The organism is Bacillus sp. F9_6S_D1_P_5 (genome assembly GCF_054823925.1).
Genome location: NZ_JBTREW010000025.1, coordinates 1 through 53834, shown reverse-complemented (window position 1 = coordinate 53834; position 53834 = coordinate 1). Strand labels below are relative to the sequence as shown.

General features: G+C 35.3%; 75 protein-coding genes and 1 pseudogene (1 of these 76 running past the window's edge). 53 read left to right on the top strand and 23 right to left on the bottom strand.

Features of this window, described 5'->3' with window-relative positions; all coding sequences use genetic code 11:
• The 13 genes from ACUXEY_RS23950 to dut all read left to right on the top strand — a co-directional run.
• Positions 1-160, top strand: the 3' portion of a protein-coding gene (locus tag ACUXEY_RS23950; RefSeq protein ID WP_162840204.1) for a hypothetical protein. It extends 17 nt beyond the left edge of the window; only the last 160 of its 177 coding nucleotides appear in the window; its start codon lies beyond the left edge, outside the window; it ends in the stop codon at positions 158-160.
• A 17-nt stretch (positions 161-177) separates the two neighbouring features.
• The gene (locus ACUXEY_RS23945) at positions 178-804 is read left to right on the top strand and encodes a Sak single strand annealing protein (RefSeq protein WP_461301776.1); all 627 of its coding nucleotides are present in this window, start codon (positions 178-180) and stop codon (positions 802-804) included.
• Between the two features lie 14 nt (positions 805-818).
• Positions 819-995: a hypothetical protein gene (locus ACUXEY_RS23940; RefSeq protein WP_461301775.1), complete on the top strand. Its 177-nt coding sequence runs from the start codon at positions 819-821 to the stop codon at positions 993-995.
• Positions 995-1216: a hypothetical protein gene (locus ACUXEY_RS23935; protein ID WP_087955518.1), complete on the top strand. Its 222-nt coding sequence runs from the start codon at positions 995-997 to the stop codon at positions 1214-1216. Before ACUXEY_RS23940 ends, ACUXEY_RS23935 begins: the two co-directional genes overlap by 1 nt.
• A complete protein-coding gene (locus ACUXEY_RS23930; RefSeq protein ID WP_439998516.1) occupies positions 1217-2056 on the top strand; it encodes a conserved phage C-terminal domain-containing protein in 840 nt (279 codons plus the stop codon).
• The gene (locus ACUXEY_RS23925; protein ID WP_461301791.1) at positions 2040-2798 is read left to right on the top strand and encodes an ATP-binding protein; all 759 of its coding nucleotides are present in this window, start codon (positions 2040-2042) and stop codon (positions 2796-2798) included. The genes ACUXEY_RS23930 and ACUXEY_RS23925 overlap by 17 nt, the downstream gene beginning before the upstream one ends.
• A gap of 12 nt (positions 2799-2810) precedes the next feature.
• Positions 2811-3074 (top strand): hypothetical protein, encoded by a 264-nt coding sequence (locus tag ACUXEY_RS23920; RefSeq protein ID WP_461301774.1) that lies wholly within the window; start codon positions 2811-2813, stop codon positions 3072-3074.
• Entirely contained in the window at positions 3031-3276 is a 246-nt protein-coding gene (locus tag ACUXEY_RS23915) for a helix-turn-helix domain containing protein (RefSeq protein ID WP_140421125.1), read from the top strand. Before ACUXEY_RS23920 ends, ACUXEY_RS23915 begins: the two co-directional genes overlap by 44 nt.
• Entirely contained in the window at positions 3273-3536 is a 264-nt protein-coding gene (locus tag ACUXEY_RS23910; protein ID WP_461301773.1) for a hypothetical protein, read from the top strand. Before ACUXEY_RS23915 ends, ACUXEY_RS23910 begins: the two co-directional genes overlap by 4 nt.
• A 10-nt stretch (positions 3537-3546) precedes the next feature.
• A complete protein-coding gene (locus ACUXEY_RS23905) occupies positions 3547-3945 on the top strand; it encodes a hypothetical protein (protein WP_461301772.1) in 399 nt (132 codons plus the stop codon).
• 8 nt (positions 3946-3953) lie between these two features.
• Positions 3954-4082 (top strand): Fur-regulated basic protein FbpA, encoded by a 129-nt coding sequence (locus tag ACUXEY_RS23900; protein ID WP_087955511.1) that lies wholly within the window; start codon positions 3954-3956, stop codon positions 4080-4082.
• 67 nt (positions 4083-4149) lie between these two features.
• Positions 4150-4317, top strand: a complete 168-nt coding sequence (locus tag ACUXEY_RS23895) for a hypothetical protein (RefSeq protein WP_461301771.1) — start codon at positions 4150-4152, stop codon at positions 4315-4317.
• Between the two features lie 12 nt (positions 4318-4329).
• Positions 4330-4776: a dUTP diphosphatase gene (dut, locus tag ACUXEY_RS23890; protein WP_461301770.1), complete on the top strand. Its 447-nt coding sequence runs from the start codon at positions 4330-4332 to the stop codon at positions 4774-4776.
• Between the two features lie 293 nt (positions 4777-5069).
• Here the strand turns inward: dut and ACUXEY_RS23885 are convergent, their stop codons facing one another.
• Both ACUXEY_RS23885 and ACUXEY_RS23880 read right to left on the bottom strand, forming a co-directional pair.
• On the bottom strand, positions 5070-5537 hold the full coding sequence (locus ACUXEY_RS23885) for an epimerase (protein WP_461301769.1): 468 nt from the start codon (positions 5535-5537) through the stop codon (positions 5070-5072).
• Between the two features lie 1088 nt (positions 5538-6625).
• Entirely contained in the window at positions 6626-6790 is a 165-nt protein-coding gene (locus ACUXEY_RS23880) for a hypothetical protein (protein WP_000140898.1), read from the bottom strand.
• Positions 6791-6891: 101 nt separating this feature from the next.
• Between ACUXEY_RS23880 and ACUXEY_RS23875 the strand changes: the two genes are divergently transcribed.
• Together ACUXEY_RS23875 and ACUXEY_RS23870 are read left to right on the top strand one after the other, a co-directional pair.
• Complete coding sequence (locus ACUXEY_RS23875) at positions 6892-7521, top strand: Holliday junction resolvase RecU (protein WP_461301768.1); 630 nt, start codon at positions 6892-6894, stop codon at positions 7519-7521.
• A 136-nt stretch (positions 7522-7657) separates the two neighbouring features.
• Positions 7658-8041 (top strand): ArpU family phage packaging/lysis transcriptional regulator, encoded by a 384-nt coding sequence (locus ACUXEY_RS23870; RefSeq protein ID WP_461301767.1) that lies wholly within the window; start codon positions 7658-7660, stop codon positions 8039-8041.
• 219 nt (positions 8042-8260) lie between these two features.
• Here the strand turns inward: ACUXEY_RS23870 and ACUXEY_RS23865 are convergent, their stop codons facing one another.
• Positions 8261-9274, bottom strand: coding sequence for a hypothetical protein (locus ACUXEY_RS23865; RefSeq protein WP_461301766.1), 1014 nt, complete (start codon positions 9272-9274; stop codon positions 8261-8263).
• Between the two features lie 1166 nt (positions 9275-10440).
• Between ACUXEY_RS23865 and ACUXEY_RS23860 the strand changes: the two genes are divergently transcribed.
• Together ACUXEY_RS23860 and ACUXEY_RS23855 are read left to right on the top strand one after the other, a co-directional pair.
• A complete protein-coding gene (locus tag ACUXEY_RS23860; protein WP_461301765.1) occupies positions 10441-10719 on the top strand; it encodes a hypothetical protein in 279 nt (92 codons plus the stop codon).
• Positions 10720-11149: 430 nt separating this feature from the next.
• Entirely contained in the window at positions 11150-11353 is a 204-nt protein-coding gene (locus ACUXEY_RS23855; RefSeq protein WP_461301764.1) for a hypothetical protein, read from the top strand.
• Positions 11354-11497: 144 nt separating this feature from the next.
• Here the strand turns inward: ACUXEY_RS23855 and ACUXEY_RS23850 are convergent, their stop codons facing one another.
• Positions 11498-11635, bottom strand: a complete 138-nt coding sequence (locus tag ACUXEY_RS23850; protein ID WP_461301763.1) for a DUF3956 domain-containing protein — start codon at positions 11633-11635, stop codon at positions 11498-11500.
• Between the two features lie 289 nt (positions 11636-11924).
• Here ACUXEY_RS23850 and ACUXEY_RS23845 point away from each other — a divergent pair, with 289 nt between their 5' ends.
• From ACUXEY_RS23845 to ACUXEY_RS23835, 3 genes are all read left to right on the top strand, one after another.
• On the top strand, positions 11925-12488 hold the full coding sequence (locus ACUXEY_RS23845) for a recombinase family protein (RefSeq protein WP_098668936.1): 564 nt from the start codon (positions 11925-11927) through the stop codon (positions 12486-12488).
• 74 nt (positions 12489-12562) lie between these two features.
• A complete protein-coding gene (locus tag ACUXEY_RS23840; RefSeq protein ID WP_166705144.1) occupies positions 12563-12877 on the top strand; it encodes a hypothetical protein in 315 nt (104 codons plus the stop codon).
• 108 nt (positions 12878-12985) lie between these two features.
• Positions 12986-13228: a hypothetical protein gene (locus tag ACUXEY_RS23835; RefSeq protein WP_166705104.1), complete on the top strand. Its 243-nt coding sequence runs from the start codon at positions 12986-12988 to the stop codon at positions 13226-13228.
• Positions 13229-13379: 151 nt separating this feature from the next.
• On the opposite strand, the gene ACUXEY_RS23830 is transcribed toward ACUXEY_RS23835, so the two are convergent.
• Both ACUXEY_RS23830 and ACUXEY_RS23825 read right to left on the bottom strand, forming a co-directional pair.
• Positions 13380-13598, bottom strand: a complete 219-nt coding sequence (locus ACUXEY_RS23830; RefSeq protein WP_098668934.1) for a hypothetical protein — start codon at positions 13596-13598, stop codon at positions 13380-13382.
• 18 nt (positions 13599-13616) lie between these two features.
• Complete coding sequence (locus ACUXEY_RS23825) at positions 13617-13814, bottom strand: hypothetical protein (RefSeq protein WP_071715583.1); 198 nt, start codon at positions 13812-13814, stop codon at positions 13617-13619.
• Positions 13815-14082: 268 nt separating this feature from the next.
• Between ACUXEY_RS23825 and terS the strand changes: the two genes are divergently transcribed.
• Genes terS through ACUXEY_RS23810 form a run of 3 tightly spaced genes read left to right on the top strand, consistent with a single transcriptional unit; the run spans position 14083 to position 17700 of the window.
• Positions 14083-14877 (top strand): phage terminase small subunit, encoded by a 795-nt coding sequence (terS, locus tag ACUXEY_RS23820; RefSeq protein WP_461301762.1) that lies wholly within the window; start codon positions 14083-14085, stop codon positions 14875-14877.
• Positions 14849-16165 carry a PBSX family phage terminase large subunit gene (locus tag ACUXEY_RS23815; RefSeq protein WP_098962496.1) on the top strand — a complete coding sequence of 439 codons (1317 nt, stop codon included), beginning with the start codon at positions 14849-14851 and terminating at the stop codon, positions 16163-16165. The genes terS and ACUXEY_RS23815 overlap by 29 nt, the downstream gene beginning before the upstream one ends.
• Positions 16165-17700, top strand: coding sequence for a phage portal protein (locus ACUXEY_RS23810; protein ID WP_461301761.1), 1536 nt, complete (start codon positions 16165-16167; stop codon positions 17698-17700). Before ACUXEY_RS23815 ends, ACUXEY_RS23810 begins: the two co-directional genes overlap by 1 nt.
• Position 17701: 1 nt before the next feature.
• Here ACUXEY_RS23810 and ACUXEY_RS23805 read toward each other — a convergent pair whose 3' ends face one another.
• On the bottom strand, positions 17702-17845 hold the full coding sequence (locus ACUXEY_RS23805; RefSeq protein WP_098858217.1) for a DUF6364 family protein: 144 nt from the start codon (positions 17843-17845) through the stop codon (positions 17702-17704).
• A 106-nt stretch (positions 17846-17951) separates the two neighbouring features.
• On the opposite strand from ACUXEY_RS23805, the gene ACUXEY_RS23800 reads away from it, so the two are divergent.
• The 21 genes from ACUXEY_RS23800 to ACUXEY_RS23700 all read left to right on the top strand — a co-directional run bounded on the left by ACUXEY_RS23800 (position 17952) and on the right by ACUXEY_RS23700 (position 34841).
• Complete coding sequence (locus tag ACUXEY_RS23800) at positions 17952-18977, top strand: hypothetical protein (RefSeq protein WP_461301760.1); 1026 nt, start codon at positions 17952-17954, stop codon at positions 18975-18977.
• A 56-nt stretch (positions 18978-19033) separates the two neighbouring features.
• Positions 19034-19960 (top strand): phage minor head protein, encoded by a 927-nt coding sequence (locus ACUXEY_RS23795; RefSeq protein ID WP_461301790.1) that lies wholly within the window; start codon positions 19034-19036, stop codon positions 19958-19960.
• Positions 19961-20011: 51 nt separating this feature from the next.
• Entirely contained in the window at positions 20012-21229 is a 1218-nt protein-coding gene (locus ACUXEY_RS23790; RefSeq protein ID WP_461301759.1) for an XkdF-like putative serine protease domain-containing protein, read from the top strand.
• A 21-nt stretch (positions 21230-21250) separates the two neighbouring features.
• Positions 21251-22180, top strand: a complete 930-nt coding sequence (locus ACUXEY_RS23785; protein ID WP_461301758.1) for a phage major capsid protein — start codon at positions 21251-21253, stop codon at positions 22178-22180.
• Positions 22181-22186: 6 nt separating this feature from the next.
• Positions 22187-22354 (top strand): YqbF domain-containing protein, encoded by a 168-nt coding sequence (locus ACUXEY_RS23780; RefSeq protein WP_166705110.1) that lies wholly within the window; start codon positions 22187-22189, stop codon positions 22352-22354.
• Between the two features lie 5 nt (positions 22355-22359).
• Positions 22360-22752 carry a protein YqbG gene (gene yqbG, locus ACUXEY_RS23775; protein ID WP_461301757.1) on the top strand — a complete coding sequence of 131 codons (393 nt, stop codon included), beginning with the start codon at positions 22360-22362 and terminating at the stop codon, positions 22750-22752.
• Positions 22752-23144, top strand: coding sequence for a DUF3599 family protein (locus ACUXEY_RS23770; RefSeq protein WP_461301756.1), 393 nt, complete (start codon positions 22752-22754; stop codon positions 23142-23144). The genes yqbG and ACUXEY_RS23770 overlap by 1 nt, the downstream gene beginning before the upstream one ends.
• Positions 23129-23620, top strand: coding sequence for an HK97 gp10 family phage protein (locus ACUXEY_RS23765; protein WP_461301755.1), 492 nt, complete (start codon positions 23129-23131; stop codon positions 23618-23620). Before ACUXEY_RS23770 ends, ACUXEY_RS23765 begins: the two co-directional genes overlap by 16 nt.
• A 2-nt stretch (positions 23621-23622) precedes the next feature.
• Positions 23623-24024, top strand: coding sequence for a hypothetical protein (locus tag ACUXEY_RS23760; protein ID WP_461301754.1), 402 nt, complete (start codon positions 23623-23625; stop codon positions 24022-24024).
• A 14-nt stretch (positions 24025-24038) separates the two neighbouring features.
• Positions 24039-24503 carry a phage major tail protein, TP901-1 family gene (locus tag ACUXEY_RS23755; RefSeq protein WP_429601020.1) on the top strand — a complete coding sequence of 155 codons (465 nt, stop codon included), beginning with the start codon at positions 24039-24041 and terminating at the stop codon, positions 24501-24503.
• A gap of 64 nt (positions 24504-24567) precedes the next feature.
• Entirely contained in the window at positions 24568-24984 is a 417-nt protein-coding gene (locus tag ACUXEY_RS23750; RefSeq protein WP_461301753.1) for a tail assembly chaperone, read from the top strand.
• Between the two features lie 77 nt (positions 24985-25061).
• Entirely contained in the window at positions 25062-25322 is a 261-nt protein-coding gene (locus ACUXEY_RS23745; RefSeq protein WP_166705116.1) for a hypothetical protein, read from the top strand.
• A gap of 15 nt (positions 25323-25337) precedes the next feature.
• On the top strand, positions 25338-27875 hold the full coding sequence (locus tag ACUXEY_RS23740; protein WP_461301752.1) for a phage tail protein: 2538 nt from the start codon (positions 25338-25340) through the stop codon (positions 27873-27875).
• Entirely contained in the window at positions 27875-28756 is an 882-nt protein-coding gene (locus tag ACUXEY_RS23735) for a phage tail domain-containing protein (protein WP_461301751.1), read from the top strand. Before ACUXEY_RS23740 ends, ACUXEY_RS23735 begins: the two co-directional genes overlap by 1 nt.
• A gap of 11 nt (positions 28757-28767) precedes the next feature.
• On the top strand, positions 28768-31089 hold the full coding sequence (locus ACUXEY_RS23730; protein WP_461301750.1) for a phage tail protein: 2322 nt from the start codon (positions 28768-28770) through the stop codon (positions 31087-31089).
• Between the two features lie 62 nt (positions 31090-31151).
• Positions 31152-32504 carry a BppU family phage baseplate upper protein gene (locus ACUXEY_RS23725; RefSeq protein WP_461301749.1) on the top strand — a complete coding sequence of 451 codons (1353 nt, stop codon included), beginning with the start codon at positions 31152-31154 and terminating at the stop codon, positions 32502-32504.
• A 12-nt stretch (positions 32505-32516) separates the two neighbouring features.
• Positions 32517-33035 carry a hypothetical protein gene (locus ACUXEY_RS23720; RefSeq protein ID WP_461301748.1) on the top strand — a complete coding sequence of 173 codons (519 nt, stop codon included), beginning with the start codon at positions 32517-32519 and terminating at the stop codon, positions 33033-33035.
• 17 nt (positions 33036-33052) lie between these two features.
• Positions 33053-33199: a hypothetical protein gene (locus ACUXEY_RS23715; RefSeq protein WP_461301747.1), complete on the top strand. Its 147-nt coding sequence runs from the start codon at positions 33053-33055 to the stop codon at positions 33197-33199.
• Between the two features lie 105 nt (positions 33200-33304).
• Positions 33305-33541 carry a hemolysin XhlA family protein gene (locus ACUXEY_RS23710; RefSeq protein WP_063221072.1) on the top strand — a complete coding sequence of 79 codons (237 nt, stop codon included), beginning with the start codon at positions 33305-33307 and terminating at the stop codon, positions 33539-33541.
• Positions 33541-33780, top strand: coding sequence for a holin (locus ACUXEY_RS23705; protein ID WP_097841671.1), 240 nt, complete (start codon positions 33541-33543; stop codon positions 33778-33780). Before ACUXEY_RS23710 ends, ACUXEY_RS23705 begins: the two co-directional genes overlap by 1 nt.
• The gene (locus ACUXEY_RS23700; RefSeq protein WP_461301746.1) at positions 33777-34841 is read left to right on the top strand and encodes an N-acetylmuramoyl-L-alanine amidase; all 1065 of its coding nucleotides are present in this window, start codon (positions 33777-33779) and stop codon (positions 34839-34841) included. Before ACUXEY_RS23705 ends, ACUXEY_RS23700 begins: the two co-directional genes overlap by 4 nt.
• A gap of 51 nt (positions 34842-34892) precedes the next feature.
• On the opposite strand, the gene ACUXEY_RS23695 is transcribed toward ACUXEY_RS23700, so the two are convergent.
• The 4 genes from ACUXEY_RS23695 to ACUXEY_RS23680 form a co-directional block, all read right to left on the bottom strand.
• Positions 34893-35381 carry a YxiF family protein gene (locus ACUXEY_RS23695; RefSeq protein ID WP_137035228.1) on the bottom strand — a complete coding sequence of 163 codons (489 nt, stop codon included), beginning with the start codon at positions 35379-35381 and terminating at the stop codon, positions 34893-34895.
• 22 nt (positions 35382-35403) lie between these two features.
• Positions 35404-36321 carry a WXG100 family type VII secretion target gene (locus tag ACUXEY_RS23690; protein WP_461301745.1) on the bottom strand — a complete coding sequence of 306 codons (918 nt, stop codon included), beginning with the start codon at positions 36319-36321 and terminating at the stop codon, positions 35404-35406.
• Between the two features lie 170 nt (positions 36322-36491).
• Positions 36492-36833, bottom strand: coding sequence for a YolD-like family protein (locus tag ACUXEY_RS23685; protein WP_461301744.1), 342 nt, complete (start codon positions 36831-36833; stop codon positions 36492-36494).
• Entirely contained in the window at positions 36830-38095 is a 1266-nt protein-coding gene (locus ACUXEY_RS23680; RefSeq protein ID WP_461301743.1) for a Y-family DNA polymerase, read from the bottom strand. Before ACUXEY_RS23680 ends, ACUXEY_RS23685 begins: the two co-directional genes overlap by 4 nt.
• Positions 38096-38590: 495 nt before the next feature.
• Between ACUXEY_RS23680 and ACUXEY_RS23675 the strand changes: the two genes are divergently transcribed.
• From ACUXEY_RS23675 to ACUXEY_RS23655, 5 genes and pseudogenes are all read left to right on the top strand, one after another.
• The gene (locus ACUXEY_RS23675; protein WP_147808602.1) at positions 38591-38908 is read left to right on the top strand and encodes a hypothetical protein; all 318 of its coding nucleotides are present in this window, start codon (positions 38591-38593) and stop codon (positions 38906-38908) included.
• A 110-nt stretch (positions 38909-39018) separates the two neighbouring features.
• Positions 39019-39615: a DUF3967 domain-containing protein gene (locus ACUXEY_RS23670; protein ID WP_461301742.1), complete on the top strand. Its 597-nt coding sequence runs from the start codon at positions 39019-39021 to the stop codon at positions 39613-39615.
• Positions 39616-39873: 258 nt separating this feature from the next.
• The gene (locus ACUXEY_RS23665; RefSeq protein ID WP_461301741.1) at positions 39874-40182 is read left to right on the top strand and encodes a hypothetical protein; all 309 of its coding nucleotides are present in this window, start codon (positions 39874-39876) and stop codon (positions 40180-40182) included.
• Between the two features lie 104 nt (positions 40183-40286).
• Positions 40287-41051 (top strand): M23 family metallopeptidase, encoded by a 765-nt coding sequence (locus tag ACUXEY_RS23660; RefSeq protein ID WP_461301740.1) that lies wholly within the window; start codon positions 40287-40289, stop codon positions 41049-41051.
• A 379-nt stretch (positions 41052-41430) separates the two neighbouring features.
• Positions 41431-41505, top strand: a pseudogene (locus tag ACUXEY_RS23655) (DUF3967 domain-containing protein); the annotation flags it as partial.
• A 139-nt stretch (positions 41506-41644) separates the two neighbouring features.
• Here the strand turns inward: ACUXEY_RS23655 and ACUXEY_RS23650 are convergent.
• Genes ACUXEY_RS23650 through prgP form a run of 4 tightly spaced genes read right to left on the bottom strand, consistent with a single transcriptional unit; the run spans position 41645 to position 43537 of the window.
• Positions 41645-41932 carry a hypothetical protein gene (locus ACUXEY_RS23650; RefSeq protein WP_461301739.1) on the bottom strand — a complete coding sequence of 96 codons (288 nt, stop codon included), beginning with the start codon at positions 41930-41932 and terminating at the stop codon, positions 41645-41647.
• A gap of 30 nt (positions 41933-41962) precedes the next feature.
• A complete protein-coding gene (locus ACUXEY_RS23645) occupies positions 41963-42313 on the bottom strand; it encodes a hypothetical protein (protein WP_461301738.1) in 351 nt (116 codons plus the stop codon).
• A 32-nt stretch (positions 42314-42345) separates the two neighbouring features.
• Positions 42346-42645, bottom strand: a complete 300-nt coding sequence (locus ACUXEY_RS23640; RefSeq protein WP_461301737.1) for a hypothetical protein — start codon at positions 42643-42645, stop codon at positions 42346-42348.
• Positions 42590-43537, bottom strand: a complete 948-nt coding sequence (gene prgP / locus ACUXEY_RS23635; RefSeq protein WP_461301736.1) for a ParA superfamily DNA segregation protein PrgP — start codon at positions 43535-43537, stop codon at positions 42590-42592. The genes ACUXEY_RS23640 and prgP overlap by 56 nt, the downstream gene beginning before the upstream one ends.
• A gap of 1546 nt (positions 43538-45083) precedes the next feature.
• Between prgP and ACUXEY_RS23630 the strand changes: the two genes are divergently transcribed.
• The 4 genes from ACUXEY_RS23630 to ACUXEY_RS23615 all read left to right on the top strand — a co-directional run bounded on the left by ACUXEY_RS23630 (position 45084) and on the right by ACUXEY_RS23615 (position 46519).
• The gene (locus ACUXEY_RS23630) at positions 45084-45440 is read left to right on the top strand and encodes a hypothetical protein (protein ID WP_461301735.1); all 357 of its coding nucleotides are present in this window, start codon (positions 45084-45086) and stop codon (positions 45438-45440) included.
• Positions 45412-45831 (top strand): DUF4145 domain-containing protein, encoded by a 420-nt coding sequence (locus ACUXEY_RS23625; RefSeq protein WP_461301734.1) that lies wholly within the window; start codon positions 45412-45414, stop codon positions 45829-45831. Before ACUXEY_RS23630 ends, ACUXEY_RS23625 begins: the two co-directional genes overlap by 29 nt.
• Positions 45832-45990: 159 nt before the next feature.
• Positions 45991-46191, top strand: coding sequence for a hypothetical protein (locus ACUXEY_RS23620; RefSeq protein WP_460508645.1), 201 nt, complete (start codon positions 45991-45993; stop codon positions 46189-46191).
• 133 nt (positions 46192-46324) lie between these two features.
• Complete coding sequence (locus tag ACUXEY_RS23615) at positions 46325-46519, top strand: ABC transporter permease (RefSeq protein ID WP_460508642.1); 195 nt, start codon at positions 46325-46327, stop codon at positions 46517-46519.
• Positions 46520-46607: 88 nt separating this feature from the next.
• Here the strand turns inward: ACUXEY_RS23615 and ACUXEY_RS23610 are convergent, their stop codons facing one another.
• The 8 genes from ACUXEY_RS23610 to ACUXEY_RS23575 all read right to left on the bottom strand — a co-directional run bounded on the left by ACUXEY_RS23610 (position 46608) and on the right by ACUXEY_RS23575 (position 53631).
• Entirely contained in the window at positions 46608-47423 is an 816-nt protein-coding gene (locus ACUXEY_RS23610; protein ID WP_460508639.1) for a DUF5677 domain-containing protein, read from the bottom strand.
• Between the two features lie 308 nt (positions 47424-47731).
• On the bottom strand, positions 47732-48580 hold the full coding sequence (locus ACUXEY_RS23605; RefSeq protein ID WP_461301733.1) for a hypothetical protein: 849 nt from the start codon (positions 48578-48580) through the stop codon (positions 47732-47734).
• Between the two features lie 660 nt (positions 48581-49240).
• Positions 49241-49417: a hypothetical protein gene (locus tag ACUXEY_RS23600; RefSeq protein ID WP_461301732.1), complete on the bottom strand. Its 177-nt coding sequence runs from the start codon at positions 49415-49417 to the stop codon at positions 49241-49243.
• Between the two features lie 30 nt (positions 49418-49447).
• The gene (locus ACUXEY_RS23595) at positions 49448-50047 is read right to left on the bottom strand and encodes a hypothetical protein (protein ID WP_461301731.1); all 600 of its coding nucleotides are present in this window, start codon (positions 50045-50047) and stop codon (positions 49448-49450) included.
• 656 nt (positions 50048-50703) lie between these two features.
• The gene (locus tag ACUXEY_RS23590) at positions 50704-51360 is read right to left on the bottom strand and encodes a uridine kinase family protein (RefSeq protein ID WP_461301730.1); all 657 of its coding nucleotides are present in this window, start codon (positions 51358-51360) and stop codon (positions 50704-50706) included.
• A gap of 573 nt (positions 51361-51933) precedes the next feature.
• A complete protein-coding gene (locus tag ACUXEY_RS23585; RefSeq protein WP_461301729.1) occupies positions 51934-52434 on the bottom strand; it encodes a hypothetical protein in 501 nt (166 codons plus the stop codon).
• 85 nt (positions 52435-52519) lie between these two features.
• Complete coding sequence (locus ACUXEY_RS23580) at positions 52520-52885, bottom strand: carboxymuconolactone decarboxylase family protein (protein WP_166703039.1); 366 nt, start codon at positions 52883-52885, stop codon at positions 52520-52522.
• Positions 52886-52959: 74 nt separating this feature from the next.
• A complete protein-coding gene (locus tag ACUXEY_RS23575; RefSeq protein WP_207996680.1) occupies positions 52960-53631 on the bottom strand; it encodes a Crp/Fnr family transcriptional regulator in 672 nt (223 codons plus the stop codon).
• Between the last annotated feature and the right edge of the window lie 203 nt (positions 53632-53834).

Below are 53834 nucleotides of genomic sequence, written 5' to 3'. Positions count from 1 at the left end.
GATTGAAGCTGAAATTCAAATTATGAAGAGTTTAGTTGAACGGTATAAGAAAAGTAAAGAACCTAATGCTGTATCAATGGTTGTGGCTTATGAATACGGGTTACAGGTACTTACTGAAGTGTATGAAGCTAGTAAACAAACAGAAGTAGCACCATTTTAAAAGAGAGGGAGATTCATATGAAAACTGAAAATTACTTTTCTAAATTGGCTCAAATAGATTGTTCGGAACATGTCGAAAAGAAAGGCCGATTTAATTACTTATCATGGGCTTGGGCAGTTAAAAAACTTCGTGAAGTAGATCCAACAGCAACATGGGAAGTAAAGCGATTCGATGGAGTGCCTTACCTTAAAACAGATTGTGGTTATTTTGTAGAGGTTGAAGTAACTGTACAAGGATTACCATTAAGCCAGATTCACCCAATACTTAACAATCAAAATAAACCAATTGCAGAGCCTAATAGCTTTGATATTAACACTAGTATTCAACGTTGCTTAGTAAAGGCCATAGCGCTTCACGGATTGGGATTATACATCTATGCGGGTGAAGACCTACCGGAAGTACAAGAAGAAATGATAACCGCTCAACAAGTCGGTGTGATCAAATTAAACATTAAAAAACTAGCTAATCTTCGGAAAGTAGACGAAGACACGATTAAAGGACATCTAAGCATCAAAGAATTAGCTGAATTAACGTTAAAGCAAGCTGAAGATGTACTAAAAAAATTAACGAAGTGGGTTAAACAAGCTGAAAAAGAAATCGCTGAGGCTAAAGAAAAGGTTGAAGCGGTAGAGCAAACAAACTAAGGAGTGAAAAACCTATGTTAGATAAAAATCAATCGAAAGTCGTCCTTCCGGCGTGGGTGAGGAAGGGCGCACGAAATGAAAAAGAAGTAAAAGCAAAGGCGATTAAGTACATTACTCCCGATCGCTACCCAGGATATAAAATCATCAAAATTCAAGGCGATATAGCGGTATGCGAAAGGGAGAATGCGTGATGTTTCAAGTTCCAGTAAGACGTGGGTCAATGAAGGAAATGTTAACGGCAGTTCGTGATTTAGAAGCAAGGGGTTATGACTACGTAACACCAATTAAGCGAGTATATAGAGCGGAAAAAACGTTTTATCATGAAGGTAAATTCAGAGGTAAAGATAAGGTTAGGTTTACAGGAATGGAAGATCTAGTGAGTTATGAATGTTGGATGAAGAAGGTGAACTAAATGAGTAGCAACATATTTCAACTAGAAACATTTGCAAGAAGCGGATATATGGTGCGACTCGCTTATGTTGATATAACTGAAGATTTAATTGCTGGAATTTTGTTAGGTCAAATCGTTTATTGGTACATGCCTAACGAACAGGGGAAAAGTAAATTGCGAGTTAAGAAGAACGGAGAGTTTTGGTTAGCTAAAAGCCGTGAGGATTGGAAAGAAGAAATTCGCATCACACCCAAGCAATATGACAGGGCTATTAAAATCCTCATAAGTAAAGGACTAGTGGAAGTTCAAAAATTCAAATTCAATGGTGCTCCTACTAATCATATTAAGTTGAATATTTCCGAAGTTACCCAAAGGGTAAAATCCATTTTGACCTTTGGGGAAAATCCAAATCCCCCTTTGGGTGAAATGGAACTTACCGAAAGGGTTAATTCTTTAACAGAGATTACTACAGAGACTACAACAAAGATTACTACAAAAGAAAAACCTTCTCGTCACAAGTTTGAAACTTGCGACACTAACGGGGCTAAGTATCTATTTGAAAAAATTAAGGGGAATAATCCTAAACAAAAAGAGCCTAACTTTGATTCTTGGGCTAACGACTTTAGATTAATGCGTGAAAAGGATAATCGTGAATTACAAGAGATTAAGGATGTTATTGATTGGTGCCAAGCTGATCCATTCTGGCAAGGTAACATTTTATCTCCTAAAAAGCTACGTGAGAAGTTCGATCAACTAACTATTCAAATGAATTCTAAAAAGGGAGCGAAAAACAATGCAGAGAGCGGTGGCAGCAATACCAACCGATATAGCCAAAAAGGTGAATATGACTATGGATTCTGATGTGTGTGATACGCATGGCGTGAATAAGATGAAGTTTGGTGGACAAGTTGTTTGCCCTCGCTGTTTCCTGGAAAACGATAGTAAGAAGCTTCAGCAACAAGAACAAGCAAAATATGATGCAGATAAAGCAAATGAAAAGAAATTCATGTTCCACCAACAAAGTATGATCGCTGATAGCAACATTAAGAAAGCTAATTTTGATAATTACAAACCTACTAGCGATGAAGGAGCAAAGAACCTTGAACTTGCCAAGGTCATCGCAACGGATTATCTCAATGGGAAAGTGTTTAACACGATTATGGCCGGAAATTGTGGAGCTGGAAAAACACATCTTGCTTACGCTATAGCGGATCAACTCGCAGGAGCAGGGAAGTCAGTTGTCTTTGTCACAGTGGGCGAATTGCTACGAAAGATTAAAAGCACGTTCAATAAAGATTCTTCCTTAACTGAGGATGCAATTATACGGAGCTTAGTAAGAGCAGAAGTATTAATAGTCGATGATTTAGGAGCAGAGTTAGGTGCATTAGATGCCAATACCAAAGCAACAAACTTCATTAATAGGGTGTTATTCGATGTTTTCGATGGAAGGCAAGGTAAATCTACTATCTTCACAACGAACCTTACAGGAGAGCGTTTAGAGGGTGCATATGATGAGCGGATTGTATCGCGTATTTTCAATAAATTTAGGGCGCTAGTTTTCAAAGATACAAAGGATTACAGAAGGAAAGCACTACCATTCTAAGGGGGAAGTAAAATGTGTGCATGTAACGGAACGGGAGTAATTCAGAACGGTATCGGAATGGGTATGTATCAATTCGCACCATGTATTTGCAAAGCAGGGAATCGCAGTCCAGAAGAGGTGGATAGAAGGCGGCATGCTGTTATGGCGGAGCTAAGAGAAATTCATCAATTACAACTGGAGGGGAAATGGGATGCCAAGACTTGGGACGGATTTGGAGAAGGAAAATTACACAATGGCATTGCAGCAGGGAAAGTACATGAAGAAATCGCGTCGTAACTTATATATTGCTCTAGAAGAATTGGACCTGGTGTTTGATGAAAGCGAAGTAATTCGATTACAAGAAATGTGGAAGGAAAACAAAGGAATCCTTGAAATCGCAAAAGAGTTAGGAAGACATCAATTAGAAATCGCAGCATTGATTATGGATCAGGCCGATAAGAATAAAATCAAATCTCGTCCAATGGGATTAGGGGCATGAAACAACTAACACTGGAGGATGTTGTAGGCAGTTTTGATTATACGGCAACAAGCACGGCTGATAGGTTCTTACAGCATACCGTCATAACGTATGAAGTTCACTTTTATGATCAGGATGAACGACAAAAAATAGACTGGTTCGATGTTGAAACAGAAGACGAAGCATGGAGCATGACGGTGAAAGAACATGGTAAAGGTATTCAGAAGATTAGGCTAACAGTTTCAAATCGTACACGAGATGAAATTATGTCACTGGATTAGGAGTGAGCAAATGGAGAAGCCAACATTAAAAGATTATGCAGAGGCTGTCGAAATTGGCGTTAGCAAGAAGAATGTAGATCAACGAATGGGAGAGCTACATTGGAGTTTGGAACGCGCTATAACGACACCAGTCAGTACAAGCTGGGAAGGAAATGAAAAGAATAAAAGGTTACTGAGATTAGCTGAGAAAAATGGCATTAGCGAATCCACCTTTTACAGACGAAAACGTAACGGCATGACGCCATACGATGCAGCTACCACGGCAAAAGGATTCGAAAAGTACATTCCTTTAGCGGAATCGAATGGTATTAGTAATAAGACCTTTTACCAGAGAGTTAAAAGGAAGATGGATCCATATGAAGCAGCTACAAAGCCACCACGTAAGTATAGAAAGAAACAAATCAGTTAGGAGGCAGCATGAGCGAGCAAGACAAGTTAATAGAACGATTGATTGATAGGCATGTATTTAAATTACCTGATGGCCGTGATTTATATGAAGGGTCATGCGAGGAACTAAGACAGTTATTGAAAGGAGATGATAAGTAATGCAACCAATGGGGAATGGTGTATTCGAAATCACTAAGTTAATTAGCGAATCAAAGGGAGGTAAGTAATGAAAAAAGAAATCGTGGTGCAGGTGCAAAGTGAACTCGAAGTAATCGAAAGTGAGATTCGTAAGATGGAATATCACTTGGTTGGATTGGATAGCGAGAAGCGGAAAACAAAGCGTTCTTTGGAAGAGCTGAAGAATCGGAAAGAGGAATTGAAAGGTTATTTATAAGGAGCCGAGAAAATGAATTTAAGAGTGAAAATTAAAAGATTGAAAGATGTAGAATTACCGAAATACGCAAGGCCAGGGGATAGTGGTTTTGATCTTGTAGCAGCAGAGGACACGATTATATGGCCGGGCGAAACAAAGGTTGTACAAACTGGATTGGTTTTTGAGATTCCGCCGGGATATGAGTTGCAGGTGCGCCCGCGTAGCGGTATGACGCGTAATACAAAGTTACGAGTGGTACTTGGAACGGTGGATAGTGGATACCGTGGAGAAGTTGGAGTACTAGTCGATAACATCGAAATACCTAAAGCAGCAAACATGCAAGCTAGTGTAATTGAAAAGGGTACTCGTATTGCTCAAGGTGTCATAGCGCCAGTGGAAACAGCTAATTTCGTTGAGGTGGACGAGCTGTCTGAGAGCAAAAGAGGAAGCTGTGGCTTCGGATCAACGGGGATTAAATAAAAAAGGCTCAATTCTCAAAAGGGAGAGAGTTGAGCCAGTGGATGTAATTACTAAGTTATCGGGTTGATGAAAACTAGTAATTAAATAAAATCACCCTAGGGTTAGGGGGTCTAGGGTTTCAAGACTTGGTATATCTCACACGACATAATAAATAGAATAGAACGTATTGAAGATAACACATGAATGTTTCATAAATGTATCAAAAAAGTGAACAAAATCGTTATTTAAAATGAAGATGCACATCAAAAAAGAGCACATTTAGGAGTGTGCTCTTAAATAACAGTTTTTGAAATTTAATTCATCGGTTCCTTTTCCTCGAATGCATCAAATTTATCAATCAATTTAAAGATCGCTTCTAGAAGAACTGTAGATAAAATAGCAAAAATCAATACAGCATGAGTTGATAATTTTACTGTTGTGAAATTAAGGTTTTTTAACCAAAAATATCCAACATACATCGTTAAGAAGGTACTAACAAATGAAATTGTAAATCCTAAGAAACCTAATTCTTTTAGCTTTTCCTCGGATAATTTGAATACTCGTAATACTAACGAGAAGATGATTCCTAATATAAAAAAACCAATACATAATGTCAATATTGACATTATACTTGGATATTCAACGTCATTAGGCAACCATTGTTTCATTACTACAATTATGGATGTAGGGAGCACAATAGGTATTAACAGTGGTGATATTATTAGAAAAATTGCCAATGGTCTACTGATGTTGTTTGTTTCATTGTTGTTTTGTTTATTCATAAATCCTCCAAAAAAATAATATAAAGATCAATATTCTAGAGGGTTTTAACACAAAATTGTTAGTCAGGCTATAACTAAAAATAAACCTGGTTTCAAACAAAAACGCTATTTTATAAAAAAAGAGAAGCGCTTAATCAGGACGCTCCTCTTAATGCCAATATACAATAACTATTTCATTATAATGTATAAGCGTAAAATATTTAACAATTACCTATATGGTAAAAATTTCATTTTGTTTTAGTTTAAAATCAAAAAAGAGCACTTTATTAAGTGCTCTCGTGACGAGCTCCATTTTGTAACGACTATTTTACAAAGAAAGGAACGCAGAATATTATATGCGCGATCAGTTAATTGAGTGCTTTTTACAAACAAAGAGCAGCTAGCAAAAACTAGCTGCTCAATACAAGGAGATACAGAGAGAATTAAATGGATTTTGGCATACAGCCTATCAATATTATGGACATAATATTGGATTTTATTCGAAGGAATTTATGTTTTACAAATTAGATTATAATAGTCGATATTCTCCATATTGACCAGAAAAGAACCAAGAATTCTAGTAAAATTCCAAGTGTTCTTTTCCTAGTTTTTTGAAATTCTTTTACTAAATAGCCAACAGCACAAATTGCTAGAAGAATGAAAAGAATAAGTTCTAGTGTAACTGGCATTTGATCTACTCCTAATCTCTTGTTTTAATTCAATATATAAAGATTATAAGATATTTTTTGTGGTTAATGGTGAAAAATTAAACAAAACTATCCCTATATGAAAAAAGGTCCTGTTGTCTCCAACAGAACCCCTTCTAAAATGGCAAAGAGTAACTCTTACCTTACTCTTTGTTCATATACTACAAGATTGTTAAAGGAAATCCAAGGCTCTTTATATTGAGAAATAAAGAAGAATCATTATAAAGAATTTTATCTATTTTCATAAATAAAAGAGCAGCTAGCAAAAACTAACTGCTCGGCTGGTTCTCCAAGGGGGAAAGGAGAAAGGTTAGGGACTTCATTAAATGAGTTATGGCCATCGCCTATCTATATTATTGACGGAATATTGAGTTTTATTCAGGGGATGACTAAATATGTAGGTTACATGAGAAGTCCTATTAACATCCAGGCCGCCCCGATCAGAATTAAAGTTTCGAATGTAATCCAAAACTTTCTTTTTTCTGGTTTTTGAAATTCTTTAATTACAGAAAATATGGCACTTATTCCTACAAGAGTGAAAAGAGCAATTCGGATTGTTTCAGTCATTTGCATCACCACCTAAGATTTGAATAGTTTAATTATATATTAATTACCATTTTATAGAAACTTAACAAAATAATCCTTTTAATAGAAAGAGAGGAATAATAATGAGACTAGGAAACCGCGGAATGGCTTTTGAAAAGCTTATCAATCTAGCGAATGAAATGTATCAAAGAGGGAGAGTGGCGCTTATAAACAAGCGTCCGACTCCTGTGAAGGTATTGAAAAGTAAAGGTGGCCGTGTATTAAGTGGTTACTATGAAGCTAAGAGTACAGTAGACTATGACGGTGTGTATAAGGGACGAGCTATAGCATTTGAAGCAAAATCTACAGAGAATCCTACACGATTTGATTTAAAGAACATTGCGCAGCATCAATTGGATTACCTGGAGAAAGCAGAGAAGATGGGAGCAATTTGCTTCTTGCTTATAGAGTTTAGTAAGGATAAGTCAGTATTCGTTGTACCACTATCAGTCATTCAATCTTACGTAAGGATGTCACAGCAGCCAAAAGGCAAGAAGTCGATACCAAGAGCGGACTTTGATATTTATGGGTACTTAGTAGAACAGACAGAACGTGCGCCAGTTGATTACTTACAATATGTAGATGAAGCAGTATCACCAGTTATGTTTGATGGGATGATTCAATTTGATCAGGACCATCAAAAGGTAGCCAATAACATTGAAGCAGCGAAAGAGAAGATGGCCAACAAGAAACGAAAATTATTAAAGGCTTAATGGATAACGGAACCATGCGGAGTGGATGGTGGGGGCTACTCGCTATGCATGATTCCCTTATTCAACAAAGAGATAGTAAAATTTCACGTACCTAATATGAATGTAAAAACCAAAATTCGAAATAGGGGGATTATAGATGGAGCAATTAGCCTTTTTTCCAAAACTAGATAGGGAAACTGAAAGAAAAGTCCAAAAAGAAGTCGTGAAAATTTTGAAGGACTACAGGGCTTTAAAAATATGTATTGAAAATAAAGCGGAGCAAAAACGAGAGGGTATTAGTCCATTTCCTGAAATTCGTGATACAAAGCATATTAATGAAATTAGGTTAAGACAGGTAGAAAGAGTATTGAATTACGGATTAGATGAGGATGAGGCTAATATCATTAAGATGAAGTATTTAAGTAATAAGAAATTAAAGGACGATTACATTTATAATGAATTGTTAATTAAGAAGGATCCATACTATGTTAAGAAAAAAAATGCGGTTCGGTTGATTGCGACGGCATTAGGGATGATTTAAATCTTACTAAGAAGAGATCAGTTAATAATGAATTTTGGGATGAGCTGTTACAAGATAAGGAATTTAGTCATAAAAAAACAAGCGTCAAACATACGCTTGTTTTTTTAGTATAAGTTAAAGCAGTGCTGGTACTTGGCATGTAGGAAAATCAGTTGTTCAGGTATACAGTCAATTGTCTTTAGCATTAGGAATCCATATTTTTTGATGAATTTTGAATATTTATTTACCTCTCAATTTAAATCCAACTAAAGCCGCAGTATTATGTAGTGCTTTATTAATAGTATCTTCAGAGATTATCTTTTTATTTGTACTATAATAATCGGCAATTTCTTTAGTGCTCCACTCTTGTATTTGATATCTTACTAACCAATCAAAGTGTTCCATATTCCTTTTTTCTTTTCCTTCAACGTACCCATTTTCCTTCATAAAATTTTCTGTACGCTCCCGATATAATTCTTTATATTTTTTATATGCTGTGTCTAATTTTTTTTCGAATTCACTCCAACTATACATTCTAGGATCCCAGCCATATCCACGGTAACCAAATATTTTATCTTTATCACCATTGAAAGCAGCTAATACATCAGATTTATAATCAAATAAGATTTCCTCAAAATCTCCTGCTTCATCATCTTTTTTTATTATCTGATATTGATGTATATTTTCGGAATTCGGTGTGAAAATAAAAGGTATTTCTTTATCAAAAGAAAATCTTTTATTATTTTTAGCTAATTCTATATCGTCTGACTCATCTTCAAAGTAGATAACTTCTGTAATTGACCATTCGATGAAGTTTGCGGGGACAGGTCTACCTAGTTCCTTATGGAAGTCTTTCCAATCTTCTACGTTTTCAGGATGATCTCTTAAAGAAGGTATTGCCCACAGTCCGATTTCTAGAAACATTGCATCTTCCTGATCTTCTGCTATAAGATTATATTTCTTTGCCCAGTTTAAGAGAGCATTTTTTAACGGTACCAATTGAGGTTTATATTTTTCATTCGAACTTCTAATAATTCTCCATTCATCTAGGAATTCTCGAGTTTCCCTATTTTCATATTGCATCTCTGTCTCTGTATATAAGGGTATCATTTTTGATAAATCTTCAATTAACGCAGGTACTAGTTTTTCAGCGGTATGTAAAAAATGAGTCACAGTTTGATGCTGCTTGTTATTTATGAAAACGGGGATAAAATCTTCTTTATTTCGTTTAGGATGATAAAATAGTTTTTCCATATCTCTTCACCTCAAGTAATGTATTTGATTATATTTTCTCACTATTTTTTATGCTTGAGTAGGAAATAAGGATGTTTTTTCTAATTCTCAGATGAAACATAAAGGCCTTGATTCCTTAACGTAGAAAAATCAGATTGTATCTGCTGTAAAATTTCTTAGCGTGTAATATTCATGTTTTTTCGGTGGGGCCCCAAGAAAGTGATGATAGAAAAAATAGGTTTATTAATTTAGTAACTTGTGATGAGCATATAAAAGAAAAAAACTTATTCTAATAATAATTATGAAGAAAAAACACCGAGAAAATCCCGATAAAATAGGGGATAAAAAGGGGGAATTTTGATAATAGAATCAACGGTATTCTTAATGTACAAGCCCTTTGACAACCGCATATCGAAGAGGATTAGTACACCTATAAGTGAAACGTTCTTATGCGAGAATGTCACGGTAACGTATACCGCATAGTAGGGCGGGCAAGGCGGTACGAACCCGCGTTAAGACGAAAAGACCAATGAATGTATTACAATGACATATTCCAGTGTGGCGGGTGTGAGATAACTCGCATTCGTCATGCTGTTTCTAATTTATATTTACCAATCAGCTCGGAATGCGTCCTCTGGGTTGATAATAAATATAAGTCTATTACTCTCTAGTATGTCGGTTCTTAAAAATGGAATGGGGGTGGTTGCTCATGATTGAGTGACACTTGCATTCTAAAAAGCTAAAAAGTATACGTGATCTCGTACATTAGTAATTACTCACGATTCTTATTAATGACCAAAACGAGGGCAAAGAGTTCCACTCTTTGTTTGAGCCAATACAGCGGAAATATTCCCCTTCCGGCCCTCTATTATATTGGTTCAAACAAGGCGTCGAAAGAAACATATACGTCTTGATATAAATCCTTTATAATTCGATATTGGCCAGCAAAGGTGAAAATGACATTAAGTAGCCGAAGTATTGAGCCAGCTCTAAGGAGCATAAAAGAGAAGAGGACTATAAAGTTGAGAAAATGAATTCTCGCTCTTCTCCCATTTGTTTATATTTCCCCTATTAGATAAGTTAACTATGGACAAATTGATAAAACATACTTTTTGAATTATTTAATACAAGTATATATAATTATATCGATGTTAACATATTAACTAGTTAAAAATGGGGAAAGAAAAATGAAGGTTAAATTTGATGTGGTTAAAGATGAAAATTTTGATTTTACTTTATTAGAAACAAAATTGCTGAAAACTTTTAAAGAAGTGGATAATGTAGCAATAGTTGAAAAGGTTGAAGATAAAATTTTTGAAAAAGATGATATGCCAACCCATTTAGCGGAGATTACTATTAATGTTACAGGAAAGAATATCGGATATAGATCAGTTTCAGCTAGTATATTTATTGTTCTAGAAAGTCTATCAATGAAGCTATTCAATATTAATATTAGTATATATTAAGCATCCAACAAGGGTGCTTTTTTCTTTGTTATATAGAAATTACACATTAAACCAGTAAAATTTTGAATGAGACAAGCATATACTAATAACTGAACACGACGTATTCATTCTTTATAATCGTATTGGACGAGCACCTTATAGGGCTCTTTTTTTATTGCACATAAGGAATTCCCAAACATACAATATCGAGTCAATGCCAACCAACTTATTCCTTTTCCGAGAGCTATATATATTCCGCTATAAAGCTCTTTTATGTTGCGCCATTAGAACGGGCAGGGCATTGTCGTATATTTAATACTCAGAAGCTTAGGGCACTTTATAGTGTTCTTTTTTTATTGAACAAAATGGACATTTGGATTAAAGGATATCTATATAAATAGGTAGAATCTAATTAGTTGGTTCACATTTTAATCCAAGGGGTACAAATTCGATGCGGCGTGAAAAGGATTTGTTGAAACAATGGAAGGCGGATCTGCAAGCTATTCAAGAAGAGAAAAGGCTGAAGAAGAAGGCTAAGAAAAAGGCTAAGAAAAAGAATAAGAAATATAGCATTCCTGGTAATACAGCTGACTTCATGAATGGCAAGAATACTTATTGTAAAGAGAATGGGGTATGGAGGCAAAGAAATAAATAATGTGAGGATATATGATTTTGGTTAAGTGTATAGGAATTATCGTAGGCGCTACCGTAATCTGGGTGGCGTCTTGTTTGTTGTTAAGGAAAGATAAAGGGAAATAAAAACAAGAGAGCTAATGCCCTCTTGTTTGGGATGTAGTAATTAATCGCAGATTGGTATTCCGAGCATTCTTAGAGCCAATGCTACTTGAAGAGAAATCTCTAATCTAGCAATTTCAATACCTGCTACTGAGAGAACTAAAAAAGGTTGTCCATTTACAAACACAACGCAACTATCCATGGTTACGCCTCCTTTCTAGCAATCTACTATAGTATATATATTAATCATTAATATGTAATAGTATAATTAATGAATTTAATAGAATTGATAGATTAGCCCATTTAAACAAAACAAACGAACACAACGAAGGCGAAAATCTCTTTTTCCCCGTCTAAAAGTTGACCCTTTTGTACAGGGGAAATTTATAGGTTAAAAACTTTGTAAACAGATAGTTGTTAATGTCTAGAAGATAGTCTAAAATAAAAGTATATAATTCTTTAGACTTTTAGACTATTTTGAGGTGATTTGGATGGCGATCGTTGGTTATGCAAGGGTAAGTACAAAAGATCAAAACTTAGATGCACAAATTGAAAGGTTAACAGAATATGGATGTGACAAAATATATTCTGAAAAGTACAGTGGAGCTAATAGTGATCGAGAAGAATTGCAAAAGGCATTAGAGTACATGAGAGAAGGAGATAAATTTGTTGTTTGTAAAATAGACCGTTTAGCTAGATCAATATTTGATTTGCATAAGATTGTAAATCAATTAGCTGATCGAGGAATAGCGGTGGTATTTCTTAAAGAACAAATTGATTTCTCTACACCTGCGGGTAAATTAATGTTCACTATGCTAGGAGCTATTGCTGAGTTTGAAAGAGACTTAATTAATGAAAGAACAGCTGAGGGTAGAGAAAGAGCTAAAGCGATGGGTAAACATATGGGACGTAAAGGGCAGGATGAAAAGCAAGTGAAACAAGCTATGAACTTATTCTTTAATAGGAAAGAAAATGGCTTAAGTGTAAATGACATTTCAAAAATGACGGGGGTTCCGCGTTCTACTATTTATGCAAAAGCAAAAGAACTAAAGTAGCGAATCCGCTGCTTTTTTATTTTATAAAAAATTCACTTTAAACATTTCTTATAGCTAAGAATACTTATGTAAATATAGAAAACAGATTTGATTCTTGGAATGAGGGGATCGATGTGGATATAACACATACTATAGCGAGAATAGTGGTTAATGGGAAAGATCTTCCGTTTACTTCAGTTAGGACAACTGCATGGATTAATGGACCTGCGAATGATTTAATTGTTACAACTAAGCAAAGGGTGGATGAGCTTTATCGGTTTATGTGGTCACGGGTGCCAGTCATGCTAACGATGTATTTTGTTCAGGGAGCGGACATAGTGAGATTTGCTCGAGTTGCAGGAGTTGATGAAAGTATAATGGGAGAATATATATATCATTTTATTTGGTGATAAGCCAAACTTTAAGTAGCCTAACAGCTGCTTTTTATTTTATAAAGAAGTAACTCTGATATTCTATATACTTTCATGTTAATATAAAAGAAAAAAGAGGATATATGAATGCTTGTATGGGGTCTTATGTTAATTGGCTTAGGTATTTTTATTGTTTGTCTAACGTTAATTGATGGATTTAGAGAGGCGAAAGAGAATGGTTGCAGTGGATTTAAAGATTTTATAATTATAGTGCTGGTACGCATTGTAGATATAATTAGTGATTTGTGGAGTTTCCGATTTCTTTTCATACTCATAGGATCTTTATGTATTGGAGTGGGTGTGGGTATTTTAACAATAGAAATGCAATAAAGAATAAGCGAAAAGCATCTAGATAGGATGCTTTTTTATTTTACAAAAAAAGAACCTGCAAACCTGCAGATTCTCCTGACAATGATTTATGAAGTAAGACCCGAAAATATAATACAATGATTCGAAAATGAGTTCAAGAGTGTTTGGTAATTCAAGCCGCGCTATAATTTTTGTTTTTATGCTTCTTTCTAATATCCATAAAAGCTAACAATGCTCCTATAGCACAAAGGCCTTTAAACCAAAGGAATTCAGAAGAAAATAATCCGCCAAAGAAAGCGACTGAGTGTACAAAACAAGTAATACCAAATAACCAAAGCATGAACTTTAATTCTTTTGAGGAATATTTATAGTTTTTATATCTTTCCCACATACGTATCAACTCCTATTGTTATGAGGTTCTGTAGTTTTTCTTTTTGAAATCTCGCATGTTGAGGATAAGGAATAGAAGGAAGATAACAGCTCCGATGCCATTAATCCAGTAGTATGTGCGCCCTGTTGTGAATCCGTTATAGAATTCATAGGCATTCCAAATTACAAGAAGTACTGAGCAGACAGTAGAAATCATTAATGAGCCAAAACTTCTCATGATTTTCACCTCGATTCGAATTTTTAGAACTTATTTATAATTTTACATTTAAATAAAAGGATTTACAATGATAGGAATGAAAAAGAACCCGATAGAGTTCGGGTCCTTTTCAGAAGTGATGATGTATTCTCGGCTTGGGAACTGAGAAAAACACAAAAATATAATACATCGAGTTTTAGAGAATTTCAATACTAAATTTGGGATTACCATGAGGGGGAGTTATAACGAGTTTCTTCCTATTAATATAGAAGGTGGTGGGTGATATGAAGTGAAACAAAAACACGAGTTAGCTCAAGAAGATTACATGCAGGGTATGAAGTATAAGGAACTGGCTGAAAAATATGAGGTCAGTGTAAATATCGTAAAGTCATGGAAGACCAGATATAAATGGGATAGAAAAAGTGTGCATACAAAAGGTGAAAAAGTGCGCACACAAAAGAAAACAGGTGCACCCATTGGTAATAAGAATGCGGTGGGTAATTCGGGTAACAAGAGCCCCAAGTATGGTAATAAGAACGCTGTAGGGCATGGCCCGCCGAAAGGGAACCATAACGCTATGACGCATGGATTGTTTAGAAAGATAATTCCGAGTGATGATCCGCATGCTATGGAATTACTCGATGAAATACAAAACCATACGGAATTAGATATGCTGTTTAATTCTATCCAGTTGCAATACTTCAACATTCTTAATTCGCAACGCATCATGCATGTTCGCGATAAAGACGATATGTCGAAGGAGATTATTAGCGAGTCTGAAGGTGGAGAAGCTTACATGGTTCAGTTTGCGTGGGATAAGCAAGCTAACTTACTTACTGCTTACTCACGAGCAATGACATCATTATCTGCTATGATTGAGCGGTTCGATAAGCTAGCTAATGTAGATGATGAAAGAAGATTAAAATTAACTCAAATGAAAGCTAACATTGAGAAAACTAAAGCTGACACTGCTCGTATTAAGGGTGAAGATGGTGAAGAATACGAAGATGATGGTTTCAAAGAAGCGCTAGAAGGCAAGGTGGAGGAAGTGTGGGATGACCATGACGACGATTCCGAAGCGTAACAAGAAACCTGCTCCATTCAAATTTAAGCCATTCTCCAAAAAGCAGCTGAAGGTATTAACCTGGTGGAAGCCTAACAGTCCCGTTAAAGATTATGATGGGATTATTTGCGATGGTTCTATTCGTGCGGGAAAAACAGTATCGATGGCTCTTTCCTATGTTATGTGGGCAATGGAATCATTTGAAGGCGAGAACTTTGGTATGTGTGGTAAAACGATTGGTTCGCACCGTCGTAACGTTATAACGCCACTTAAAAAGATGCTGAAGTCTCGTGGTTATAAGGTTAAAGATCACCGCAGTGAGAATATGCTTACTATTACTAAAGACGGTGTGACAAACTTCTTTTATATTTTTGGTGGTAAAGATGAAAGTTCCCAGGATTTGATCCAAGGAATTACTGCCGCTGGCATGTTTTTTGATGAAGTGGCACTTATGGTACAAAGTTTCGTTAACCAAGCAACAGGCCGTTTGTCTGTAACTGGTTCAAAAATGTGGTTCAACTGTAATCCGGCAGGCCCGTATCACTGGTTTAAAGAGAAGTGGTTGGATCAAAAGAAAGAAAAGAATCTACTGCACCTTAAATTCTCTATGGATGATAATTTGTCATTAGATGAGAAGACGAAAAGAAGATATCACCGCATGTATAGTGGCGTATTCTATCGTAGATATATCAAAGGTGAATGGGCAGCTGCTTCAGGGCTTATATTCGATATGTTTGATGAAAATAAGCATAAAGTTCCTACGATTCAAAGGGAGTACGTTGAATACTTTGTCTCTTGTGACTATGGTACGCAGAACGCCATGGTATATGGATTGTGGGGTAAGTGCATCGAAAAAGGTGAAGAAGTATGGTACAAGGTGAAAGAGTACCGTTATAGCGGTAGAGAAACAGAAAAGCAGAAAACAGATCAGGAATATTACGAAGACTTTGAGGGATTTGTAGGGGATTTGCCAATCCGTGGTACAGTAGTTGACCCGTCCGCTGCTTCATTTATAGCTTTGCTAGTTAGGAACAAACGAAAAGTATATAAGGCCCGAAATAATGTTAAAGAGGGTATTGGTAATGTCGGTGTTGCGCTTAACACGGGCATTATTTATTTTAACGATTGCTGTAACGAAACATTTAAAGAATTCGCTTCTTATATATGGGATGAGAAATCAGTTGAACGTGGTGAAGATAAGCCACTGAAAGAGAATGATCACCATATGGACGAAACAAGATACTTTGTTAATACAATTATTTATGGACTGCGTAAAAAGAGGAAAAAGAAAAGAGGTGAAGCAGCTTAATGATGAATAAAAGGAAAGTTAGTGCCAAAGTAATTAAGGCGGCGGGAACGAGTGCTCAGGTACTATCCCGCCAGCAAGAGAGTGAAAATGAGAAGTATGCTGTAAATGAAATCATTGAGCCACCTTATAGAATAGAAGACCTACAGCAGATTAGAGAAAATAGTACGATTCTTGGGCAATGTATTGATGCGTACAAGCGTAATATAGCTGGGTTTGGTCATGAAATGAAGTATAAGCAAGATGATAACAAAGAAACTCCTGAAATGAGGGCGGAGTGGACGTTAGTTGATACTGAAATTATTCCGTTATTTAGCTTCGAAAAGCCATTCAAGGAGATTCTTGAAACGGGCATTGATGATAAAGAGACGACTGGCAATGGTTATATTGAAGCGATTCGTAATTTAGAAGGAAAGCCTGCTGAATTAATAAATATGTTACCGCAGTACATGCGAGTGACTCGTAAAGATGATAACCCCCAAGAAGTTACATACTTAATTAACGGAAAAGAAGTCAAAAGAAAGAAAAGGTTCCGTCGCTATGTACAACGAGTAGGATCAGTAGATACTTATTTCAAAGAGTTTGGCGATCCGCGTTTCTTAAATAAAGAGACTGGTGAGTTTTCCGATTTTTCGTTAGGAGAGAAAAACGCTACCGAAGTCATTCATTTGAAGATTGGTAATGGACCATATGGCATTCCGCGTTGGGTATCGCATGTTGTACACATGGTAGGGGCTAGAAAGGCAGAAGAATTAAACCTTCGCTATTTCAAACAAGGTAGGCATATTCCGATGGCTATATTGCTGAAGAATGGCATTTTATCAGAAGAAAGCGAAGCTGCTCTTACCGATTATGTTTCAAATGTCGAAGGTGAAGATAATCAACATAAATATCTCTTACTGCAAGTTGAAAATGCAGATGAAGGTGTAGTTGGTGATACACAGCCAAACATTGATATAGAGTTGAAATCACTAGCGGATGTATTGCAAAATGATGCCTTATTCCTTGAATACGATGAGAAATCACGCCAAAAGGTACAATCAGCATTCCGTTTGCCAGATGTATATGTTGGTTACATTAGAGACTTTAACAGAGCAACTGCTGAATCTGTGCGTGAGATTACAGAAGAGCAGGTGTTTGAACCTGAGCGTAACAGCTTAGAGTTCATCATTAATAACGTTCTTTTGCTTCCATATGGATTAAAACACGTATATGTGAACCTACGTAAGTCAGAAATTAGTAACACGGAAGATATGGTTAAAACTGTTGAGGTACTGGCTGATAAGGGCGGTTTAACATTCCGAGATATACGTAATATCGCTGGTAATATGCTAAACAAAGAGTTCTCTGATTATGATATTCTTGAAGCAGATCAACCAGTTGCTTTAGTTTTAGAAAGACATCGTAAAGTAAGTGGTTGGCAAAAAGGATTAGGAGAAACTCTACAGAAGTCGGCAGGCAATACTGATGAAGAGCTACTATTCGTCATGAAAGATGTTCGTGACTTATTGTTAGAAATAGAAGAAAAAAAGAACTAACTTAATTAGAAGGTTCTTTCTCTAGGTATTCTTTAATAAGATTTTCGATGATTTTACTTACATCTGTGCCTCGTCTTGCGGCATCCACTTTTATTTTTACAATTAATTCTTCATCTAGAGTTGTTGTGAATTTTTTTCTAGCCATATTATGCACTGCTCATCACTATCGATTATACAGACATACACCATCCTTCTCTCTATATTGTATACGTATATATGTATACAATATAGAGAGAAGGATGGTGTGAGATATGCCTAAGAAAAAAACAATTAATGAAGTTAAAAAGGCGTTTGAACAAAACGGTTATGAATTATTGGAAACAGAATATAAAAATTCACATACTCCTATGCATTTTAAATGTCCTAAGCATCCAAATGAAGAAACAAAGGTAAGTTATTCTTCGTTAATGAGTGGGACAAGATGCCGTTTTTGTAGCAATACCAAAAAAGGTAGTCATAAGAAATTAAATAATGAATATGTAGAAAAACGGTTTAAGCAAAGAGGCTACACCTTATTAGAAGAATATAAAAACTCTCGAACTAAGATTAAGTATAGATGTTTAAAACACCCAGATAAACTTCTTAGCATAAGATACAACGATTTCCAAAGTGGGCATGGGTGCCCTTATTGTTCCGGTAAGTTATCTAAACTAACTATTGAGTTTGTCAGAGAAGAATTCAAAAAGAGAAATTATAAATTGCTTGAAACTGAATACCGTAATGTAGACACAAAAATGCGATACGAATGCCCTTTCCACCCAGATGAAGAGATACGCATAAGGTACCATGATTTCCAAAATGGTGCTGGCTGTCCTTTTTGCGCTACTGAGAGAAGAAGTGAAATTATTAGAGGTGAAAATCATTATAATTGGAAGGGCGGCATAACAGAATTAAAGGATTTTTTACGTAAACACATTTCGGAATGGAAACAGGACTCACTGAAAATATATGGTTACAAATGTTTTGTCACTCAAGGCAAACAAGCTTTAGAAATACATCACGTAACCCCTTTTTATAAAATAAGGGATTTAGTATTAGAAGAATTAAATATACCAGTTTTTAAAAATGTAAGTGACTATTCAGAGGAACAGCTAAATCTTATGATAGAAAAACTAAAAGAGCACCATGATGAAATAGGTGGTGTACCTTTGGAAAGTGATGTTCATAGATTGTTTCATAAAATATATGGAGTTTACGATACAACTATAGAACAATTACATGAGTTCAAATATAGGTATCTTTCTGGTGAATTTACACAAGAAAATACGCTATGGTAACAATTAAGTTTATATTATATCTTCCGCCATTAGGCGGTTTTTTGTAGGTGATTTAAATACAGAAGATTGATAAGCTATTAGTTTCTCTTAATGAATGGATTGCAAAGGCTGATACGGATGATTTCGTAGCTTCATTGCCTACTGATCTAGAAGTATTTGACATGTTACCAGGATACGTTGAGGAATTTGAAAAAGAAATTGCTAAACTGCTTCGGAAACAGAAGAAGTACCTTGTCGATGGAATTAAGAACTATACGAAAAAAGATGCTGTGGAGAAGGGGATCAAGATAAAGGACATTATTGACTTTGTCACTAGTAGCCTATTTGGGGCGGATACCTTTGCTAAAAGCCTGAGCAAAGCAGCAAGGAAGTTTCTTGATTACACGATGAAAGATATGACAAAAGCTTTTATGGATGCGATTGACCCGGATATCCAGTTTAATATCTTTTCAAAACGAACTACAAAGTGGATTGATAGTTGGTCGGATGAATTAGGTAAGATCATGAAAATTAATTCTCACAAAGCAGTAGAGCGGATTTTAAACGAAGGATTAGAGAAAGGGAAAGGTATTCGTGAAATAGCAGGAGAGCTTGCGAAGCTTCCGGAATTCGACCGTAAAAGAGCGAAGAGGACAGCGCAGACTGAAGTCCTTGCAGCATGCTCCGCTTCTCAATTTGAATCATATTGCCAATCCCCTGCTGTTACAGGTAAGAAGTGGCGTCATAGCGGTGCAAAGAATAACCAGCCACGCGATAATCATGTTGCGTATGACGGCACAACGGTTCCGGTAGAGGAAGAGTTTAAACTGCCCGGATCTGGTGAGAAATGTATGTTTCCTCGTGATAGTTCGTTAAGTGCGAAAGAAAGAGTGAATTGCAAATGTGTTCTTCAGCCTGTAGTAGATAACAACATATTAGGGCTATCTGAAGGAGAGAAGCAGAAGATTAGGGAAGAAACTTTGAAGGAGTTGAGTAGAAAATGAAGACTTCTAAAACTAGGCTGATTCATATTTGAAAGGAGGTGAATAGAACAGATGACAAAGCGAAAATTGAAGAATCTACAAGTCTCACACGTTTCTTATGTAAATGCAGGTGCAAATAAAAGAGAATTCTTTTTGACTAAATCAGACCAAGAACCGAACTTTGAAAAAGAAGTGCGTGTTATTAAATCAAATGATGAAGAAAAACGCTTAGTATATGGAATTGTTTATGAACCGGGTGTTCTCGATAGTCATAACGATTTCGCTGACGAAGTGACTATCGAGAAAGCTGCTCATGAGTTCATGCTGAAATATCGACAGATTGATAAGGACCATGATTTCCAAGCAGGAGTTGGTGAAGTAGTTGAATCATATATCGCTCCTGCTGATATGGAAGTGAACGGTGAGGTAATAACAAAAGGAACATGGGTGCTTGTTACTAAGGCAACTGAGGAAGTGTGGGAATCTATCCAAAAGGGAGATTATAAAGGTTATTCTCTAGCAGGAGTCGCAGAAACAGAAGTGATTGAAGAAGAAGTAACTAAAACTGAAGAGAAGCAATTTAAGTCCTTCTTTCAATTGATGAAGGGCTTTTTTAGTGGAGAGAAAGTTGAAAAAGGCGAGGTTAGAGATAGATTTAACCAGAATAAACATCGTCGTGATGTTAACGCCTCTTTCTCTGCACTAGAAGATACTTTCTATCAATCGTTATGGAATGCTCCTACTGCCGATGCTATCGACTTAGATCGTATTGAAGCAGCCGCACTTGAATTTGTTGAGATTATCAATGAATTGAAGAACACAGAAGCAGTTGTAAAGGCATGGGAGGACAAACCTGTTGTATCTCTTGCTGAAGAAGTAGAGAAAGCAGGCAAGAAAATCAGTGCTCCAAACATGACAGATATCGACGCTGCTATTGAGTCATTAACAAATCTAAAAACACGCGTCACACCTTCAACGGAAGACGCAGGGAGTGAGGGAAACAATATGGAGTTTAACCAAGAACAATTAGAAAAAACATTAACTTCAGCAGTAGAAAAGGCTGTTGGCCCAATTAAGGAAGAGTTAGCTACTGTTAAGAAACACCTTAATCTCGACGAGGAAAAAACAGAAGAAGATATTAAGGTGGAAAAAGTTGTTGAAGCTGCTACCGCTCCTTTACGTGAAGAGATCGAAGCATTAAAGAAATCTCAAGGTATTAGTAATCAGCAAGATACTGATGTTATCGAGAAAGCAGAAGTTAAAAAATCTGTATGGAATGGCTTACTGTAAGCCTGAAGGAGGAAAATATATATGACACTTAATAACAAAACAATTATTGAAAAAGCGGACGTTACCCTTGCCACATTAGCTAGTGGTGGTTTAATGAATCCTGAACAAGCTGATACTTTCTTACGTATGGTGCAAAATTCTCCTACTATTCTAAAGGACTCGCGTTTTGTTCAAATGGCCTCAGACACACTTAAAATTGAAAAAATTGGCTTTGGTTCCCGTATTCTTCGCCCTGGTGTTGAAGGTGTACCTTTAAAAGACTCTGATCGCTCTGCTCCATCAACTAGCACAATTACGTTAAATGCTAAAGAAGTAATTGCGGAAGTGCATATTACCTATGATACATTGGAAAACAATATTGAGGGCGGTAATCTTCAAAATACTATCATGCAGATGATAGCAGATCGTGCTGCATTAGATATCGAAGAGCTAATTCTGAATGGTGATATAGCGTCTACAGATTCATATTTAGCTTTATTAGATGGGCTTCGCAAACAAGCAACTTCACATGTCGTAGATTGTTCTGCAGGTGCATTTACTAAAGATGTATTTAAGAAAGCTTATAAAGCTGTTCCTGCTAAGTATCTACGTAACCCTAAAGACTGGAAGTTTTACACATCGCATGGTTTAGAAATTGAATGGAAAGACCAAGTAGCGTTGCGACAAACTAACTTAGGGGATGTCTCACTTCAAGGTGGTTTAGCTTCTGCTTATGGTGTTCCAGTGGAGGGAATTGCTATGTTACAACCATATAATGATGGAGAAAATACTGTATCTGATATTTTATTAACGCCACCTAAAAATATTGTGACAGGTATGAGCCGTAATATTCGAATTGAGGTAGATAAGGATATTCGCGCTCGTAAATTCATTATTGTTTTAACTGCGAAGGTTGATGTGAAGTTCGAAGAGGAAGATGCAGTTGCAAAAGTTATCAAAGTTAAGGAGTGATGACTTTTGAATTATTACGTTAAATTAGTTGTTGGTAAAACATATGACGTCCATGAACGTCTTTTTTTATTGGACCAAGAAGAGAAGGTTACAAAGAAAACCTATGATTATCTAAATGGTAATGAACAATTTGTAGTTCGAAAAGACAGTAGTAAATCTAAAGGAGAGGAGTGATAAGTATGGCACTTATTACTGCTCAAGAATTAATAGATTACACTATACTACCTGAAGTTAAGAAACGTCCTGTTCCTCTATTGGAGCAGGACATACTTGAAGCAGAAACAGAGATTAATAATATCCCTAACATCGATAATTTTGCTGATAAAACGAAATTCCCGGTAATTCCTGAAGAGGTAAAACTAGCTTGTAAGAAATTAGCGCAGTATTATGCATATACAAACGCTGATACAACTGCTATGAAGGGGATTAAATCAGAAAGTGTTGGTGGTGGAGATTATTCTTATACAAAGGATAGTTCCAGTATCACTAAACCCGATGTGCTTAATTTATTAAAAGGATTTATACCTAACTCTGGCAAAAATAAAGTCACATTCAAAATGAGGGCTATATAATGTCACTGCAAGGGATGATGGTCCACCAATGTGATATTTACCATTTGCAGAAGGAAACAAAGCCTGGGAAGTACGGGCAACCAGGAGAAGAGGTTTATTTATACCATGACACTCCTGATATAGCAGAACAAATCTGCTACTTTGCAGAGAATGTAGCAGTTGCTAGACCTACTGCAATACAGTCTGCGCCAAATCAGTTAAATGAACAGCATATACGAGTGTTATTTATGCCTGGTACAGATATAAAACACAATGACAAGGTAATCAAAAAGAATACTAATGTCGTTTACTATATACGAAATCCCTTTCCAGTAGTACATCCACTTACTGGTGAGATTTCACATATAAAAGCCACTGCGGAGAGGAAGAGTGAACCATGGCTAGCCAAATAACGATTAGAGGATTTCGTGAGTTCAGTGCAAAGTTGAATCGTATGGCACGCGGACTAGATCGGAACGTTGCCTTATGGCTTGAAGCTAGTGGTTTTCAATTTCTAGAAGAGGTGCAAAATCAAATCATCTCATTAGCGGTTGTAGACACAAGACGACTGCTAAATTCGTTTGATAAAGGTGGAGACGGAAATGTATGGCGTTCCTCTGATGGTGGTTTAGTGTTAGAAATAGGGACGAATGTCGATTACGCTAAACTTCAAAATGATGGGTGGCAGCAGGTAAGGAGATTCGTTCCAGGTAGATGGGAAGGACATAATTTTGAATATGATCCACACGCACCAACTGGAATGATGCTAACCGCTAAATTTATTGAAGGTCGCCCCTATTGGGATAATGCAGTTGCTATTTATGAACGGATGTTTCAACGTTCATTTGACCGCCAATTTAAGCAATGGGTACAGAATGGAGCGAGATAATTATGTATGAGCAAATACATGGTTCTATGAAAGCTTTTATATACGAAAGTTTACCTGTTAATACATTCGCTTATCATGATCAAGTTCCAGAAGAACTAGTCATTCCATCCGTTTATTATCCGATTTTATCTATAAATGATAATAAAACTTCAAAGGATCATTACACCTTACTATACACGATGGTAGTAAGGTTTTTTAATGTAACGACAGATAAGGCAATGCAAACAGCTGAAAAGGTTGCTAACAAAATCAGAAGTAACGGTTACACAGTACATCTGCGAAATGAAGATGGTAGTGAATCAATTGAAACGATTTATTTTCGGAGAGTAACGACTGCTCCAAGTGGAGTTGGCTCTGCGCAACTAACAATGATTTTTGAATACCAACAAGCTTATGTAGATTAAGGAGTGTGAAATATATGGCTGAAACACCAGGAACAGTTAAGAACAAAATGTACCGTGGTGATGAATTTATCATCGCTGCTAAAATCAAAGATCAAACAAATCAAATGATATTAGTTAGACCATTTGACCAGACTGAAGACTCTCATAATATTGAAGCTGATGAAATTGAAGCGGAATCTAAAGATAGATCATATTCCGATTATGGAAAAAGAAAAGAAACTCGTTCCTTCTCTTGTACGTTAGCAGAAGGGGATCCGTATTATCCTGCTGTTAAGGCAGCTATTAGAAACGGTGAATATATGGAGATTTATGAAATCAACATGCGAACGAAAGAAGCGGAAGCAGGTAATTATATGATTACTTCTTTTGAACGTTCTTCATCTAACGGTGAATTTGTTTCTTATTCAGTGGAAGTAAAATTATCCGGATCTGTAAGGACAGAAACCCTCACAGTAATTCCTAAAGGTGCAGGTCAGTAAAGGGCGGTTTTTACCGTCCTTTTAAATTTGAAAATAATATCCAATTAAAAGGAGATTGATATATATGCGTTTTGAAATCGATAAAAAAGAATACGAATTAAAACTTACTTTTGGAAACATCTATGAATTAAATAAAAAATATGAAGGTGGTTCAAACGAAGTTGTAATGGCTTGTATGCAAGGAGATTTAGAGTTGTTTGTGGATGCTATCTACTTTGGATTAATGCATACAAAAGAAGGATTTACACGCGAAAAAGTCATGGAGAACATCGAAAAACAATTTGAAGAGGGGAAAATTTCTCAAGAATTCATTGAAGAACTTTTAAATGAGGTGGTAGCAGAGAGTACTTTCTACCAAAAGACAACAAAAAAGTTGAGAAAACAAATGAAGAAGCAGTATCTAGCCAAAAATCCAGAAGCGTTGGAGAACCCAGAGATGATGGAAATGGTAGAGGAAATGTTCGGGAAGGTCGAAGAATAAGAGAATTTACTCGCGAGGACTTAGACAAAGTTCAACAAGATGGGTTTAGATATTTAAAATTATTGCCTAGCGAGGTTATGGAGCTTACCCCTCGTGAATTCGAAAATATGATGATAGGTCGGAATGAGCAACACCTTGATGAGTTGCAAACAAATAGCGTGTTTGCACTGATGATGCGTGTAGCCTATCATCATGACCCTAAAAAGAAGTTAAAACCAACTGATTTATTCGACCGCAATAAGTTGAATGGAGAAAATAATCAAGATTTAACGATAGAAGAAAAAATGCAAAAAGCACAAGAACATATGCAGTTCTTACAAACTCTCAACTTCAATTAGAAAGGAGGGAGAGATTTGGCCACACAAGAAGAATTAGTTGTTCAGTTTAGGGCTGAAACTGATCAAATGCGTCGCGAGATTCAACAGATGCGTCGTGAAATGAACGATTTTGTCACATCAACTAGTCGAAGCTCCAGAGAATATCGACGTAGCATTGAAAATATGGGGAATGCTAACAGTGAATATAGTCGTAGATTAAGGCAAATGAAATACGAACAACGAGAAGCTATGAAGCCTCATATTGAAGAGTTAAAACGAACTAAACTCGCTTATTTAGATGCTGCTATGAGTATGGCAACATATTCTGGTAGCGCCCGGGATTTAATTGCCCAAGTTAACAGAATTGGTAAGGCAGAAAAAGCCGCAAATGATGAAATTATGAAACTAGACAGAATGAAACAAGCTAGTATTTTGCAAACCATTGGTATGTTGAACAATATGTCTACTACATCAAGTAAACTACAAGGTAACTTACAACGCATGGGGAATCCATTATACAATGTTTCTAGGGGTGCTTTAGCGGCAACAAATGCAATGGAACGATTGGCGAACAGAAGCAGTGCTGCTCAGTTAGCTTTAGAATTCCTTGGACCTACTGCGAATATGAAGCAGTTAAATGATCAAATTCGTATTATTAACCAATCTGTTATGGGAATGGGACAAGCATTTTTAGTCGTTGGTGCTGGAGCAGTTATGTTTTATGGTAAATTGCATAAAGCTAATATGGAGATGAACCCTAAATATGCAAAAGCATATAAAGATATGATGGAGTCACTTACTGAAGCGTTACAGCCAATGAGGGATGCGTTTGCTGCTTTATGGATGATTATTAAACCGGCGGTAATGGTATTAGCCATGGCCAGTCCTGTAGCATGGGCGCTAGCAGCTGCGATAACAGGTTTAGCTTTAGGATTTACTTATGCGTATAAAAATATAGAACCATTTAGGAACGCAGTAAATAACGTGATAACCGTTTTTAAAGCGTTTTGGCAAGTTTTACAAGGAAATAGTGATGGTGCAGCTAGTATGCTCACTTCACTAGGAATGTCACCAGAGAATACTAGAGCGATCATATCATTTGGTGAAACAGTTCGAGGGGTAATTGAAACAATTAAACAAGTTTTTTCAAGCTTTGCAGTATTCATGCAAGGCATTTTTGCGTTGTTCGCAGGTGATGAAGAAAACGGAACAGCATTATTAAAATCGTTAGGGATGAATCAGGCAACGATTACAACGGTTGTTAATACTGTATCGTCTATCAAACAAGCAATAAGCGAATTTTTAAGCGAAATCTGGTCCTTCATGACTGCAATCGGAACCCAAATAGCCCAGTTTTGGCTAGAAAACGGCAGCCAGATAAAACAAGCCTTTTCCGATTGTTGGTCTGTAGCGAGTGAAATAATAAAATCGGTAATGCCGATTATAGTCGCAGTTTTCCAATTTGCGTGGCCGATTATTAAAGAGATTGTGATTGGAACGTTAGAAGCGATACGTGATTTTATACAAGGAATTCTAAAAGTTATACTTGGAATCGTGAAAGTTTTTTCATCCCTTTTTACTGACGATTGGGCTGGAGTGTGGGAAGGGGTTAAGGAAATTTGGTTCGGAGCACTAGAAGCGATTTGGGGTTACCTGCAATTATGGGGTGCTGGGAGAGTCCTAAAGTGGCTTGGTAAGTTTGGAAATGACATAGGTCGGTTATTCGGGAAATTTTGGGGAGATATAAAGAAAATTTGGAATGACGCCCTTGCAGATTTATATGTATTCTTCGGTTCAAAATTAGAAACAATAACCCGTCTAGCGCAAAGTTGGGGCGGTATGTTCAAAAACTTCTTTGTTGGAATTTGGGACGCTATTATAGGCGGAATACAAAACAAAATGAACAATGTAGTTTCAGCTATTGGATGGGTACTAGGGCAAGCGGTAAATACAGTCCAACGTTTTGTAGGCTACTTTTTCACAATTGGTCAGCAAATAATATCTGGAATGATTAATGGTATTTATAGTTACGCCAATAAACTAATAGATCAGGTGTTTAATATTGGTCGTTCCATAAAAGATACTATTACCGGATTTTTCCGAATCCACTCTCCTTCACGTGTGATGAGAGATATAGGGGTCTACGTAGGTCAAGGTTTAGATCAGGGAATGGATAGTATGATAAACCCTCTTGTGCGTACTGCATTAGATATGGCGTCTGCTGTTAAAGATGGATTTTCCAGTTTGACAGATTCAATTCAGATGGGTGATATTCTCCCTGGTGATGTAGTGGCTCCTGTAATTCCTTCTATTTCAGGGAGTTACAAAGCACCATCATATGTATCAGGCGTTAATTCATCATCAGATTTTGGGCAACAAGCAATGGTTAACTCTCAATCAGCTAATGTCACAAGTCAAAATGATACTAGATTAGTGGCAGCTGCAGTTAAAAATCTAGGCGACAAATTAGATAACCTACAAGTTGTTATGGAAGGTGAAACAGTAGGACGTATTGTACGACCTCATGTAAATGAAGGGAATGCAGTCGAAAACACAGTAAGGAGGTATTTTTAATGGACGTGCAAATCACAAGAATGAATGGACAAACTATGAAGCTATCTGACATAAACGTTCAGGCGCAAGACTTCCGTGTGGGATCGATTGAAATGCGTCCTACCTATGTAGATGTAGAGGGAGCGAACGGAAGAATTAGCACAGGATCTACTTATGGGATACGGACTATAACCGTACCTTTTTATTTTAAGGCACAGGACTTATTGGATGTAGCAATAACGAGAGATAAACTATTTGAAATGATACTAAGTACGGAATCTTTTTATATTCGTGAATTACGACGATTAGAGTATCAAAATGGAGATAATCTAATCGTTAGTGGTAAACGATATAAAGTAAATATTTCCTCTACATTTGATATAGATCAGCAACTCAAATATGGATTTGGTGAAATAGAATTTGAAACAGCAGACTTACCATTCGCTGAATCGATTGGCAAATCATCTGATATCCAACGCGATGGTATAGATGTGTCGAGTGGACTTTGGGGAGCAGGAATGGGTATTATAGTTGATCCTGTTTCGCACAAGTATAAGCATAATATCGTACCAGGTCAGAAATTTAAAATTTACAATCCCGGTAATATACCAGTTCATCCTTTTGAACAAGAATTAAAGATAGTTATTAGTGATGTTGTAGGTGGTTCTACAGGTTTTATGGTAAAAAATCTAACGAATTTTAGTACTGCTACAATTAATTATCCTCTTTCTAGTTCAGATATAGTAATTTATAACGGCCCGAGTATCGGAAGAAACGGATTAGAATTTTTAAGAAATACAAAAAAAGATTTCATCGAGTTAGTCCCGGGTTGGAATACTTTTGAAGTGTTTAATTGCACCTCAGCAACGATAGAATTTGATTTTAGATTTTACTACAAGTGAGGTGACTTATTATGTATGTACGTGATTTGGAGAATAAGGAGTATATTACACAGGTAACTTACCTCATTGAAGAAGAATTAAATGGGAATTGTGTATTTTCTGCAAAGATATCTCCCAATAAAGTGAATTTAATATTTCTTAATAAACTCTCAGAAATGTGGACTCTAGTCGATGATAATGAAACAGAATATAAAGTTGTTTATCTGAAAAAACAGGGTGAAGGGAAAACATTAACTGCTGAGATTAAAGCGGTACCGAAATTTTATGATGACTTCGACAATGGTCGCGTGTATGAAGAATATAATCAATCCTTCACTGCAAATGCTTGCTTTGCAACTATTTTTAGTGGAAGTGGCTACGTTTATCAATTGAATGGAAGTTATAATTCATTGCAATGGGATGGATTCGGTGGTGGCTCTACCCGACTTGAAATGTTTAAAGATGCATTGAATCGTTATGGAGCAGAGTTCAGGATTCTGGGCAAGGTTGTAACGATTGAACCTCAAATTGGATCTGACTTAAACGTCATGTACCGCCATAGATTGAATGCTTCAAATATAGTTCAAGAAGTTGATGCATCGGGATTTTGGACATACGCTAAAGGTTATGGTGATTTCACAGAAGAAGATGGGTGGAAAGGCGCTAAATTGATTCGTGAGTATACATCACCGCTTGCCAGTATTCCTGGAATTGGTGTACGTCACGCTCCACCTTTAAAAGACGGTCGTATCAAACTAAATGCAACAATGGATAACGGTTTAAAAAAGATTGTGAACGAAAGTTTAAAAATTAGCGTAACTGCTGATATACACGATTTAACAAAACAGAAATACCCGATTGCTCAGAGTAGACTTGGTGATCGGGTATTCCTTATTGATGAAAGAATTGGATTGGACGCAGAAGTACGTGTTGTGAATCGAAGTGTATTACGTGATTGGCGCGGAAATATACTTGATGTTCAATTAACTTTTGGAAATCAAGACATTACCAAAAGGTATCAGTCTAATTTAGATCATGCTGCTAAAACAATTAATGATTTGATAGAGGGTAGAGAAAAACTTCCAATCAATGCAATGGCAGCAGAGGTTGCGAACGTCACGAGTATGATTTTAGGCGTAACTAGTGAATTAGATATCACGCCACAAGGATTAATTGCGAAGGATAAGAACAACCCAAATTATGTTGTAGTCTTGAATAGTGCTGGATTAGGCGTAAGCACTGATGGCGGCACAACGTTTAGGAATGCAATTACAGGAAGAGGTATAGTTGCAGAACGGATTTTAGCAGGAGAAATCAAAGGTTCTACACTACGCACTGATAGTGGGTCTAACTACGTTCATATCGAAAAACAATTTATACGCTTGATGGAGTCGAATTTAACACGTCTATACCTTGGGTACTATACGAATTCCGTCAATCAACTACAGCCAACGATTGTATTAGGTGGGGATTCAAGTTTTCAAGATGGCTCTGTTGTTCTTAGTCAACAACCAACGCAAGGATTCTTAGGGATAATAAACGGAAAAGATTCTTACGGAGACCCGTATTTCGTAAGCTCAGTTGCTTTCAAAAGATCAGGCGATTTGAATCTTAGCGCCGGAATGAACGGCAATTTCACTGTTAAATCTGGTAAGGGTATAGGGCATTATGCGCAAGGTGGCTCGTTTTGGGCAGAAGCAACGGGCGGGATAACATTAAACGGCGGGGCTAAAACCGTATGGTTGGAAAGTCAGGCTTCTATTGTTTGCAGCTTAAATGGAAAAAATATGCTTGATGTAGTGGATAACAATGGAGAAACGGATTTGCGATTTCAAACATTATTACTTAGAAATGGAGCAGTACCTGGTTATGCGGGTAAATTACAGGTTAAATCTGGTTCAGGTACTTCTTATTCTCCTGTAGTGGCAAGTAATTTTGAAACTTCATCGCAACGTAAGTATAAAACAAACATTCGAGATGTACAGTTTGATGCTTTAGAAAAAATTATGGCGTTAAATATTCAACAATATAATTTAAAAACAGACATGGAACAATTGTATGAAATGAGGATGAACCGCCGAGAAGACGATGAGACAGTATTAACCACAAAGGATATCACAACTAGATACGGTTGGATTGCAGATGATGAAAAGAATCCTGAGTGTTTCGTTACAAAAGAAAGAAATGCCGCTGAGATATATTCATCTTTAGCTATTCAAATTAAAGCATTTCAAGAAGAAAAAAATGCGAAGGATACTGAAATCATTGCATTAAAAGAAAAAATTGATGAACTTGAAGCAAAAGATAAAGATCGCGAAGCAAGGTTAGTAGCACTAGAACGAAAAATCTTATAAACGATTTAATCAAAAGTGTGCACAAGCAGGCTTTTTTATTTTGAACAAAAGGAGTGATCCATTTGGCAGAACTATTAAAAGTAAGAGAAATAACAATTGATACAATGCAATATAAAGATTTCGCCACAAAAGAAGAAGAACTAAAGGTAATGCGGTTTTATCAGAATGATTTAAACTCTGCCAAGTTATTAATCAATGTAACTCACGACAAAGTAGTTACGGATTTTTCAACGGCCACAAAGGTACAAATTGCATTTTTAAAGCCTGATGGTAAAAGAGTGTTCCAAGATGTACAGAATGTAAACCAAATGCAAGGTAGGTATTATGTAGTATTGAGCACACAAACACTTATTGCATACGGAAACGTGATTGCACAATTAAGATTAACTTTCCCTAATAATAAAGTAATTGAAACGTGCAAATTTGTTTTTGCTGTTGATGAATCGATAATGTCTGATGAAGCGATGGAATCTACAAATGAATTCCCAGTAATTCAAAAAGCAATTGAAGCTGGAGAGAAACTTGAAGGTGTAGATATTGATGGAATTATCGCAGCTGGGGAATTAGCAAAGGGAGCGTTACCTAAAGCGGGCGGTACGATGACGGGTAGTCTACGCCTAGATAAATCACCCGCAAGTGGAACAAATTGGAGAAGTATCTCATGGGATTTAGATAATGCAGAAGCTATCCGTATGGGTATAAATGGTTCTAACTACTTTGTACTATGGGACGCTCCTCAAAATGTTATCCCATTTGAATACAGACCAACTACAAAAGAGGTACGTATAGGAAGTGGGACTACTGTCAATATCTTAGGTGAGTCAAACCTCCTAAAAACAACAGGCGGTACGATGACAGGTGAGGTTGTATTAAATTCCCAAGCAACACTCCGCCAACAGATGCCGAAGACTGCGAGTGCTAGGGGATTCCGATATCAGGACGATACTACCAGTACTTATGTAGCAGGATTAGGTTTCTATCGTTCCAGTGACACTGATAAAGGCGCACTTTACATGGGGTGGGGCGAAACACCTTGGTCACAAGGGCAGTCTCTATCCGTGGGGGAGAACGTCTTTAAGTACAAAGGCAAGGATATAGCGTTTGCTGATAAAAACGGACTAGTTAATTTAACTCTTACGGCTGATGCTACTGCTGATGATGTTAACTTCCCAGTACGAGCGACTAGAAGAGGCAACACAGTAACATTATCCGGAAAGGTTATGCTAAACGCCGGAGCGGTAGGGACTACTATAGCGAACTTACCTGCTGATATGCGACCCGTGAACCGATTCGCTTCTCATTTCAACGCAAGCGATGGAACGCCGGTATTCATAGATGTTAACCCAAATGGGAATATCTTATTTAACGTAAAAGGTAAAGCAGTATATATGACTATCACATATGTAGCGGACTAAGGAGGAATAAACATGGCTAAATATTACGGTTATTGTTACGATGCAGAAGGTAAGTTTACAGAAATTATTCCTATTGATGAGAAACCGATTTACGAGAAACAAACCTTATATCGTGAAGAACAGAAAGAAGTGGTCACGGAGGAAAAACTCTGTGACCTTCACCAATCCATTGAGGACGGCACGTATGAGCCTGTAATTGATGAAGAGACAGGCGAGGAGTTACCAGTAGTTAGTAAATATGAATGCCCTAACTGTGTAATGCACAGTGTAGAGTATGAAACTATTAAAGTACCATATGAGGAAGATATTATTGTGGGTTATGAGCCTGACATTCCGGAGAACTGCACATTGGAGGTTTGCCCGTGGCTAGGTTACGAGCCTGTATTTAAGGATGGGAAATGGGTTAAAACAGTAGAACCCGAACCAGTAGAACCACAACCGGAAAAGTCATCGGAATTAGAAGAGCTTAAAAAGCAAATGGAACTAATGCAGAAAGCAATGGATGAAATGATTATTGCAGGTATCCAATAAGAAGGAGTAGATGCAAAATGGCAGAATACATGGCACAACGAGTAATCGATGAAGCTTTTACGTATGCATTTATCATTGTAAAAATGAAGACATATAAAGAAAGAATTGATAAATACTTAACTGAAAATGGAAGAGCAGATTTAATTACAGTTAGCGTACTATAGTGGGCTTTTTATTTTGTACAAAATACGGCTTTGAGTAAAAATTCAATTCATAGATCAAGAGGGGCGATTTCGCTTCTCTTTTTATTTTGAGATGGGGTGATTGAAGTGGAAGGATTACAAGAAGTAAGAAACGATGTTCAAGAAATAAGGCAAGATATAAAGGATATTCGTTTAGAAATTAAAAGTTTAGAGATGCGAACGACAGGTAACGAAAAAGACATTATCAATATCAACAAACAGTTAGATAAAATTAGTGCAAATACAACTTGGATTTTACGACTTATTGTCGGTGGTCTTATTGGCGCAGCACTAACCTTCTTATTGAAAGGAGGTGGCATGTAATGATTGAAATAAGCGTAATAATCGCAGTTGTAGTTGGTCTTTCACAAATCGCAAAAACAATTGGATTACAAACAAAATACGTTCCGTTATTAAATTTAACGCTTGGCATTGTGCTAGGCGTTTTATTTTTGGGTGGAGATATCAAAACAAATGTATTTCAAGGAATCATCATTGGGTTGTCAGCAAGTGGATTATTCGACCACACAAAAATTATAAAAAAGGATGCTGATGTGAAATGAAAAAGACATTAAAACATATTTCTTCTGTAGTCTTTGCTGTTATTTTAGTTTTATCCGTTGCAACAAGCGCTTTTGCTGATAGAACACTTATTATTCCTGATTTACCCAAACAACCATATCGTTATGGCGTAGGGGCTTATGAGGGGGTTGTAGCACATAGTACTGCGACTCCTGAAGCGCCAGCTATTAATATTCAAAAATATGAGTCTCGTACATGGCGTTCAGCGTTTGTTCATTATGCAGTCGATTGGGACGAAACAATCCAAATTGCTGATACAAAATACATTGCTTATGGTGGCGGTCCTGCTGCTAATAAACGTTTTGTACATGTAGAGTTATGCGAAACAGCGGACTATACAAAATTCAAACGCAGCTATGACAAATACGTTAAGTTACTAGCTAAAATCTTACGTGACCGTGGATTATCAGTAGAAAAAGGATTATGGACTCACTACGATGTAACGAAATACCTTGGTGGAACAGATCATGAAGATCCACTTGATTACTTAAAGTCTCATGGCATTTCAGAAGCTCAATTTAGAACGGATGTACAACGAGCATACAATAATTCTAGTGTTGAAGTTTCTGTTCCTGAGAAGCCATCTAAACCAGCGGAGGTTCCAACAGCTGTAACAGACGGTATTGCTTATATTGAAGGCTACAACGTTAATTTACGTAAAGGACCAGATACAAGCTATTCTAAGATGCGTCAACTAAATAAACCGGAATCTTATGTTGTATGGGCTGAAAAGGATGGTTGGTTAAATCTTGGTGGAGAACAATGGATTAAGAACGATCCGTCTTATGTGAAGTTTAATAAGAAAAGTACAGTAGATTCTTCTATTGTAGGGAAACGCGTTGTATCTAAAGTTAACAATCTACGTTTCTATGATGCTCCATCTTGGAAGGATAAAGATGTTGCTGGGTCTGTAGATGCAGGTTTAGGATTTACGATTGATGCGAAAGTAAGTGTCAATGGTTCATCACAATATAAAGTACACAATAGCAAAGGGAAAACATACTATGTAACAACAAATGAAGCTTATGTATATGTAAAGTAATATGAAAAGCCGGTCCCTATTAAAGGAGCCGGCCTTATTTACTTTCGTATTTTAAACTGTTGTTATTCCCCACATACTAAATTCATAATGATACTCTGTTCTTTCAACACATAATCCGAATTCTAAATCGTCACCAACTAATACAAAGTCGCCATTTCCATTTAGAAATCCTGATTCGATTGATAAATTTTCTAGGTTATCAAACACTTCGTTGATATTCAGTTTAATTGCCTCAAGGTCATATTCCGTAAAGAAAAATAATCTTCCTTGGTTAACCGGGAAATCAATATTTTTAACGGTTTCCTTCAACAGTTCTATTGATAGAGTGATATTTTGTTCATAATTTGAATCACCAAATATTTTTTTGTCCGAAACCTTTTCTAACTTACTAAATAATTCTTTACAAAATAAATCATTTGATTCTGCGTCCATAAATGATTCTTTAGAAATAGTAACAAGATTAGAAAGTTCATTTATAAGTCCTTTTCTTCGATTGTTCCTTTTAAGAATCTCCATGCGATTTTTATCTAGAGTACTCAAAATTTTTAACTCCTTTAATCACTTATTTTTTACCTGACTTGTTGTATCCCTCGAGATTTTCAGGATAATGTCCTTTAAGTTGATCATATCTTCCTTTTTCTAGTGGATTTCCTTTTTTATCAGTTGCAAGGTGGAAATGAGGACCCCTACCCATTTTATCTTCCCGGTGCTCAATGATAAATCTTTTTTGGCCCTTAAAATTAGTATATTCCTCTACCAATCTATTTTCACTTGTTCCATCAAACACATGAATAGGTTTTTGGTGTGGAGTGGAGTTAGGAATTCCAGCGTCCCGTCTTGCCTTTCGATATGCACCGTTACGAGTTAATAATTTGTCTTGTCTCTCCAGATGAGCTTTATAATTTTCAGTGGCCTTAGCAGCTTTAGCGGCCTCAGCGCTTTCAACAGCCTTAGCTGTCATCTTAACACCTTTACCAACTTTAGCGAGTTTTCCGACTGGTGTAAGGCCAGCTACAGCCATGACACCTGCCCCAGTACGTTCCCACCACGAAAGTTTTTCGCCAGTAGATGGATCAATACCATCCCAAACACGACGAACATCATATTCACCACTTATTTCACCAGCAATATCTCTAGCTAATTTTTTACCATCAAAGCCATTCTCTTCAGAAGAAGGTTTACCACACATTGCACCTTCTTCTATTGTAACATCTTGATTATCTGTGTTACGGAATTTTTCAGCGATTCGTTTCAAATCTTCTTCTACTTGTACAAGTGAATTGATAGATGTAAAAGCTTTTGGTCGCGCATCATTGAACATTTGAATGAACTGTTGATTAGAGGCACCAATCCATTGAAAACACAAACGATCTATTTCATTACATAAATTATTATGTATAGATTCTAATGCGATTCGGGTATTACTTGCACGATTCGCAACTTCTTCTAGCATTTCAGGTGTCACTTTGATTTGAACCATTTCTTTCCTCCCTTTCCCCAATTAAAATTATGAGATAAAAAGAAAAAAATGTAAATACGGAAACTTTAGATTAGTATAATAATATTTATGTGAAATAAAATCTGTTTAATTGTAAATAAAGCTTATGTGTATGTAAAGTAACAATAAGAGCCACGATTGTGAGCGGCCTTTTATTTTGCATCAATAATATCAATAAATTTCAACGTCATATTATTGTAAAATGCATCAGTGCAAAGTATTGATTTATTTAGCGGGTCAATATCAACAACGGTCATATAGTTAGTAAGTAAAAAACCACCTCCATAATATGTAATCAGTATTTCTTCTTCAGATAATAATGAACATAATAGCATGTTCTCGATCAGTTCTTGTTCATCCTGGGTTAATGTAGGTCTTTCTACCTTCGTCTTTTCTTTAACTATTTCACGGATACCAGCGAATTGCTCCGGCATCGCTGCGAATGGAGTCCATTTAACCATTCCTCTTCCCTTTGGCATATTAGCGTTGTTCATGCTTTATGTCCCCCTAACAATGTGTTTCTGTATCTTGCTGTTGCACTATTTGTATACGAAATCCCTCTTAATATGCTGTTCTTTCCAAATTTAGTGCGTATTTCGTCCATTACTTTAGTTAGTTGTATTTCTTTTTCTCGTTGTATTACATTATCGAATAGTGAGATTTGTTCTTCGCCTTCATTGATTAAGTTAGTTAAAGAAACATTGATGGTTCTAATGGGTTCCCCAGTATAAAACTTATGTAAAAAGTATGTACAAATCTTATAAATATCCATTGTTAAATTGGTTGGTCGGTTCATAGTGTGAGTTTTTCTGAAACCACCAGCGTAATTTTTGCTGTAGCCAATAGAAAAATGAATAGTTTGAGCTAGTTTGTTTTGCCTTCGCATTCGATAACAAACTTCCTCAATATGTTCCAGTAGAATAATTGGGAATTCCTCTATGGTGTAATCACGCATAAGTATTTGGCTTTTACCAATTGAAGTTGTGGCTGGAACGTATTTTTCTGATATTCGGCTAAAATCAATGCCGTTGCTGTGTAAGTGTAGTTCTTCGCCAATAACCCCAAAGCTCTGCTTTAAGTATTTCAGTGGATATTGCGCCAAGTCTCCGATTGAATGAATCCCTTTTCGGTTTAACTTTGCTTCTGTCTTACCTGAAATCCCCCAAAACTTACTCAGTGGTCGTATTGGCCATAATTTTATGGGTACATCTTCGTACTTCCAGTATGCTATGCAATCTTTCGTTTTCTTTGCTTCCACATCTAAGGCAACCTTACTCATTAAAGGATTCGGCCCAATTCCTATCGTGCATTCGATTCGTGTCTTCGCATATATTTCACGTTTGAATTCCAATGCAAACTCATACGGATCGTTAGCAAATAAGTGAATACTATCCGTAATATCCATAAAGAACTCATCGATGGAATATTGGTGGAAATCCTCGACAGGCACGTATTGCAGAGCTAACTTAGTGATGAAATTAGAACATTTTATGTAAGTACTCATAATTGGGTTTACCACCAGGATATCTTTACGACGTGGTATTTCATACAATCTAGCCATTTTCTTTACGCCTAACGCTTTTAATGGTGGAGTTGCAGCCAAAACAATTGAACCGCTCCTATTTACATCACCAACTACGGCTAATTTAGTATGAAGTGGGTCTAGTCCCATTTTAATGCACGATACGCTGGCATAGAACGAACGAAGATCTACACATAAAACAATTCGATTTGGCAATATTGAATAGTCATACACCGTTATTCCCCCTAAATAACAGAACGTTAGTTCTTATTATATACGAATGTATGTTCTTTTATGAAGAGGTTTTTTCAAAAAAATAAAACAAACTATAAGGAATTGGTTATGGGCTAACTATCTTTTGGATTAAAGTAGTATCCTAACTAATTGCATCCGTTATAGCGTTATGTGGCGGTCTATTCATTAAGGTTGGTAGCCAGGAACGGGGATTCTCCTTAATAAGCCGCGCAGGAATTGGTTATATAGTGGTGCAAATGATACCGTTGTTTATGCGATTACTTGTTGAAATTGCTAAAGCTATTTAGTTGTCCCTAACAAGTATTGTTCTTTATATAAAAATAACTGTTTATCGTTATTAACAAACAACATATCTTAACTAAACATTCGAAATTAACTGTTTTATATTTCTAAAAATTCTATATATTTACAATGATTATTTTTAAAAATATGATTAGGTGGCAAGCTATAAAACTATAAAAAGGGGGATTTTTTATGTTTAAAAAGTTAATAATAGGAACACTAGTAACTGGTATTGTATTAACTGGAGGAATTGGAGCTTCGGCAACTACATTTGAATCAAATTCATTAGCTGATAGTAAAGTAAAGAAAGAAATAGCTAGATATGACATTAAACTTGAGGTAGGGGAGAAAAAAAGAGTATCTGGAAGTTGGGCTTATTCTGAATTTGGAGACGGAAGCGTTTTTGAATTAACGATAGAAAACGGAAAATATTATGTTAAAGGCTTAAATCCAGGCACGGGTGGTATAGTAGTAGATGGAAAAGGAAAGTCAATTCTAGTCACTGAATAATATAAGAAATAGAATACTTAAGTTAAAAGCTCTGTATAATCAGAGCTTTTTTCTTTGCAGGAATTTCTTAACCATCATGGAATACTCTGACTAGGAGGTGTTGTGACGTTATGACGGACGAAATTGTTTATTCTGCTAGTGAAGTATACAAACGACTAGGAATAAGTGATAGCACCCTTAGAAAGTACATGGAAGTACTGCAACGTGAAGGATTCGCAGTAAAGAAGGATAATCGTGGTAGACGCCAATACACAGACAGTGACATTATGGTGATTGAGAAATTAATTGAATTGAGTAAGCATGACGGTATGACGCTAGAGAAGGCAGCGAAGATGATAGCGCAGCAAATCGAAAAAGTTAATCCGGATCTGATTCAAGAAGAAGCTGAGGAAACGGACTTAGTGCCATTCCACATTAAACAGCAACTACAGGAACAGTATAGCGTTATGGTGCAAGAAATGAATCAAAGCATGTTAGCGATGGAGAAGCGATTGAGTGAGCAGACGAAGCAGAATAACGAGGAAATCAAAGCAAGCGTAGAATCGCATAATGAACGAGTGGAAAAACGATTGGAAGCGCGGGATGAGACACTGATGAAAACACTACGTGAGATGCAGGAAACGAAGAGAATGATGCAGGAGTTTCGGGATGAGGTTGCTGCTGCGAAAGATAAGAAAAAGCCGTGGTGGAGGTTCTGGGGAGGATAAGAAGAGGGACTACTGGCCATGGTAGGAACTTATAAAAATAGAGTTATAGAAAAAGAAAAAGAAAAAGTGGATCCCTTGTGAGAGTGGGGATCCACTTTTTTTTGCTACCAATAATGAGCTGTTATGTTAACTTTACGTTAATATTTTATACAGAAACTCCACAAATACCGTTACCAAAAATGGACAAGCTGCATTTATTAATATAGTACACAAGTTGTACAAGCTATTCTATAAATTGAAAGGAGATCATTTTAAAACATGCCTAAACATAAACCTGGTAGTCCGAAAAAGAAAAAAAATTGTAATTATGAAGATTACAACGAGCATTCCTGCGACATGGAACAAAAGTACTTTCCTTTTGTTAATAATGTGAATGTAGATGTAAATGTAAATAGTTATATTCCACCAACTACGCCACCAACTACGCCACCAACTACGCCACCAACTACGCCACCAACTACGCCACCAACTACGCCACCAACTACACCGCCAACTACACCGCCAACTACACCGCCAACTACGCCACCAACTACACCACCAACTACACCGCCTGGTATTTCGTCTTAGACTTTTTGAACAAAAATGTATTTATAGCAGTTTATAAATGGATAAGCATCTATAACTTTTTTAATTGAAATATGAATTTTTTTATTAGAAAGGAGAAATAATAATTGCCATATCAATATCAACGTACACCCTTTAATCCTCCTATGACAGAACCAGTTAGAATGTATCAGGGGTGTCATGGACAATTTAATAGTTCCAAAGATTTAGGGTTTAATAATTCTGTATGGGGAGTATCGGTTTATGCTGTAGAAGATGGAACAGTAGTATATACAAAAGGAGATTCCACTTGTAAAAGCCCAATAATTAATTCAACTTCAGCAAATCCTGATCCCGCTGTAAGGAACCCACCAGGTTGTTTAACTGCTAATCTTATAGCGATTAGAGGTAATGATGGGTTCTTCACAGAGTACGTTCACGTTGTCCCTAGAGATAATTTATCATTGAATTCCGTAGTTAAAGCAGGAGATTTCATAGGAACCGTAGATAATTCAGCAGAAACTTCAGGACCTCACGTCCATCTTACGCGCTTTTACCCTAGTACTAATTATATCCCTGGTAATAGTGATTATTGGCAGAATGGTGGAACTTGTAATTGGACAATGTTTAATGTTATAGGAATCACTCCTTCTCCAATAAGGAACGGCTGGGTTGAAGATGAAGACAGTGGAAATTGGTACTATTATGTTAACGCCATACGCCAAACCAACAGATGGGTACTAACTAACAATGTCTATTATCAATTAGATAGTACAGGAGCCTGGACGGGTAGTTATTACTACTTTGATACTGCTGCACAGACATGGTACTGGTGGAACAATTTCACACAGACATGGTACTATTGGAATGGTACTGCATGGATAATTTTATAAATTAGATCCTGATGATTCTTGCTTAAACTGTCAATCATGCCAATAAGACTTTTATGTATATTATCTGCTTTTCCTTCAAATTTACTATCACTTCTCACGTTATTTCTTCATTTTAGGTCTCAAAAATCTCAATAAATCAACATTAAATAGTCATATTACAAAACCTAACTTTCAATCATCTTGATTATATAAATACAAAAGCCCTCCAACTCCCTTAACTGAAGGGCTTTTGAGACTCTCCATATAGTACTGAACTTGATTTTTGGGAAGGATTTCTCTTTATTCAGGCAATACCGCTCCTCATACTAATTGTAGCTTTGTGGAAGTTTGCAAGAGCAAAGAAAACAAATCAAGTATAGAAGTGCATAATAAATGAGTGGAAAAACGATTGAAATTTCGGGATGAGGTTGCTGCGGCGAAAGAGAAGAAAAAGCCGTGGTGGCGGTTTTGGTGAGGGAAAGGAAAGCAGGAGTATTTGTTTTCCTACTTAAAATAAAAAGATACAAAGATAAAAGGATAAAAAGATACATGTATCTTTAGATACAAGGATACATAATAAAAAGTACCCCTGATATAGGGATACTTCTATGATTTTATAGGTCTGTAAGCAATTCGAATTTTCTTTTTTGATCAGGAGTTAGTTCATTTTCTACATAACTTTTAATAAGTATATCAATTATTTCGTGAGCATATTTGGTATTTGTAAGTTTATTTAGAGCTTCAAGTTTCTCTTTGGATTGACTAGAAATTTTAATACTACCCTGTTGGTTTTTAAAATTCTTTTTTTCTGGTGTTTGCAATTTATTATCTGTATTCGAATTCAAGTTATTAGTAATAGGTGTAACGGTTACTACAAATGAATTATTATTATTATTCTCCATAAGTACCACTCCTATTTAAAACTTTTTTCTCTATTTATTTTCTAACGTCTCGTAAAGACGCTTGTACATATCTTTATATGCTTCGGAATGTCGATTTGCCAGATGAGTATCTACATAGCTTTCAATAAGAATATCAATGATGTTGTTAATAGAAGTTTTATTCATACTCTCTTGTTCTTGAATAAATGGTTTTAGAGTATTTATCTTTAGTAAAACAGCTGGTGAAATTTTTGCAGTTTTAGATGGAACTAAACGTGGATCTGGTTTCTCTAGTGTCTGTATTTCTTTTTTCTTGTTAGTCTGATCACTTTGAATAGTTGAAGCTGAACTTTCAGTAATAGGCGTCACAGTTACTACATAAGATTTACTTTTATTTTCCAAAGGTACCACTCCTAGTTAGTAATCAATTAAAACTATTTATTGTTAGATGTTATGTTTTTCAAAATACGTTGCTCACGTTCAGTTAAATTATTTGCAATGTAGAATTCTAGAATTTCATCAATAAATTCGTAATTCTTCATGCTCTTCATTGTACAAATAGTTTTAATCTTACTAAATGATTCAGGAGTTACTTTTATATTCTTTCTATCTTGCGCTGTTAAAACTTTCTTTGTGGGTGCGATGTTGTTATTGGTACTCTGAACATTTCTTTCTGTATTAGCAGATTGTGCTATCTTCGGTTCTTGCGGCGTTTCCCTTTTGATTAAAGCCACTTATGTCAATCCCCTTCCCTAACTTAGTAAGTTTATTTTCTACGAAATACTTTTGTGTATAACTATATCCCGGTTCAATATCGCCCTCAGTTTCGAAAAGGTGAATTCTTTCTTCTAACTCACAGAAAATATCACAGAATAAAGCTAGCATTCTCTTATCATGATGATCTTCAAATTGTAACCCGATTCGTGGATACCATTCTAAACGTGCGTGATTGTTAATAATTGTAGTAAATACATTCTCTTCACCAAAAGTAGCGATTGTACTTTTAACGATTTCTTTGTGTAAGGCACGTTTTTGCTGCAGTAATACAGGAAGTACTCCAGCAACTTGCATTTTTACGAGTGAACCAAAGTCATCAACTAATGTTTGGATGTATTCAAAGATTAAACGTTGACTTCCTTCATATGAAAATTGTTGAGTTTCTTGAACAACAATAATGTAGTCGCTTGCTACCATCGCATTATCCACTTTTAAATCTGTTGAAGGTGGAATATCGATGAATATGTAATCGTAGTTATATTTGATTTTTTCTAGCAATCTAGAAAGGTAAAAAGTTCTGTCTTCAACTGTATTGAATGTTTCGATTAAGAAGTCAGCATATTTCCTCATATCATATCCGCATGGAATCATGTCTAGGTTATCATGAAGATGTACAATACCTGATGTTAGGTCTCCTTCTTCAAGACACTTCATTAATGTCTTTTGCATTTCTGTAATATTAAATGATTTTGCTAAGAACGTTGTACCGTTCCCTTGAAGGTCAGTATCGATAAATAAAACTTTCTTATTAAAGATTAAAGAAGCCACAAGAGATTCCATACACGAATCAGTTGTTTTCCCAACTCCACCTTTTTGTTGGGCGTTGATTATTACGTATCCTTTTTTCACAGGAATCGCTCCTTTTAAATTTGTAATATAATTGTAACAAAGGATAAATGTATCTTTTTATCTTTTTATTCTCGACTCGATGATAACATGAGCTTGTACAAAAAGTAAAAGGATAAATGTATCTTTTTTATGTTTAATAGAATAATTCAATTTTTCGTGTACAGAACATTTATCAGAAATACTATAATATCAACGATAATTGATGTATCTTTTTATCTTTCTATCTTTTTATCTTTGTATCTAAAGATACACAAAGGTAAACTATGTATCTTTGTATCTAAGGATAAATGTATCTTTTTATCTTTCTATCTTTTTATCCTTTATTTAAGCTTGTTAGATGACGTAAACCCACTTACAGGGGCATTTACAAAGAAAAAAACTTGTTGTAACTTAATAAACAACAAGCAACATTCTACAAATCAAACCATAATTTGATATTTTATATAAACGAAGATCGATAAGACAATTGAATAAGAACACAAAACAAAAAGCCACTCCCATATGCTATCGGCTACCAACCTTTAGCGGGAATGACTTGCTCTAGCAAGTGTACCACCACTTGGCTAGACATGAACTGTATTCAACGACAGTGTTAACGTTTAAGAAGTGTACCACCACTAACCTTAAACAACTATGCCTTTCTCCGAGGCTTCTTTGATATACCCATTTTATCTATTGTTTGGATAAATATCAACTAGTAAATACTAGTTTTGATTATTTTGTAGTCCAAAAGATATATAACGGGCATCTCTAAACCTAGAAGTCTTGTGAATGTACAGGCCATTTAGGATTTGGAGATGCTTTTTTGTTTTTTGTTCGCGTGGAATTGCCTGATACCACGTAAATAAAAACTGATAAGCCGTAATTCCGTGCTTCTATATAGAGGGAACGTGTTACGGCGTGGCTAGCTGTTGGTCGTGCAGGGGGTACAAAGTATACGCCTACAAAAACAGCACCCCTCATTAGAATCCTGTTCTTCTGGTGAGGGTGGGCGAGAACTTGCCCAGGGACGATTCTCTAAAAGGTTCGGGTGGTTATCGTTAGCATTACGGTGCTAGGGAGTACATTCAGTTTGTCGTGTAGGGACGATATTACAAGGACAAGCCATAGAAAAAGGATGTATGCGGTGAAGATCGCTGAGTGAACAGGGTCTATACATACGGATACCTTATAAGTGACCGCATGGCAAAAACAAGACGCTTATCCATCTATTTTGATCGATTACTTTTTTGTGATCTTTCAAAGTAGGGGATAAATCTGCCTTCCAGCCGTGTTCCATAATCGTTCCCACATGATAAAAACCCTCAAGACCTTCAGTCAAGTATAATTACGGAGAAAAGATGAAAAATATAGGGTTGTTTAAGTCCTGGGGGAATGACTTACCAAGATAGAGGAATAAATAAAGGATTTGCTACTTACTTGGTTAGAGGATAAGGGGATGGATGATAAAATAGGCCTTATTGCTGAATTTGGTTTTACACAACAGATATAGTACGTGAAATTTTTTTATTGATTTTACACTGAAAAAAAGGATGTGACTTGAATTTTGAAATCTATTTTATTCGAAATACCTAAAAAACATATAAAAAATATTTCAACTAAACCTGGTAGTAAATACCCTTATGAGTGGCATATTTATATACCCTTGTTGCCCGCTTTTTCAATTACACACTTTTCAATACAAGCTAATATAAGTGTAAGTTTTTCAACTAGAAATGATCGAATACATGGGCATTATTTAATAGTGGAATCAGAAATGCATCCTAGGTCTTTGAGTGAAAATGAAGATGTTATTGTAGTATTGAATTATCATGGTATAAGAGATTATAGTTTATTATTTCCTTGGATAAAGGATAAGTCTTTACGTAATCGTATTGGATTATCATGGTATAAGAGATTATAGTTTATTATTTCCTTGGATAAAGGATAAGTCTTTACGTAATCGTATTGGATTATTTTATGAGGAAGCTGATAAAAGCTTTGAAACTGAATCATGGCTTTCTTTAGCTTTAATGTGTGGTAGCGTTTTTGAGGGTATGTTATATGGATTATTACAGCCATCTACAAATAATCATACGTTTTTTAAAATGTTAAAAGTGGCTAAAGAAAAAGGAATTATAACTGAGAGTCAATTTGCTATCATGGATAGAATAAGAGAGTTACGAAACTTAGTTCATGGTAATACATATAATTTACCTTATATCACAAGAAGAGAGGCAATGGATATTAGAGCTACATTGGATCAAATAATTAAAGATGTGAGTCTATTTAATAAGATGAGTATCCCAATTTAATAACTCTATAATGTACAAATTCTAGTTATTGTGCTATATTATACCAGTAATGTTAGTTAAATGAGTGTGATTGTCAACCTACCTCTGGTAAGTTAACTAAAATCAAGCAACATATAGAGCTTGTTGATTTTTAGTTCTTATTGGAAGGAGGTGATACATGTGAAAGAATTGATAGTGACTTTATTGTTGTTATTCGTTGAAAGGTACATCCTTGAACCTTTCGTTGAGTATATAGAACAAGTAAGTTTGAGTTTATCTATTTTTACATATGTAAAAACCACTCAAGCTATTGACGTAGCTGTAGAGTGGCTAAGGGTACTAAAAATAGTGGCTTTTAGCTATGTTCCGTTTACTCACTGATAAGTGAGCATTACATAGGAAACAGGGTGTCTCTACCACTCTGTTTCTTTGCTATTTTATCTCTGTCTAGTTTATATTATACATTCATTTAAAGAATTTTGCACTTTTTATAGAATGTGGGGGAGGAATTGCTATGAAATTCGATTTTCTTAAAATATTTATAAAATCAACAATATTATTTGTTTTAGTCCTATTTATAGCGGATAAATTTTTAGATTACAAAGGTATAAATACAATGGTTTATGCATTAAGTTTTGCGGTAATTATTCCGTTTGTTAGTCTAGGAATAGATTATCTTAAATATTGTCTTAGGGAAAAACACGTTTAAAAGTTAATTTAACGTGTTTTTTTAGTACTATGAATAAAAGAAGATACCTTAAGATGTCTTTTTTTAACTCGAATGATATTATGTCATTTTAAATTTTAGGGATAGAAAAAGGATAATTCTTCGGTATTATTCCTATTTCTTTTGCGAATATGATCAAATCAGGATTACACTCAGGGGCAATAAGTTTAATCATTTTCATGGTTATTCCCGTTAGTAGTGTTCTTGTGTATTTAACCATTTCATCAGATATTCCGTTTCTTAGAGGTTTGAGTGCAAAGTCATCTTTCGTTAAATCTTTATGGTTAGATGCACTCAATGAGTGATAACCGTGAGCTTCCATTGATAACAGGCCATAAAGAAGGGAAATTTCATCATCTGCTACTTTATCAACAAGCTTTTTTATTGATGTTGGTCCATTAAATAGGGAATGCCATTTAGGTTCATATTTGGATTTTTTATTAGTTCGTTCCCATTCATTTAGCACTTTAATAAACCGTCCCTGGTTTATTATTGATTCAGATTCTTTAATATCAATTTCTAATTCTTTTTTATTTATAGGTTCATCATTAAAATTTAACTCTAGAGAATCTTTAGCAATCTGTAATTCTGATTTCAAAAAACAAACATAATAAGAGAATGCCCTATCTTGAATCCATTTTTTTTCTTGAAGAATGTACTTTAGCGCTAAGACTGTTTCCATTGCAGATCTTATTAAAATTCTACCTGGTCCTTCAAGATTGTGATCAGCCAAAATATAAATGCCGTCAACTTGCTCCAATAATTTTCTGTAAAGAGAGAGAATTATTTTATTCTCTATTTCCAAACCGTTTTTTCTTTCTATTTTTTTTAGAGTCTCTTCTCCGAACTGGATGCTTTTACTTAATACTTCTAAGTATGAATTCATAAATGCTATATGCTCCTTCTATTAAAATAATAAAAGCACCGATTAGAATGCCATTGCTTCCTTACCTAATACATTTTTATAGATTAATTATGTAATAATTGTTTTAATGTGTTAACAATTTATCTTAACACATTAAAACGGTATAGGCAGGAATACAAGATATTGTAGGCGCTAAACCATAAAGAAAAGACACCCTAGGGTGTCTTCCTCCGACCTGAACTATCTTAATTTTAATAATATGTTAAGGAATATTGGTCATTGAGAAATATGATTCAAATCTATATTTCTCAATCATTATAAAAAGTGTTTTAATTTTTAATTATATTTGAGTGATTACTTGTGTAGTGTTCTCTATATAGTTCGGATGTTAAATTTAAAAAAACGGTAACAGATGTTTTTAATAGGACCATATAATCTTCTATCATTTTGTTCGAAATATATAATGAATTACTATGAATAACTTTATTCCTAATTTTTCGTAAGTCATCCCATAAAGCGTAAAAATCTTTGTCATACTGTCCTATATATTGTTCTAGACTTTTAGCTCTATTAGCATCTAAATATCTAATTTTCCTATGGAGCGATAAAAATTCATCGCTATGTTCTTTTATTTTTCCGATTTTAATTGCATCTTTATAGTAAACATTAAATAGTAATTCAATAGTAGAGGCTATTAATATTACTATAGGCTTTCTATAAGGTGTGTTTATCAAAGGGAGTGAAGAAACTATACTTATCGCTAAATCAGTTGGATAAAATTGTACTAATTTGTCTTCTAAATTATCAATCACCCTTGATTTAACATCAATACTATATTCTACTTCATCTTCAAGTAAACTATCTAATATGTGATAGATTGTGGTGTAATCTTCTAGAGATAAATTTTCATGAGTACCTTCAATTTCATTAAAAATTGTATAGGTGGATGTTAATTTTTTAGTTAAATCATTCTTATTTTGATTGTATAGTTCTTGAATAGTTTTTATGAAATCATTTACTGAAAAATGGGGATAATAGCAATATTTTAGCCTCTTTTGAGCCCCACAGAATGTACATTCAACACCATCAACTATTTTTTCTTGCACTGTATCAAAATTATATTTTTCAATTATTTCACCACATTCATAACAAAAGAAAGAAACCGTCAATAATTTCACCAGCTTTCATCGAATTAAATACTATCTAATTATTTTCTCCATAACCTTTTTATACTTTGTATCATCATTCATTTGTGTTAGGTAAGATTACTACCAAATCATAACAAATCCAGTTATAACTTTTTTGTCATATTCTGTCGAAAATAAATAAAAAAAGACACCCTAAGGTGCCTTTCTCCGACTTGAACCACATTCATTTTGTATAAATTTATCCGTATTATCCCTTTGTTATACGTGTAAACACATCCTATAAAACAGAATCGTCTATATACACCAGATTGTTAGTTCACAAAGCACAAGAGATTTGAGATCAGTAATAGAGTGAAGGCATATCTATTATAATGGTCGATATGTTACGTCTTTCAAAAGAATCTGCTTTATATAACGTGTCCACAATTTATATTTTACTACATGTAATATTCATTTAGTGTTATTTTTACAGATATGTATAATTACATAAACTTTATGAGAAATAGAGAGTATACTTTGGTATTGTGTAATAAAGATAAAGCCCATCTACGGAAATAGGTGGGTTTTTAATTCGTAAAGAAAAGACACTTTAAGTTGCCTTTTCTTGTTTTTGGGGTATCTTCGTTGTTAAGTATATCTATGCCTAATTGGGGGTGTTACAATGTACGTGATTGAAGAATCCGATTTAGTTTAACGATTTGTTTTTCTTGTAAATTTGATAACATAAATTAATAAACAAAGTGCCAATAAGGCTTGAATAATTCTAGTTACTAAACTAATAATTGGATTAAAATCAAAACCTACTATAATGTGTAAAATTGTGTATGTTGCGAAAAAGGTAATAGCTATTTGCAATAGTTTTTTCATAGAATATCCACCTTCTTTGGAAATTCAAATTTATAATAACAACGTTACAATTGCTCTTGCTGTCATATCTGCTAACCATGCAGGGCAGCCCATCTTTTTAAGCTGGTTTGATATAGCTGTTGTAATAGTTCCACTAAAACCAATGACTATATTAAGAGTTTTAACAACTACAGTATAACTCAAATATCCTTTTAATGCTTTTTTACTGTCCCATGAAATTGGTAATTTATCAACATATTGTCTTACACTTCTATCCCAAGCAACTCTCCCAATTCTATTTAGATTTTTTAACATTTGTTTTGCTGCTATTTTTGCCGCTTGAGATTTAGGACCGTATTGTGGACCATCAACATTTTTGATTGATAATGGTAATGCTTCTCCAGGAACTTCTTTAGCTAATTCTTGTTCAATCCCTGTCATAATATCTTCAATTGAAATATTATTTTCTTTCAATTCTTTTTCTAATTTTAATAAATCTAAAATTTCTGCTTGGCTTAATCTTTCATCAACTGTTTCAAATCCTGAGGCTTTCACTTCCTGTACATTAAAGGTTAATGGGGCTGCAACGCCAAACACAAATGTACCTGCTAAAACTGCACTAATAATTTTTTTGTTTTGTTTGTTATTCACTTGGAAACTACCTCCTAAAAATAATAGTATTTGTTAAAATTGTAAAATATAACATTTATATTTAATAGACTATTTTAATAGTTTTTAATTTGATATAATAGTAATAATTGTAAAATATTACCTCGAAACTAATTTGGACAGGTAGTCATTTTTGCTCTGATTTAATTGTAGATGGGGTTTTACATGATAAAAAATAAAAGGATTTGCTACAAGTTACATGTTAGTTTAATGAAAAAAGAAATTCTAAGGAGTCTTCCTCCGACTTGAAGGATCCTATAGCAAAGTGTTACCCATTTCCATAGGGTGGAGAGGCTTTTTTATGTGCAAAAGAAAAACCCACTGTATTTTCATTTTTACTGAAAGGCAAAAACAATGAAGTTTAAGGCTAAATCTAGCTATAAAGACATGTTGTTAAACAACAATACGATAATAGAAGAGGAGTGGGGGATCCACTCCTCTTATCACGACATGTTTTTTATTTTTTATTTTTTATTACGACAATTAGGGGTACCACCAGCATTTCAGAAACAGACAACGCTAAGCAAAAAATAAAATGGGCTGTCCGTATGGACAGCTCATTTACATAATTCTCGTTATCGGAAGATATGTTTATAAATAATGAAAACTCTTTTTTATAATAAATAAAGTATTTGCATTTAAACTCCATCAAACTCAAATGTATTTTTTTCTAGACATATTGCTTCATCGGAATTTTTGATAATAATATCAAAACGTTGACTGTATGGATGCATAAACACTTTGTACTGAATCCGACGTTCTTCATGAGATTGCCTTAAATAATTGATATCGGCTCCCCTTTCAGCAATATCGCGGCTAGACCTTCTCATTAATTCCGTTTCATCATCTGTATAGAAGTAAATTTTTAAATCAAATAAATCGGGATTAATAAATGCGACACACATTCCTTCTACAATTGTCACTTTGTTTTTTGAAGAAATCAACTCGCTTTTCATATAATGCGTATCTATCGTATAAAAATCTAAACCAGATTTTACCATCTGAACATCTCTGTCTAAAGCAGATAAATGATGCGCTGATGGATGACAAGCCGTCATTTTATAATGATGATTTTCATTTTGATATGTATAGTGAATAATCGCATGCTTTCGTATGTCCGAACTAACAATGTATGGATCTGTATTAATATAATTCACTTTATTTTGATTCATTTGGTTTATGAGCTTATTGGCGAACGTTGTTTTTCCGGCAGCACCGTGTCCTGAAATGCCAATAATAATCTGTTCATCGGTCATATTGATCCAATTTATAATTTCTTGTAATAACTTTTTCATTATTTTCCCCCTGTTACTAATATATCCCCTTATTTACATCATCTTAATATATAGTTATTTTTTTATAAAATCATACATGAAGTGAAAAAATGGTATGATTATCCATCATATCATCTCTATTTTTAAAAAACTATATAGAGATGGATAAAGATTCATGTGAAGTTAACATAACGTCCTATTATCGGTAGCAAGGACAAGGAGGAATCCTGTTCTCACAGGGGAACCTCCTTTTTTTGTTCTATGGACATATGCATTTTTTATACATTCCTATTATGGCGCGGTTTTAGGTTGCTCGTTTGTTACTGGATTAGCCGAAAAACTGTATAAAATCTTGCATGCTCTTAGCATGGCTTTTTTCCGAAATGCTGACGGTACCACATTTAGAAGACTAGTATGTGTTGCTAGTCTTTTTTTATTAATTTACAAAATGAAATAATAAAAAAAGACACCCTAAGGTGCCTTCCTCTACTTGATCTACATAAGACTTTTCTTACAGTACAAATAAAGTTTGGTTCCCACCCAACTTTATTTCATCACATCTATTTATAAATTTTAATTAATTTATGGGTTAGATTACACCCATTTATACATTTCAAATACCAATTCGTCTAACTTACTTGTCCATCTTAATCCAGAAATTTCAGGAAAAAGAGATCTATAATGACCCCAGTTTAAGATATGAATATCCTGAAATTCTAAATCATTTAGCGAGGATACACTTTTAGCATTATATGCAGGTTTATGAACGTAAATTAACAATCTTTCAGCCAAGTCAATTTCTACTGACCATTCAGTTTCAGTTGGGTTTTTAGAACCGTGTAACCTTCCAACATATATTTTAGTATTGTTAGAATCGTTAGTGTCCGGCCAATTTTCTTGGGAAATTCTTTTTCCTAGAGTCTGAAAATCGGCTTTTCCAATATACAACAGAACGTCATTACCATATATAGGGTGATTCCCATAAATCTGATAAATTCCATAATCGGTTTCTTCATTTTTTAATTTTACGAGGTCTGTAATATTGTATGGTCCATCCCAAAGGATTTGAATTAAACTCGTTTTTTTAGTTTCCATAATAAAAACATCCTTAAAATCATACCAATAAAGCCGTTTAAATCTAAATGCTATCCCATTATAAGTGAATAAACAAAACCATTTACTATAGCATATTGTTTTTCTCATACGCATTTAAGGCATTTACACCGTGACTCAAGGCTGCTCCGGCTTTTACTGCAGATGCAACGATAATTGCCTCCAAAACCTCTTCCATAGTTCCCCCATATTTCTTATACTTGTTTACATGAACATCAATACAATAGGGACAACCAGTCGTATGAGCCACCGCAATCGCAATAAGTTCCTTTGTTTTCGTTGGTATTAATCCAGATACAAACGCCTCCTTCTCAAATGTTAAAAAAGCTTTTGAGGATGCTGGTGCCATTTTTATAAGCTCATTAATTCGTTTTAAATAAGAATTTCGATAAAGAACATCGTCTCCTTTGTAAAGACCGTTTAGATTTTCCATGAAGATCTTCCTTCCTTAATGAATGTTGTCCTCATTATCATATAATCTAAAAGAGGAGAATTTCTGTAACTATATCACAGAAAACGGCTAAATTTTTGTTGTAGAGCCTTTCGTTGGATGTTTACGATTTTTCCGCGATGTAAAGTAAGAAGTCCCTCCTTCTCGAACTTCTTTAGTGTCCGGCTAACTACTTCCCGTGCTGTACCTAACTCAATAGACAACTTCTCGTGGGTTATGATTATCTCGTCGGAATATAGAGAGGTATGTTTAATGAGATAATCTGCAATCCGATCGTCTATCCCTTTAAAAGCAATCTCTTCTACAAGCTGAGTCACAGTTGACATTTTACGAATAAATAATCCGTATATAAATCTGCTTAACGAATCGTATGTATGTATCCAGTTCCGAAAAGTTTCGGCCGGTATGATTAAGGCTTCAACATCGCTTTCGACTGCGGCAAAAGCCTCATAATCTAAATCACCCAATATGCTAGCTATCATCATTAAACAAACGCCGCCGCTCTGAACCCGATAGAGGGTTATCTCCCTGCCATTCTCTCCAACCCTATAAATGCGTACACAGCCATCCAAAATAAAAATAGCATGGTGTAAGCGATGCCCCCTTGCAAAAGCTACAGGAGTGGTTGGAACTTGCACTATAGAAATATCAGTTCTATTCCATTCCTTAGCTTCAATAGAGGACAGGCAAGGGAAACATTTTATAACCTGATTTAGTTTACTGATCATTTGTTCCTCCTAATCTTTATTAAATCCATGTTTAAATAACTTTTTTGGTGCTTAACGGATTAATAAAATAATATCAGAAAAGTGGATTTCTTTTTTTAAAAATGCTTCTAGGGGTAGCACCACACATCCATCAACTTAAGGTATATTTTCAAACAAAATGCGGTCTTTCCATATAGTTTTTTATTATCTTTTGTAGATTTTAT

Coding starts and splice junctions, on each gene's coding strand:
- ACUXEY_RS23945 (WP_461301776.1), top strand. CDS start 178: ATGAAAACTGAAAATTACTTTTCTAAATTGGCTCAAATAGATTGTTCG.
- ACUXEY_RS23940 (WP_461301775.1), top strand. CDS start 819: ATGTTAGATAAAAATCAATCGAAAGTCGTCCTTCCGGCGTGGGTGAGG.
- ACUXEY_RS23935 (WP_087955518.1), top strand. CDS start 995: ATGTTTCAAGTTCCAGTAAGACGTGGGTCAATGAAGGAAATGTTAACG.
- ACUXEY_RS23930 (WP_439998516.1), top strand. CDS start 1,217: ATGAGTAGCAACATATTTCAACTAGAAACATTTGCAAGAAGCGGATAT.
- ACUXEY_RS23925 (WP_461301791.1), top strand. CDS start 2,040: ATGACTATGGATTCTGATGTGTGTGATACGCATGGCGTGAATAAGATG.
- ACUXEY_RS23920 (WP_461301774.1), top strand. CDS start 2,811: ATGTGTGCATGTAACGGAACGGGAGTAATTCAGAACGGTATCGGAATG.
- ACUXEY_RS23915 (WP_140421125.1), top strand. CDS start 3,031: ATGGCATTGCAGCAGGGAAAGTACATGAAGAAATCGCGTCGTAACTTA.
- ACUXEY_RS23910 (WP_461301773.1), top strand. CDS start 3,273: ATGAAACAACTAACACTGGAGGATGTTGTAGGCAGTTTTGATTATACG.
- ACUXEY_RS23905 (WP_461301772.1), top strand. CDS start 3,547: ATGGAGAAGCCAACATTAAAAGATTATGCAGAGGCTGTCGAAATTGGC.
- ACUXEY_RS23900 (WP_087955511.1), top strand. CDS start 3,954: ATGAGCGAGCAAGACAAGTTAATAGAACGATTGATTGATAGGCATGTA.
- ACUXEY_RS23895 (WP_461301771.1), top strand. CDS start 4,150: ATGAAAAAAGAAATCGTGGTGCAGGTGCAAAGTGAACTCGAAGTAATC.
- dut (WP_461301770.1), top strand. CDS start 4,330: ATGAATTTAAGAGTGAAAATTAAAAGATTGAAAGATGTAGAATTACCG.
- ACUXEY_RS23885 (WP_461301769.1), bottom strand. CDS start 5,537: ATGAATAAACAAAACAACAATGAAACAAACAACATCAGTAGACCATTG.
- ACUXEY_RS23880 (WP_000140898.1), bottom strand. CDS start 6,790: ATGACTGAAACAATCCGAATTGCTCTTTTCACTCTTGTAGGAATAAGT.
- ACUXEY_RS23875 (WP_461301768.1), top strand. CDS start 6,892: ATGAGACTAGGAAACCGCGGAATGGCTTTTGAAAAGCTTATCAATCTA.
- ACUXEY_RS23870 (WP_461301767.1), top strand. CDS start 7,658: ATGGAGCAATTAGCCTTTTTTCCAAAACTAGATAGGGAAACTGAAAGA.
- ACUXEY_RS23865 (WP_461301766.1), bottom strand. CDS start 9,274: ATGGAAAAACTATTTTATCATCCTAAACGAAATAAAGAAGATTTTATC.
- ACUXEY_RS23860 (WP_461301765.1), top strand. CDS start 10,441: ATGAAGGTTAAATTTGATGTGGTTAAAGATGAAAATTTTGATTTTACT.
- ACUXEY_RS23855 (WP_461301764.1), top strand. CDS start 11,150: ATGCGGCGTGAAAAGGATTTGTTGAAACAATGGAAGGCGGATCTGCAA.
- ACUXEY_RS23850 (WP_461301763.1), bottom strand. CDS start 11,635: ATGGATAGTTGCGTTGTGTTTGTAAATGGACAACCTTTTTTAGTTCTC.
- ACUXEY_RS23845 (WP_098668936.1), top strand. CDS start 11,925: ATGGCGATCGTTGGTTATGCAAGGGTAAGTACAAAAGATCAAAACTTA.
- ACUXEY_RS23835 (WP_166705104.1), top strand. CDS start 12,986: ATGCTTGTATGGGGTCTTATGTTAATTGGCTTAGGTATTTTTATTGTT.
- ACUXEY_RS23830 (WP_098668934.1), bottom strand. CDS start 13,598: ATGTGGGAAAGATATAAAAACTATAAATATTCCTCAAAAGAATTAAAG.
- ACUXEY_RS23825 (WP_071715583.1), bottom strand. CDS start 13,814: ATGAGAAGTTTTGGCTCATTAATGATTTCTACTGTCTGCTCAGTACTT.
- ACUXEY_RS23815 (WP_098962496.1), top strand. CDS start 14,849: ATGACCATGACGACGATTCCGAAGCGTAACAAGAAACCTGCTCCATTC.
- ACUXEY_RS23810 (WP_461301761.1), top strand. CDS start 16,165: ATGATGAATAAAAGGAAAGTTAGTGCCAAAGTAATTAAGGCGGCGGGA.
- ACUXEY_RS23805 (WP_098858217.1), bottom strand. CDS start 17,845: ATGGCTAGAAAAAAATTCACAACAACTCTAGATGAAGAATTAATTGTA.
- ACUXEY_RS23800 (WP_461301760.1), top strand. CDS start 17,952: ATGCCTAAGAAAAAAACAATTAATGAAGTTAAAAAGGCGTTTGAACAA.
- ACUXEY_RS23790 (WP_461301759.1), top strand. CDS start 20,012: ATGACAAAGCGAAAATTGAAGAATCTACAAGTCTCACACGTTTCTTAT.
- ACUXEY_RS23785 (WP_461301758.1), top strand. CDS start 21,251: ATGACACTTAATAACAAAACAATTATTGAAAAAGCGGACGTTACCCTT.
- yqbG (WP_461301757.1), top strand. CDS start 22,360: ATGGCACTTATTACTGCTCAAGAATTAATAGATTACACTATACTACCT.
- ACUXEY_RS23770 (WP_461301756.1), top strand. CDS start 22,752: ATGTCACTGCAAGGGATGATGGTCCACCAATGTGATATTTACCATTTG.
- ACUXEY_RS23765 (WP_461301755.1), top strand. CDS start 23,129: ATGGCTAGCCAAATAACGATTAGAGGATTTCGTGAGTTCAGTGCAAAG.
- ACUXEY_RS23760 (WP_461301754.1), top strand. CDS start 23,623: ATGTATGAGCAAATACATGGTTCTATGAAAGCTTTTATATACGAAAGT.
- ACUXEY_RS23755 (WP_429601020.1), top strand. CDS start 24,039: ATGGCTGAAACACCAGGAACAGTTAAGAACAAAATGTACCGTGGTGAT.
- ACUXEY_RS23750 (WP_461301753.1), top strand. CDS start 24,568: ATGCGTTTTGAAATCGATAAAAAAGAATACGAATTAAAACTTACTTTT.
- ACUXEY_RS23745 (WP_166705116.1), top strand. CDS start 25,062: ATGGAGCTTACCCCTCGTGAATTCGAAAATATGATGATAGGTCGGAAT.
- ACUXEY_RS23735 (WP_461301751.1), top strand. CDS start 27,875: ATGGACGTGCAAATCACAAGAATGAATGGACAAACTATGAAGCTATCT.
- ACUXEY_RS23730 (WP_461301750.1), top strand. CDS start 28,768: ATGTATGTACGTGATTTGGAGAATAAGGAGTATATTACACAGGTAACT.
- ACUXEY_RS23720 (WP_461301748.1), top strand. CDS start 32,517: ATGGCTAAATATTACGGTTATTGTTACGATGCAGAAGGTAAGTTTACA.
- ACUXEY_RS23715 (WP_461301747.1), top strand. CDS start 33,053: ATGGCAGAATACATGGCACAACGAGTAATCGATGAAGCTTTTACGTAT.
- ACUXEY_RS23705 (WP_097841671.1), top strand. CDS start 33,541: ATGATTGAAATAAGCGTAATAATCGCAGTTGTAGTTGGTCTTTCACAA.
- ACUXEY_RS23700 (WP_461301746.1), top strand. CDS start 33,777: ATGAAAAAGACATTAAAACATATTTCTTCTGTAGTCTTTGCTGTTATT.
- ACUXEY_RS23690 (WP_461301745.1), bottom strand. CDS start 36,321: ATGGTTCAAATCAAAGTGACACCTGAAATGCTAGAAGAAGTTGCGAAT.
- ACUXEY_RS23685 (WP_461301744.1), bottom strand. CDS start 36,833: ATGAACAACGCTAATATGCCAAAGGGAAGAGGAATGGTTAAATGGACT.
- ACUXEY_RS23675 (WP_147808602.1), top strand. CDS start 38,591: ATGTTTAAAAAGTTAATAATAGGAACACTAGTAACTGGTATTGTATTA.
- ACUXEY_RS23670 (WP_461301742.1), top strand. CDS start 39,019: ATGACGGACGAAATTGTTTATTCTGCTAGTGAAGTATACAAACGACTA.
- ACUXEY_RS23665 (WP_461301741.1), top strand. CDS start 39,874: ATGCCTAAACATAAACCTGGTAGTCCGAAAAAGAAAAAAAATTGTAAT.
- ACUXEY_RS23650 (WP_461301739.1), bottom strand. CDS start 41,932: ATGGAGAATAATAATAATAATTCATTTGTAGTAACCGTTACACCTATT.
- ACUXEY_RS23615 (WP_460508642.1), top strand. CDS start 46,325: ATGAAATTCGATTTTCTTAAAATATTTATAAAATCAACAATATTATTT.
- ACUXEY_RS23610 (WP_460508639.1), bottom strand. CDS start 47,423: ATGAATTCATACTTAGAAGTATTAAGTAAAAGCATCCAGTTCGGAGAA.
- ACUXEY_RS23600 (WP_461301732.1), bottom strand. CDS start 49,417: ATGAAAAAACTATTGCAAATAGCTATTACCTTTTTCGCAACATACACA.
- ACUXEY_RS23590 (WP_461301730.1), bottom strand. CDS start 51,360: ATGAAAAAGTTATTACAAGAAATTATAAATTGGATCAATATGACCGAT.
- ACUXEY_RS23585 (WP_461301729.1), bottom strand. CDS start 52,434: ATGGAAACTAAAAAAACGAGTTTAATTCAAATCCTTTGGGATGGACCA.
- ACUXEY_RS23580 (WP_166703039.1), bottom strand. CDS start 52,885: ATGGAAAATCTAAACGGTCTTTACAAAGGAGACGATGTTCTTTATCGA.
- ACUXEY_RS23575 (WP_207996680.1), bottom strand. CDS start 53,631: ATGATCAGTAAACTAAATCAGGTTATAAAATGTTTCCCTTGCCTGTCC.